The sequence below is a fragment of the Perlucidibaca sp. genome (assembly GCF_057084925.1).
Map to the genome: position 1 here is coordinate 1 of NZ_JBXMRC010000033.1, position 45,800 is coordinate 45,800.

Annotated in this window: 45 protein-coding genes, 1 tRNA gene and 1 pseudogene; 22 read left to right on the forward strand and 25 right to left on the reverse strand. The window is 56.6% G+C overall.

Features of this window, described 5'->3' with window-relative positions; all coding sequences use genetic code 11:
• A partial coding sequence (locus tag AC14IB_RS10865; protein ID WP_484231890.1) for a YgiQ family radical SAM protein occupies positions 1–1,268 on the forward strand: 1,268 nt, incomplete at its 5' end.
• On the opposite strand, the gene AC14IB_RS10870 is transcribed toward AC14IB_RS10865, so the two are convergent.
• Positions 1,265–1,996 (reverse strand): alpha/beta fold hydrolase, encoded by a 732-nt coding sequence (locus AC14IB_RS10870; protein ID WP_484231891.1) that lies wholly within the window; start codon positions 1,994–1,996, stop codon positions 1,265–1,267. The genes AC14IB_RS10865 and AC14IB_RS10870 overlap by 4 nt on opposite strands.
• A gap of 86 nt (positions 1,997–2,082) precedes the next feature.
• On the opposite strand from AC14IB_RS10870, the gene msrA reads away from it, so the two are divergent.
• Positions 2,083–2,619 carry a peptide-methionine (S)-S-oxide reductase MsrA gene (gene msrA / locus AC14IB_RS10875; RefSeq protein ID WP_484231892.1) on the forward strand — a complete coding sequence of 179 codons (537 nt, stop codon included), beginning with the start codon at positions 2,083–2,085 and terminating at the stop codon, positions 2,617–2,619.
• 103 nt (positions 2,620–2,722) lie between these two features.
• The gene (locus AC14IB_RS10880; protein ID WP_484231893.1) at positions 2,723–3,364 is read left to right on the forward strand and encodes a peroxiredoxin; all 642 of its coding nucleotides are present in this window, start codon (positions 2,723–2,725) and stop codon (positions 3,362–3,364) included.
• A gap of 36 nt (positions 3,365–3,400) precedes the next feature.
• On the opposite strand, the gene AC14IB_RS10885 is transcribed toward AC14IB_RS10880, so the two are convergent.
• The 5 genes from AC14IB_RS10885 to AC14IB_RS10905 all read right to left on the reverse strand — a co-directional run bounded on the left by AC14IB_RS10885 (position 3,401) and on the right by AC14IB_RS10905 (position 6,999).
• Complete coding sequence (locus AC14IB_RS10885; protein ID WP_484231894.1) at positions 3,401–4,240, reverse strand: phosphate ABC transporter ATP-binding protein; 840 nt, start codon at positions 4,238–4,240, stop codon at positions 3,401–3,403.
• Positions 4,237–5,103 (reverse strand): phosphate ABC transporter permease PstA, encoded by an 867-nt coding sequence (gene pstA / locus AC14IB_RS10890; RefSeq protein ID WP_484231895.1) that lies wholly within the window; start codon positions 5,101–5,103, stop codon positions 4,237–4,239. Before pstA ends, AC14IB_RS10885 begins: the two co-directional genes overlap by 4 nt.
• Positions 5,100–5,945 carry a phosphate ABC transporter permease subunit PstC gene (gene pstC / locus AC14IB_RS10895; protein WP_484231896.1) on the reverse strand — a complete coding sequence of 282 codons (846 nt, stop codon included), beginning with the start codon at positions 5,943–5,945 and terminating at the stop codon, positions 5,100–5,102. The genes pstA and pstC overlap by 4 nt, the downstream gene beginning before the upstream one ends.
• Positions 5,926–6,741: a phosphate ABC transporter substrate-binding protein gene (locus AC14IB_RS10900; RefSeq protein ID WP_484231897.1), complete on the reverse strand. Its 816-nt coding sequence runs from the start codon at positions 6,739–6,741 to the stop codon at positions 5,926–5,928. Before AC14IB_RS10900 ends, pstC begins: the two co-directional genes overlap by 20 nt.
• An 81-nt stretch (positions 6,742–6,822) precedes the next feature.
• A complete protein-coding gene (locus AC14IB_RS10905) occupies positions 6,823–6,999 on the reverse strand; it encodes a hypothetical protein (RefSeq protein WP_484231898.1) in 177 nt (58 codons plus the stop codon).
• A 251-nt stretch (positions 7,000–7,250) separates the two neighbouring features.
• On the opposite strand from AC14IB_RS10905, the gene AC14IB_RS10910 reads away from it, so the two are divergent.
• Positions 7,251–7,712, forward strand: a complete 462-nt coding sequence (locus tag AC14IB_RS10910; protein WP_484231899.1) for a c-type cytochrome — start codon at positions 7,251–7,253, stop codon at positions 7,710–7,712.
• 154 nt (positions 7,713–7,866) lie between these two features.
• On the opposite strand, the gene rep is transcribed toward AC14IB_RS10910, so the two are convergent.
• From rep to AC14IB_RS10925, 3 genes are all read right to left on the reverse strand, one after another.
• Positions 7,867–9,876 carry a DNA helicase Rep gene (gene rep / locus AC14IB_RS10915; protein ID WP_484231900.1) on the reverse strand — a complete coding sequence of 670 codons (2,010 nt, stop codon included), beginning with the start codon at positions 9,874–9,876 and terminating at the stop codon, positions 7,867–7,869.
• 93 nt (positions 9,877–9,969) lie between these two features.
• Entirely contained in the window at positions 9,970–10,800 is an 831-nt protein-coding gene (locus AC14IB_RS10920) for a metal-dependent hydrolase (RefSeq protein ID WP_484231901.1), read from the reverse strand.
• Between the two features lie 72 nt (positions 10,801–10,872).
• Positions 10,873–11,484: a TetR/AcrR family transcriptional regulator gene (locus AC14IB_RS10925; protein ID WP_484231902.1), complete on the reverse strand. Its 612-nt coding sequence runs from the start codon at positions 11,482–11,484 to the stop codon at positions 10,873–10,875.
• An 87-nt stretch (positions 11,485–11,571) separates the two neighbouring features.
• Here AC14IB_RS10925 and AC14IB_RS10930 point away from each other — a divergent pair, with 87 nt between their 5' ends.
• Genes AC14IB_RS10930 through AC14IB_RS10940 form a run of 3 tightly spaced genes read left to right on the forward strand, consistent with a single transcriptional unit; the run spans position 11,572 to position 15,022 of the window.
• Complete coding sequence (locus tag AC14IB_RS10930; RefSeq protein ID WP_484231903.1) at positions 11,572–12,807, forward strand: oxygenase MpaB family protein; 1,236 nt, start codon at positions 11,572–11,574, stop codon at positions 12,805–12,807.
• Positions 12,804–14,153 carry a cytochrome P450 gene (locus tag AC14IB_RS10935; RefSeq protein WP_484231904.1) on the forward strand — a complete coding sequence of 450 codons (1,350 nt, stop codon included), beginning with the start codon at positions 12,804–12,806 and terminating at the stop codon, positions 14,151–14,153. The genes AC14IB_RS10930 and AC14IB_RS10935 overlap by 4 nt, the downstream gene beginning before the upstream one ends.
• A 26-nt stretch (positions 14,154–14,179) precedes the next feature.
• Positions 14,180–15,022 carry an SDR family oxidoreductase gene (locus AC14IB_RS10940; RefSeq protein ID WP_484231905.1) on the forward strand — a complete coding sequence of 281 codons (843 nt, stop codon included), beginning with the start codon at positions 14,180–14,182 and terminating at the stop codon, positions 15,020–15,022.
• A gap of 3 nt (positions 15,023–15,025) precedes the next feature.
• On the opposite strand, the gene AC14IB_RS10945 is transcribed toward AC14IB_RS10940, so the two are convergent.
• From AC14IB_RS10945 to AC14IB_RS10960, 4 genes are all read right to left on the reverse strand, one after another.
• Positions 15,026–16,528, reverse strand: a complete 1,503-nt coding sequence (locus AC14IB_RS10945) for a YifB family Mg chelatase-like AAA ATPase (protein ID WP_484231906.1) — start codon at positions 16,526–16,528, stop codon at positions 15,026–15,028.
• 73 nt (positions 16,529–16,601) lie between these two features.
• Positions 16,602–17,099 carry a disulfide bond formation protein B gene (locus AC14IB_RS10950; protein ID WP_484231907.1) on the reverse strand — a complete coding sequence of 166 codons (498 nt, stop codon included), beginning with the start codon at positions 17,097–17,099 and terminating at the stop codon, positions 16,602–16,604.
• A 20-nt stretch (positions 17,100–17,119) separates the two neighbouring features.
• Positions 17,120–18,676, reverse strand: coding sequence for a glutamate--cysteine ligase (gene gshA, locus AC14IB_RS10955; protein ID WP_484231908.1), 1,557 nt, complete (start codon positions 18,674–18,676; stop codon positions 17,120–17,122).
• 25 nt (positions 18,677–18,701) lie between these two features.
• Entirely contained in the window at positions 18,702–21,041 is a 2,340-nt protein-coding gene (locus AC14IB_RS10960) for a Tex family protein (RefSeq protein WP_484231909.1), read from the reverse strand.
• 167 nt (positions 21,042–21,208) lie between these two features.
• On the opposite strand from AC14IB_RS10960, the gene ompR reads away from it, so the two are divergent.
• A complete protein-coding gene (gene ompR, locus AC14IB_RS10965; protein ID WP_484231910.1) occupies positions 21,209–21,949 on the forward strand; it encodes an osmolarity response regulator transcription factor OmpR in 741 nt (246 codons plus the stop codon).
• Positions 21,936–23,306: an ATP-binding protein gene (locus tag AC14IB_RS10970; RefSeq protein WP_484231911.1), complete on the forward strand. Its 1,371-nt coding sequence runs from the start codon at positions 21,936–21,938 to the stop codon at positions 23,304–23,306. The genes ompR and AC14IB_RS10970 overlap by 14 nt, the downstream gene beginning before the upstream one ends.
• A gap of 3 nt (positions 23,307–23,309) precedes the next feature.
• Here AC14IB_RS10970 and hslO read toward each other — a convergent pair whose 3' ends face one another.
• A complete protein-coding gene (hslO, locus tag AC14IB_RS10975) occupies positions 23,310–24,185 on the reverse strand; it encodes an Hsp33 family molecular chaperone HslO (protein WP_484231933.1) in 876 nt (291 codons plus the stop codon).
• A gap of 151 nt (positions 24,186–24,336) precedes the next feature.
• Here hslO and AC14IB_RS10980 point away from each other — a divergent pair, with 151 nt between their 5' ends.
• Both AC14IB_RS10980 and typA read left to right on the forward strand, forming a co-directional pair.
• On the forward strand, positions 24,337–25,407 hold the full coding sequence (locus tag AC14IB_RS10980; protein ID WP_484231912.1) for an OmpA family protein: 1,071 nt from the start codon (positions 24,337–24,339) through the stop codon (positions 25,405–25,407).
• A gap of 158 nt (positions 25,408–25,565) precedes the next feature.
• On the forward strand, positions 25,566–27,398 hold the full coding sequence (typA, locus tag AC14IB_RS10985) for a translational GTPase TypA (RefSeq protein ID WP_484231913.1): 1,833 nt from the start codon (positions 25,566–25,568) through the stop codon (positions 27,396–27,398).
• Positions 27,399–27,622: 224 nt separating this feature from the next.
• Here typA and AC14IB_RS10990 read toward each other — a convergent pair whose 3' ends face one another.
• The 4 genes from AC14IB_RS10990 to AC14IB_RS11005 are packed head-to-tail and all read right to left on the reverse strand — an operon-like array spanning position 27,623 to position 31,896.
• Positions 27,623–28,087, reverse strand: a complete 465-nt coding sequence (locus tag AC14IB_RS10990; RefSeq protein ID WP_484231914.1) for an acyl-CoA thioesterase — start codon at positions 28,085–28,087, stop codon at positions 27,623–27,625.
• Positions 28,084–28,353: an oxidative damage protection protein gene (locus tag AC14IB_RS10995; protein WP_068857654.1), complete on the reverse strand. Its 270-nt coding sequence runs from the start codon at positions 28,351–28,353 to the stop codon at positions 28,084–28,086. The genes AC14IB_RS10990 and AC14IB_RS10995 overlap by 4 nt, the downstream gene beginning before the upstream one ends.
• Positions 28,350–29,402: an A/G-specific adenine glycosylase gene (mutY, locus tag AC14IB_RS11000; RefSeq protein ID WP_484231915.1), complete on the reverse strand. Its 1,053-nt coding sequence runs from the start codon at positions 29,400–29,402 to the stop codon at positions 28,350–28,352. Before mutY ends, AC14IB_RS10995 begins: the two co-directional genes overlap by 4 nt.
• Complete coding sequence (locus AC14IB_RS11005) at positions 29,383–31,896, reverse strand: AsmA family protein (RefSeq protein ID WP_484231916.1); 2,514 nt, start codon at positions 31,894–31,896, stop codon at positions 29,383–29,385. Before AC14IB_RS11005 ends, mutY begins: the two co-directional genes overlap by 20 nt.
• Positions 31,897–32,007: 111 nt before the next feature.
• Between AC14IB_RS11005 and AC14IB_RS11010 the strand changes: the two genes are divergently transcribed.
• Both AC14IB_RS11010 and feoB read left to right on the forward strand, forming a co-directional pair.
• Complete coding sequence (locus AC14IB_RS11010) at positions 32,008–32,247, forward strand: FeoA family protein (RefSeq protein ID WP_484231917.1); 240 nt, start codon at positions 32,008–32,010, stop codon at positions 32,245–32,247.
• Positions 32,244–34,085 carry a ferrous iron transporter B gene (feoB, locus tag AC14IB_RS11015; RefSeq protein WP_484231918.1) on the forward strand — a complete coding sequence of 614 codons (1,842 nt, stop codon included), beginning with the start codon at positions 32,244–32,246 and terminating at the stop codon, positions 34,083–34,085. The genes AC14IB_RS11010 and feoB overlap by 4 nt, the downstream gene beginning before the upstream one ends.
• 210 nt (positions 34,086–34,295) lie before the next feature.
• Here the strand turns inward: feoB and AC14IB_RS11020 are convergent, their stop codons facing one another.
• Positions 34,296–34,988, reverse strand: coding sequence for a metallophosphoesterase family protein (locus tag AC14IB_RS11020; protein ID WP_484231919.1), 693 nt, complete (start codon positions 34,986–34,988; stop codon positions 34,296–34,298).
• Complete coding sequence (locus AC14IB_RS11025; RefSeq protein WP_484231920.1) at positions 34,975–36,018, reverse strand: helix-turn-helix domain-containing protein; 1,044 nt, start codon at positions 36,016–36,018, stop codon at positions 34,975–34,977. The genes AC14IB_RS11020 and AC14IB_RS11025 overlap by 14 nt, the downstream gene beginning before the upstream one ends.
• A 99-nt stretch (positions 36,019–36,117) precedes the next feature.
• On the opposite strand from AC14IB_RS11025, the gene AC14IB_RS11030 reads away from it, so the two are divergent.
• Positions 36,118–36,999 (forward strand): metal-dependent hydrolase, encoded by an 882-nt coding sequence (locus AC14IB_RS11030; RefSeq protein WP_484231921.1) that lies wholly within the window; start codon positions 36,118–36,120, stop codon positions 36,997–36,999.
• A 26-nt stretch (positions 37,000–37,025) separates the two neighbouring features.
• Here the strand turns inward: AC14IB_RS11030 and AC14IB_RS11035 are convergent.
• Both AC14IB_RS11035 and AC14IB_RS11040 read right to left on the reverse strand, forming a co-directional pair.
• Positions 37,026–37,099 (reverse strand) — tRNA-Gly (locus AC14IB_RS11035).
• Positions 37,100–37,161: 62 nt separating this feature from the next.
• Entirely contained in the window at positions 37,162–37,482 is a 321-nt protein-coding gene (locus tag AC14IB_RS11040) for a hypothetical protein (protein WP_484231922.1), read from the reverse strand.
• 100 nt (positions 37,483–37,582) lie between these two features.
• Between AC14IB_RS11040 and hisB the strand changes: the two genes are divergently transcribed.
• The 7 genes and pseudogenes from hisB to AC14IB_RS11075 all read left to right on the forward strand — a co-directional run bounded on the left by hisB (position 37,583) and on the right by AC14IB_RS11075 (position 41,826).
• The gene (gene hisB, locus AC14IB_RS11045) at positions 37,583–38,176 is read left to right on the forward strand and encodes an imidazoleglycerol-phosphate dehydratase HisB (protein WP_484231923.1); all 594 of its coding nucleotides are present in this window, start codon (positions 37,583–37,585) and stop codon (positions 38,174–38,176) included.
• A gap of 22 nt (positions 38,177–38,198) precedes the next feature.
• On the forward strand, positions 38,199–38,831 hold the full coding sequence (gene hisH / locus AC14IB_RS11050; protein ID WP_484231924.1) for an imidazole glycerol phosphate synthase subunit HisH: 633 nt from the start codon (positions 38,199–38,201) through the stop codon (positions 38,829–38,831).
• Positions 38,831–39,559: a 1-(5-phosphoribosyl)-5-[(5-phosphoribosylamino)methylideneamino]imidazole-4-carboxamide isomerase gene (gene hisA, locus AC14IB_RS11055; RefSeq protein WP_484231925.1), complete on the forward strand. Its 729-nt coding sequence runs from the start codon at positions 38,831–38,833 to the stop codon at positions 39,557–39,559. Before hisH ends, hisA begins: the two co-directional genes overlap by 1 nt.
• Before the next feature lie 33 nt (positions 39,560–39,592).
• Positions 39,593–39,988, forward strand: coding sequence for a YkgJ family cysteine cluster protein (locus tag AC14IB_RS11060; protein ID WP_484231926.1), 396 nt, complete (start codon positions 39,593–39,595; stop codon positions 39,986–39,988).
• Positions 39,989–40,091: 103 nt separating this feature from the next.
• A pseudogene (locus AC14IB_RS11065) lies at positions 40,092–40,787 on the forward strand (methylated-DNA--[protein]-cysteine S-methyltransferase); the annotation flags it as partial.
• The gene (alkB, locus tag AC14IB_RS11070) at positions 40,784–41,431 is read left to right on the forward strand and encodes a DNA oxidative demethylase AlkB (RefSeq protein ID WP_484231927.1); all 648 of its coding nucleotides are present in this window, start codon (positions 40,784–40,786) and stop codon (positions 41,429–41,431) included. The pseudogene AC14IB_RS11065 and the gene alkB, both read left to right, overlap by 4 nt.
• Before the next feature lie 62 nt (positions 41,432–41,493).
• A complete protein-coding gene (locus AC14IB_RS11075) occupies positions 41,494–41,826 on the forward strand; it encodes a YkgJ family cysteine cluster protein (RefSeq protein WP_484231928.1) in 333 nt (110 codons plus the stop codon).
• On the opposite strand, the gene AC14IB_RS11080 is transcribed toward AC14IB_RS11075, so the two are convergent.
• From AC14IB_RS11080 to AC14IB_RS11090, 3 genes are all read right to left on the reverse strand, one after another.
• Positions 41,823–43,433 (reverse strand): NAD(P)/FAD-dependent oxidoreductase, encoded by a 1,611-nt coding sequence (locus tag AC14IB_RS11080; protein WP_484231929.1) that lies wholly within the window; start codon positions 43,431–43,433, stop codon positions 41,823–41,825. The two genes, AC14IB_RS11075 and AC14IB_RS11080, sit on opposite strands and share 4 nt — an antisense overlap.
• A 70-nt stretch (positions 43,434–43,503) precedes the next feature.
• Complete coding sequence (locus tag AC14IB_RS11085; RefSeq protein WP_484231930.1) at positions 43,504–43,719, reverse strand: VF530 family protein; 216 nt, start codon at positions 43,717–43,719, stop codon at positions 43,504–43,506.
• 9 nt (positions 43,720–43,728) lie between these two features.
• Entirely contained in the window at positions 43,729–44,937 is a 1,209-nt protein-coding gene (locus AC14IB_RS11090; RefSeq protein ID WP_484231931.1) for a BaiN/RdsA family NAD(P)/FAD-dependent oxidoreductase, read from the reverse strand.
• A gap of 104 nt (positions 44,938–45,041) precedes the next feature.
• On the opposite strand from AC14IB_RS11090, the gene hisF reads away from it, so the two are divergent.
• A partial coding sequence (gene hisF, locus AC14IB_RS11095; protein WP_484231932.1) for an imidazole glycerol phosphate synthase subunit HisF occupies positions 45,042–45,800 on the forward strand: 759 nt, incomplete at its 3' end.

The following is a 45,800-nucleotide window of genomic DNA, read 5'->3' on the forward strand; positions in this document are numbered from 1 at the left end:
GCAACGCGCGCGCCCTGGTGCAGCGCCACGGCGAGCGCGAGGTGTGGATCAATCCGCCGCCGATCCCGCTGTCCACCGCCGAGATGGACCATGTGTTCGACCTGCCGTACGCGCGTGCGCCGCACCCGCAGTACGGCGACGCGACCATCCCCGCGTGGGAGATGATCCGCTTCTCCGTAAACATCATGCGCGGCTGCTTCGGCGGCTGCACCTTCTGCTCGATCACCGAGCACGAGGGCCGCATCATCCAGAACCGCTCGGAAGACTCGATCATCCGCGAAGTGGAAAAGATGCGCGAGGTGCCGGGCTTCACCGGCATCGTCTCCGATCTCGGCGGCCCGACCGCGAACATGTATCGCCTGGCCTGCAAGACGCCGGAAATCGAGGCCGCCTGCCGCAAGCCATCCTGCGTGTATCCGGGCATCTGCGACAACCTCAACACCGACCACTCGCATCTGATCAAGCTCTACCGCCGCGCCCGTGAACTCAAGGGCGTGAAGAAGATTTTGATCGGCTCCGGTCTGCGCTACGACCTCGCCGTGCGCTCGCCGGAATATGTGAAGGAGCTGGTCACGCATCATGTCGGCGGCTATCTCAAGATCGCGCCCGAGCACACCGAAGGCGGCCCGCTGTCGATGATGATGAAGCCGGGCATCGGCAGCTACGACCAGTTCAAGCAGCTATTCGAGAAGTTCTCGAAAGAGGCCGGCAAGGAACAGTATCTGATTCCCTACTTCATCGCCGCGCATCCTGGCACGACCGATGAAGACATGATGAATCTGGCGATCTGGCTGAAGAAGAACGGCTTCCGCGCCGATCAGGTGCAGACCTTCTATCCGTCACCGATGGCGACCGCGACCGCGATGTATCACAGCGGCAAGAACCCGCTGCGCAAGGTCACGCGCGATTCGGAAGAGGTGGACATCGTCAAGGGCGACCGCCGTCGCCGCCTGCACAAGGCTTTCCTGCGCTATCACGACGCCAACAACTGGCCGCTGCTGCGTGAAGCGCTGAAGGAGATGGGCCGTGCCGATCTCATCGGCAACAGTAAGCAGCACCTGATTCCGACCTGGCAGCCGAAGAACGAGGGCGAGTACGTCAGTCCGCGTAAAAAGAATTCGAGCGCGGTGGAAGGCGTGTCGGTGAAGGTCAAGCCTGCCGCTCCTCGTAAAGGAAGCATCCAGACCCAGCACACCGGTCTACCCCCACGAGATGATGGCAGCCGGCCAAGTCGTCAACGCCCGTCGGCTCCGCGCGCAGGCCGTTAAGGCTTAGCGCGCTGATCTGCCAGCACTTTGGCGATGGTGCGAAACACCTCGGCATCGTGCACCAGCCCAATGTGCGAGCTGTGCACCTCAACATGACGTGCCTGCGGAGTGAGGCGGTCGAGCGTGGCGGGCCAGCTCACAATGCCATCTACCTTACTGAATAGCACGGTTAAGGGGCAGAGAATCGGGATGCCATCGCGCTTCGCCATTTCCGTTTCAATCACATCCAAATTAAAGCCTTTCTTACGATAAGCCGCAGCGGTGATGGTGTATTTCGGGCCGCCAACCGCCGGCGAGCCCAGCGTAATAACACCCGCAATGTGCTCAGGTAGATCTCGCGCCAGCTCCCGCGCAATGTATCCCCCCAAACTCCAGCCGATGAGCGTCATGGGCTGACCACTGTGTAGAACATGGTCTTGAATCTTCTGCTTAAGCTTGGGCAATAACTTATGCACGGCACCGTTGTTTTTGCCCTGCCCCCAATGGCTCACTGCATAGCCAAGTTGGCGCAGTCGCGTCGCTAGACTGTTCATGGCTTTCTCATCTGCGCCATAGCCGGGCAATAACATCAGCGACTGGCCATCACCGCGCTCAAGACCTTGAAGCACGCGATCGCCCAAGCGCTTGGCGCGCAACCACTCCAGGGCAAATCGGCTTTCTGCCACCACCTCTCGCCAACCGGGTGGATGCTCGGGCAGGTCATCTGGCAGATGAGGCAAATAGGTCATAGCAAACTCGTTTGTGCGCTGGGCAACAGAATTCAGTCAGCGCAGAATGCAGACTCTACTGACGATGTGCAAGCAAGGGCAAGATCATGAAAGAAGCTCAACTCATTCTTGGCGGCGGCTGCTTCTGGTGTCTGGATGCGGTTTATCGCGAAGTACCGGGCGTGCTCGAATGCACCTCGGGCTATGCGGGCGGCGCCCGACCTAATCCCAGTTATGAGCAAATATGCAGCGGAGCCACCGGCCATGCCGAAGTGGTGAAATTACGCTTCGATGCCGATCAAACCAGCCTTGAACGCTTGCTCGAAATCTTTTTCACCATTCACGACCCAACCACGCTTAATCGTCAGGGTGCCGATACCGGTACGCAATACCGTTCCGTGGTCTTCTGCGGCGACGACGAACAGCGTGCAGCCTTGACCGCTTTCATAGAACAGCTCACGCAGGCAGGCATCTTCGACGCCCCTATCGTGACCGAAATCAGCGATGCCGTTCCATTCTATGACGCCGAGGAATATCACCAAGACTACTTCCGCCGCAATCCAGGGCAGGGCTATTGCCGCATGGTGGTGAGTCCAAAAGTAGCCAAGTATCGCAAGCTATTTGGGCCCGGTGCCGATCGCTAACGTGAGCTTATGACGCCCGTGCATAAGCTCAGCACAAAACGGTCTTTCCCGAGGCCGGGGCTAAGCGTTACTGTCAGGGCATCTTCTCAGCAAGGAGCTCATCATGACATTACGACTTGGCGATACCGCCCCCGATTTTGTACAAGAATCATCGGCAGGCACGATTCATTTCCACGATTGGCTGGGTGAAAGCTGGGGCGTGCTGTTTTCGCATCCTGCCGATTTCACCCCGGTATGCACCACCGAGCTCGGCCTGACCGCCAAGCTCAAGGATGAATTTGCCGCGCGCAACGTTAAAGCTATCGCGCTCTCGGTGGACCCGCTGGATTCGCATCATAAGTGGATCAAAGACATTAACGAGACCCAGCACACGGTGGTGAACTTCCCCATCTTGGCCGATGCCGATCGCAAGGTCAGCGAGCTCTACGACATGATCCACCCGAACGCGAATGCGACGCTCACTGTACGCTCGCTGTTCATCATTGATCCGGCCAAGAAGGTGCGGCTGATCATTACCTATCCGGCCAGTACCGGGCGTAACTTCAACGAAGTGCTGCGCGTCATCGACTCGCTGCAGCTCACCGAATATCACAAGGTAGCCACGCCGGGTAACTGGCAGGCCGGTGACGATGTGGTGATTGTGCCTTCACTGCAGGACCCGGAAGAGATTGCGCGCCGCTTTCCAAAAGGGCACACCGTGATAAAGCCTTACCTGCGCCTCACACCGCAGCCAGATAAACGCTAAATTGTGGGCCGGCACTGCTGCGCTAGCAGCGCCGGCTTAGCCCCGAATCCCATTAATGTAAGCAGCAGTTAGGGCGTCCACAGGCGCTTCAAAAAGCTGCTCACACGCACCAAACTCAATGAGTTGGCCGACGTGATTTTGCGTCCAGAAAAATGCGGTGTAATTGGCGATGCGGCGCGCCTGAGCCAAATTGTGCGTCACGATGACCACGGTGTAACGCCCGCCCAAACGCAAAATCAGATCCTCAACCACACCCGACGAGATCGGATCGAGCGCACTGCAGGGCTCATCCATCAGTAGAATCTCTGGCTCCAGCACCAATGCCCGCGCAATACAAAGCCGCTGCTGCTGCCCGCCGGACAGCCCCAAAGCTGGCGCATCCAAACGGTCAGACACCTCTTGCCAAAGTCCCACATCGCGCAAGGCTTGCTCGATGCGACGTTCGCGATCCGCCTTATCCTTAAAGCCGTGCTCTTGTAGCGGCATGTCGAGATTTCGGCGTATCGATAAGGGAAAGGGATTAGGTCGCTGGAAAATCATGCCGATGCGGCGACGCAGCATCAGCACATCGGTTTTCGGTGTCAGGACCTCTTCGCCATCGAGCAGAATACTGCCGCTCACGGCACAGCCCGGCACCATGTCCACCAACCGGTTCAAGCTCGACAAGAAGCTAGTCTTGCCACAGCCCGAAGGGCCAATCAGCGCCGTAATACAGCCTCGCTGAATCGCCAACGACACGCCGTTTAGAACAGTTTTCGAGCCATAACGAACGCTCAGATTGTGAATCGCCAGATGGGCTTGTGGCACGCAGCACGCCGCCTGCTGACGAAGTTCACTAACGGTATAACTGGTGGCGCTATCAAGAGGCGTGTTCATGCGTGCGTTATTCTCCGGGCAAGCCAACGATCAGACAGAGCGATGGCCAAGCCATTCACCACCAGCAGCAACGCCAGCAACACCAGCGCCGTTCCGTAGGCCGCTTGGTCGCCTCCGGTCACATTCATCGATAAGTCAAAAATATGCACGGCCAACACGCGGCCGGAATCCAGCCACGACGCGGGCATCCGATCGACATAGCCACTGGTAAAGAGCAACACGGCCGTTTCTGCCAGCGCGCGGCCTATGCCCAACATCAACCCGGCGGTCAGCGCCGGAGCCGCCGCCGGCAATAGCAAATACCGTAACGCAGCCCAGCGTGTTAATCCCAACGCGGCGGCACCCTGACGCCAGTCATCCGGTACCGCGGCCAAACCCGCTTCGCTGGTCCGGATCAGAATGGGCAGAACCATGCAGGCCAGCGTCAGGCCGCCCGCCAGCAAGGAGTAGCCCAGCCCTAACCAAACACAGAAGAAGGCGCTGCCAAACAGGCCATAAACGATGGAGGGCACTCCAGCCAGAACATCTAGGCTAAAGCGAATAGCCGCTGCGCTGGGGCTATTCGCTCGTGTAAATTCGCTCAGCCAAATTGCCGTTGCCAAACCCAACGGCACGGCCACCACAAACGTAATGGCCAGCACGACCAGCGTCGACACCAACATCGGTGCGATGCCGCCACGCCGGCCCGATCGCTCCGGCTCCGTGGTGAGAAAGTCCCAGCTCACACGTTCAAGGCCCTGGCTGGCCATATCGGCCAATAGCCACACAAAAAAGCCCGCAATAATGGCGGCGCTTAGCCACACCAAAGCGCCCAATACATGATCACTGTAGCGTCGAGAAGCCAAACTCCGCCACGCCGTCATTGCTTAGCCTCCAAGCGCCGACCGAGGAGCACAATGGCCACCACAACCAGTGTCAGCATCAAGCTGCTGACATACAAACTGGCACGGTGAGCGTCGGTGGCATAGGCCATTTCCAAGGCAATATTGGCCGTTAACACACGTACGGAATCGAAGATGCTACCCGGCACCTGCACCACATTACCCGCGACCATCAGCACCGCCATGGTTTCACCTAGGGCTCGCGTAGTCGCTAATAGCACGCCGGCCACTATGCCGGTTCGCGCCGCTGGCAGGGCAATTTTGAGCAAGATGGCTTGCGCCGACAGCCCCAACGCTTGCCCGCCTCGCCAATAATTCACCGGCACGGTTCGTAGCGCCGCCTCACTGGTCAACGCCACCGTGGGCAAAATCATCACGGCCAAAATCAACATGGCCGCAAGCAAACTGGCACCGGGCGGCGCTACACGCGTAATTAACGGGACTAATACGGTCAGGCCCCACAAGCCATAGACCACCGACGGGATACCCGCCAACAACATCAACAATCGACGAAAAGTGGTGGCTAAGGGTGCGGGCGCGAAGAAGCTCACAAAGAGTGCGGCAGCTAGGCCCATCGGCACGGCTAAAGCCAAAGCGCCCACGGTGGCTAGCACGGTCGCCAGCAACATGGGCCACAGATTGAACTGCCCGGCACTGGGGAACCAACCCGGGGAATTAAAGAAGCGTAGCCAATGGCCATCGACCACGGCTAATCGCGACTCATTGATCAAAAACAGGAATATCAACAGCAGCAATGCCACCGCACTGCTGGCCAGCAGCCAGAGCGACCGAGATAGCCAGACTTCAGTGTGCGACGGGGACAAAGAACTGATCCTGAATCAGGTCATACACGTGACGGCTCTGCGCGAAGCCAATGAAGCGCTTAGTCAAGCCAGTGGCCGGCGCACGGGTAACAAGAACGAGTGGTCGCGACAAGGGAAAGCTACGATTGCGAACATTGGCAACCGTTGCAGCCACGCCATTAATCGGCAACAGTTTAATGGGCGTGCCGTCCTCTTCTTCGAATTCCGCCGCACCGATTGAGACATAGCCTATCGCCCCCGGATTTCCGGAAACGGTTTTAATGCCCTGCTGATTGTCGCCAATCACCACCTGCGCTTTAACGTCCGGAGATTTCAGCTTGAAGTACTGCAGGAACAGCTCCAAGGTTGAACGCCCTTCGGCTTTATTGACGACGGTGATGGGCAGGTCTTTTCCGCCGACTGTTTTCCAATTAGAAATTTGGCCGGTATAAATCGCAACAATCTGCTCATTGCTCAGTGCTTTTACCGGATTGCTTTTATGCAGAATGATGGTGATGCCATCTAACGCTAAGACGTAACTGGAAAGATCTGATTCTTCGGGCTTGAGTGCACGCGACACCATGCCCATGTCAGCCAAGCCCGCGCGCGCATCTGCTAGGCCCCGTGATGAACCACCCGCTTGAACATCCACCCGAATACCGGGATTTAGCTTTTCAAAACGCTTACCCAAATCCAGAGCCAGTGGTGCGACCGTACTGGAGCCCGTGAGCGTGAGCTTATTCGCGTCAGCGGCGGTTGCGGATACAGAAATGAGTGGCAAAGACCAACAGAGTGCAATCAGCACAGATACGCGCATGCGACTAACCTTTATTATTTGCTAACAAAGCATAGACGCAGTGACGAAGGGTTTGTTACAGCTGAAAAATGATCAGACGATCTATTCGCCGACCAATAGTCGCCATTCCTCCGCGCTCAGACCCGCTGCACGTGCAAGCTTGGCAAAATCGCTTTGCAGGCTTTTTTGCACTTTGTCTTTATGCTGGTTCAACAAGGATTTGGCTTCAGCAACCAGCGCCTCGAGCTCTTCCAGTGTTAGGTCTTCTAAATTCATCACAGGCTAACGCGTACTCAGGATTAAACAGCAAAAGGAACGAGCGCCATTGTAATACACAGCCTCTGAACCCAATCAAGTATGGACGTCCTTGGCTGTTTCGCCAGTGAAAATTATACCCTTGCGCCCTTAACTGCTCGGAATGTTCTCGCTTTGTCCGCCTAGGCAGTCTTTTTAGCCTGCACGAATGCGTCTATACTTCGCGCAAACGTGGGATACACCTACGATCTCTCCGGTTTTTGAGTGAGGTTATCGTGAAAAAGATTGCAATGTTGTTGGCTGCTGTCGGTTTTGTACTGGCCACTCCGGTCGTGGCGAAGTCCACTCAAGAAATTTCTGATCGCCCGCTGGGTGAGCGCTCACTTTTTTCGCAACGCGCCATCATTGAACGCATCACTATGGTCGGTAGTGTTTGCCTAGAAGGCGAGCCCTGCGCCGCCGCTGTTGCTGCCGCGCCTGCTGCCGGTGGCGTACCTCGCTCCGGTGATGAAATTGTTTCGGCTGTGTGTGGCGGCTGTCACGGGGCTGGCGTCATGGGCGCTCCCGTCATTGGTAACAAAGGCCAATGGGGTGCACGTATTGCTCAAGGCAAGTCCACGCTCTATACCCATGCGATCGGCGGTATCCGTGGCATGCCAGCCAAGGGCGGCTGTGGCACTTGCTCGGATGATGAAATTAAAGCTGCTGTTGACGTGATGATTGCTAAATCTAAGTAACGTTTAACCCTAAGCGCCGAGGCCGGGCTTAGTCTACAAACCACGCCGTGTATCTCTCCCTAGAGGCTACACTCGCCATACTTGGCTCGTGACCGTTTGCAGACTAAGCCCGGCCTCGGCGCTTTCGTATGTGCCTTGCTGCCTTGAAATCTAGTCAGCCGAAGAGGTTTTTCAGGTTCGAGAGGTGGGCATTTCCCAACGCCTGCTTCTGCTCGACACTGCGGCCACTGCTGCGTCCTTCCCACTCCAACTCATCTGCCGGTAGTTCTTCTAAGAAGCGGCTGGGCGTGGTCGGCATGGATTCGCCGCCGAACTTGCGTTTAGACGAATAGGTCAGGGTTAGCGTCTGCTTGGCGCGGGTGATGCCGACATACATGAGACGGCGCTCTTCTTCGATCGTTCCTGACTCGATGCTGTTGCGATGCGGCAGCAGGTCCTCTTCTAGTCCCATCATGGTCACATGCGGGAACTCCAAACCCTTGGCGGCATGCAGCGTCATGAGCTGGACTTTGTCGCTGTTGTCTTCTTCAGCTTGCTGTTCGAGCAGGTCTAGCAAGACCAGTTTGCGAATCACCGCTTCGATATCGCGGTCTTCTTCATCTTCGACCTTGTCCCAGAGACGCTGCACCGAGGCGAGGAAACTGTTTACCGACTCCATACGACGCTCAGCTGCCTGCGGCGTGGGTGACGAGTCAAGCAGGTAGTCCTGATACTGAATGTCGGAGAGCATCTGCTTGATCGCGGCGAGTGGATCATCACCATCGATGATAGCGCGGGCGGTGTCCTGCAGCCATTGCGCGAAATCCTGCAAACGGCCGTGGGCGCGCTCGCCGACATGTAAACCTAGCCCCATTTCGTCGCAGGCCAAGAGCATGGCGCATTCGCGTTGCTGAGCGTAACCGCCCAACTTTTCCAAGGTTGCCGGGCCAATCTCACGCTTAGGAGTATTAATGATGCGAAGGAAGGCATTATCGTCTTCCGGATTGATGACAAGGCGCAAGTAGGCCATGACATCTTTAATTTCCGAACGGGCAAAGAACGACTGGCCGCCGGAAATTTTGTACGGAATCTGCAACTCACGGAGCTTGGTTTCGAGCACACGCGCCTGGAAATTTCCGCGATAGAGCACGGCGTAATCGCGGAATTCGGTGCGCTGCATGAGCTTGTGATTGAGTATCTCAGTGGCGACCTTTTCTGCCTCCGAATCTTCGCTACCACACTGAATGACGCGAATCGGCTCGCCTATGCCGTGCTGGCTCCAAAGCTGCTTTTCGAACACATGCGGGTTGTTAGCGATGACCGCGTTGGCGGCCTTGAGAATGCGGCTGGTGGAGCGATAGTTCTGCTCCAGCTTGATCAGCTTGAGCTGCGGATAGTCCACCGCCAGCTGCGCCATGTTCTCGGGTCGCGCACCGCGCCAGGCGTAGATTGACTGGTCATCGTCACCCACGGCGGTGAAGGTGGCTCGTGCGCCGACCAAGTTTTTCACCATCGAATACTGGGCGGCGTTGGTGTCTTGGTATTCGTCCACGAGCAGGTAATGCACGCGGTTCTGCCAATGCTCACGCAAGGCGGCATCGTTTTGAAGCGCGAGCGTCGGCCGCACAATCAGGTCATCGAAGTCGACGGCGTTATACGCGCGCAGATGGCGCTCGTATTGCTCATAGACCGTCGCCGCGAAAACATCAATATCGGTTTCGGCGCGGCTCATCGCTTCGGCGGGCAACAACAACTCATTCTTATAGCCAGAGATGAGATTCCGAACGAGGTCGACCTTGTCGCTAGCATTTTCTTTGTGCAGCAGCTCACCGAGCAGCGTGCGCGAATCCTCAGCATCAAAAATGGAAAAGTTCTTTTTCAAGCCAAACGTTTCCGGATGCCGCTTGAGCATGGTCAGGCCCAGCGTATGAAAGGTTGAGACCATGAGGCCGCGTGCTTCCGGGCCATGCACCAGCTTGGCGGCACGCTCTTTCATTTCGCGCGCAGCCTTGTTGGTGAAGGTCACGGCGAGAATCTTGTGCGCCGGCACGCCACAGTCCTGAATGAGGTAGGCGATCTTGCGGGTGATGACCGAGGTCTTACCCGAGCCCGCGCCGGCCAACACCAATACCGGGCCGGTAATGGCCAGTACAGCTTCGTGTTGACGGGGGTTTAGGTTGTTCACAGCGGCATCCGGCGAGCAGTTCAGCAGGCCGGTGATTGTAGTGAGCTGGCCTCAGTGAGGCCAGCATTCCCTCACGATGATTAGCAATCGTTGTTAAACGATGCCGTACACCTGCTTCCAATGATTCATGGCTTGATGGGTGTCGCGCTGCCAAGGGTGAAAGCTGGGCTTATAGTAAGACCAGTAAGCCTTGCCCATTTTGCGCAACCAACCCGGGTTATTGCCGAACATTTCATTGAGACCTTTTAGGTGCATGCGCCAGTCCCGCTGAATACCTCGCGCCTTAAATAAGGAGTAGGTGTGCAGGGTGGTGAAGAAAGCAAACTCCAGCGTGTTCAACGCCATTTGCGAGCTGCGAATCCAGTAGCTGCCAACCTGATCCTGAAAGACATCAAAGGCCACCGCCTTGTGCTCACTTTCTTCAATGGCATGCCAATACCAAAGCGCCTTCACGCGCTCATCCATTGGGCCAAAGAAATCCGGATTTTCCAACGCCATTTCCGCCAAGATCGCCGTGAAATGCTCTAGTGCACAAGTCATCGCCAGCTGACGCTCGGGTGACAGGCGCTTACGCATAAACTTCAATCCACCCTCTACAAACTGCTCAATGCGCTTCATGGGCAAGCCTTTGCGCTGCATCAACTGGTTGAAGGCATCGTGCTCGCGGCCGTGATGGGCTTCTTGGCCAATAAAGCCACTGACTTGTGCGGCCAACTCTGGCGAGACGTTCTTTTGATAGTGGCGCACGGAGTCGACAAAGAACCGCTCGCCTTCGGGAAACGTCGCCGATAGCGCGGTTAGTAACATAGTCTTGAAAGGATCACCGCCAAACCAATCCATGGGAATGCTGTCATCGAAAACAAAATCCATGCGGCGCGGCTGCGGGCGATTAAACTTACTGAGCGCGGAATTAACGACCGTCATGAGGGTGCTCCCAAAATGTACTGTCTACTAATTAAGCACATTAGTTGTTTAGTGACAATTTGTTCTGTCAAATTAATCTGCGGACTTTAGCGACGGCGAGAGCAAATAACCTGTAATCATGTCGATTAAACCCTCCGCCACGGCATCTTCCGTAATCCAAGCGCTCTGCTGACCAACTTGCCTGACTAACGTAAACAAGGTGCTGTTGGTAATGATGAAGAGCCTGACCTGCAAATCGGCAATGGGGTATTCACGGTAATGCTTGAGGAAATACAGGCGCGCAAGCTCTAAGAAGTGCTGTTGTAAAACATCCGCCACCTTCTGTGTGGGCAGGCGATGCCAATTCCGTACCAGCTCCAAATACAAGCCGTCCTGCGAGTGCAGGGTAGCAAAGCCAAATCGAATCGCCACACTGACCAAGTCTCGCAGGCTGGCTTCCGGTGCTATCGGAAGCCGCGACAAGCCGGTGCCGATATCATTCGCCAGCTGTGCGACCATCGCCTCGATCAGGGCATCTTTGCTGCTGAAATACTGATACAGCGAGCCCACACTGACACCGGCACGCTCTGCAATTATCGGCGTACTGGTGTTATCCAGCCCCCGCTCTGCGATACAGCGAGCCGTGGCTTCTATCAACGTCGACACCATCTGACGGGATCGCTCTTGTTGTGGCAGTTTGCGCATCCGCTTCTCCCTCGACACAAATGCGAATTGAATACGAATAGATATTCACATTATGGTCGAGCTATCGCAATGACCTGAGTACGCTTCATGATCGAGTCCTGTCCTGTTCCTACTCGCGTTCGGCCCTTCGCGAAAACCCAGCAAGCTACGCCTGCGCTGCTTAAGATCATTTTGGGTCGTCCGTTAGCGCCAACTCGTCGGGAATATGATGAAGCAGTTGCTGGCCTGAACGTTGGCGATACGCTGATGGATCCCGTTGCTGACTGGCTCATGCAATCGCCCAAAATCCATCGCGGCATGTTCCAACAAGCGCTCACACAGGGTGTGGAAAGTCTCAGCGACTGCCCGCCCGAACTTCAGGCCTTGTTTGCGGAGGTCGATCGTGTGCCCGCCTGGGTAGATCGCCAGCTAATTGACGAAGGCATACGTTTTATTCACGCCAGCGGCCTAACTGCACTTCAGGTCATGCGCGACCTGGCGCTAATGGGCGGCTATTTACTCTCTGGTTTTAATCAAGCACTGGTGATGACCGGCGCTCTCACCAACGGCACATCACAGCGCGTCGCCGAGACCGGTAAATGGTGGATGGATTGTACTGAAAGGGGCGGCCTTGAGCGCTTTGGCGCCGGCACGCAATCAACCCTGCATGTCCGACTCGTGCATGCCATCGTGCGCCGCCAGCTCAATCAACGAGAGGACTGGGACCATGCGCAGTGGGGCCTGCCACTCAACCAAATTGATATGGCCGCAACGTATCTGGGCTTCAGTGTGGTGATGCTCGGCGGCCTGCGTAAGCTCGGCATTCAAGCCACACCCCAAGAAGCGCGTGGCGTGATGCAACTGTGGAGTTATGCCTGTTGGTTGATGGGCGTGGACGAGAAGTGGTTACGCTTCAGCGAATCCGAGGGCGTGATTTTGCTCAATACCGCCCTCATGACACAAAGCCGGGCCGACTGGACCAGCAAGGCCTTGGGCAAAGCCTTGTCGGAGGAGCCGCTGGTGAGGCGCTTTCCCGCACTCGCCAAATATGGGTTAGAGCAGCCCATGCGAAAGTTTGTTTATCACCAGCACCTCAGCGTAAGTCGTTACTTTCTTACTCCGGAGCAATTTGACCAGCTGGGCTTGCCCACCCACATCAGTGCTTGGTATCCCTGGCTAACACTGGCTCCGCGTGCATTCACCTATACCGCTCAACGCCTACTGCCCCGCTGGCATCAACGCCAAGTTTCTCGCGGTCGTGAAGCACAACGTGCAGCAGTTGGTGCTGTGTTTGGCAAAAAGCCCCACCAACTTACGCCAGTGGCACCAGGAGTCTCGGTATGACCAGCAGCACCCGAGTTCGTGATTTTTCAGAAATTCCAGTCGCGGGCGGCATTCCCGTCCTGAGCCACACGTTCAACTTTCTGTTTCAACCCCTGAGCAGTGGTCTAAACCTGTATGAACGTTTTGGGCCCGTCATTAGAGGCGATGCCTTTGGCCTCAATTCGGTGGCCTTAGGAGGCCCGGATGCCGTCGAACTGGTATTACGTAACGCCGATCAAGCGTTTTCCAACCATCAAGGCTGGGCCTATTTTATTGAGCGATTTTTCCATCGCGGACTCATGTTGCTGGACTTTGATGAACATAAGTTTCATCGCGGGATATTGCAGGCCGCCTTTAAAAAGCCGGCGCTGACGGACTACTTGCATCGGATGCAGCCCGTGATCGGGCATGGCTTAACTCGCTGGCATAAACAGGCTAAGCGTCTGCGCAAAGCCGACTTTATGGTTTACCCCGAGCTGAAACGACTCACGCTAGATATCGCGACAGAAGTGTTCATGGGCGAACCGCTGGGCAAAGAGGCCGACGCCATCAATGAAGCCTTCGTGGATTGCGTCAGGGCCGGAACCGCATTAATTCGCTACCCCGTACCCGGCGGACGCTGGCACAAAGGGGTACGCGGACGTGCCACCTTGGAAGCTTTTTTCCGCTCGCGTATTGCCGCTAAACGCCAACAACCGGGCTCAGACCTCTTTAGTCGTCTGTGCATTGCGGAAGATGAGCACGGCAATCGCTTTAGTGACGACGACGTGGTTAACCACATGATCTTCCTGCTCATGGCCGCGCACGACACCAGCACCATTACCCTCACCAGCATGATGTACCAGCTGGGCAAGCACCCGGATTGGCAGCGGCGTATACGTGCAGAGGCGCTCGCGCTGGGTAAATCCTCGTTGGTCCACGACGATCTGAGCCAGCTTCCTTTAATGGAGTTAGTGCTGAAAGAGTCGCTGCGCTTGTTATCCCCGGTTCACGTTTTACCGCGAAAAACAGTCAAGCCGGTGGAGTTTGCAGGCTATCGGATTCCCGCTAACACTTATGTGATTATCAGCCCGATTGTGACGCACCATTTGCCGCAGTATTGGACAGCGCCCACTCAGTTCGACCCTGAGCGCTTCAGCCCCGAACGCCGGGAACACAAGCAGCACGCCTATCAATACCTGCCTTTTGGTGGCGGCGCGCATATGTGCATTGGGCTGCACTTTGCTGAGCTGGAAATTAAAGCCATTCTCTATCAGCTGCTACTAAAGTTCCGTTGGTCCGTGCCCGACGACTATGTCATGCCAATAAATTTCACCTCCCTACCTACTCCTCGGGATCTTCTGCCCGTTAAGCTCCATGCACTCTAAATAGATCCCACACTAAGGACGCCTTCATGACCGACACTTCTAAACGCTGGCAAAACAGTACGCTATTCATTACCGGCGGGAGCCGAGGCATAGGCCGCGAAATTGCCCTACGCTTTGCGCGTGAAGGAGCCAACATTGTTATCGCAGCAAAATCGGATCAGCCTAACCCGCGCCTACCCGGCACTATTCACTCCGTTGCCGAGGAAATACGCGCTGCCGGCGGCCTAGCGTTGCCGATTGCCTGCGATGCCAGAGACGAAGTGCAACTCACTCGCGCCATTGAAGAAACGGTAGCCCACTTTGGCGGCATTGATGTGCTGATCAACAACGCCGGTTTTCTCGGCGTAACACCAGTTGCAGTCACCAACACCAAGCACTACGACCTCATGCACGCCCTCAATACACGCTCGCCATTCATTACGATGCGTGAATGCCTGCCGCACCTCAGCGCACGCCAAGGGCAAGTGCTTAATCTCTGCCCACCGATCAATCTCGATCCTGGCTGGCTCGGAGCCTTCGCACCGTACACATCCACTAAGTACGCCATGACATTGCTCAGCCTGGGCTTCGCTCAGGAAGCCAAGCCACGCGGCATTCGGGTAAATACCCTGTGGCCAGCCACCCTGATTGCCACCGCAGCCGTCGGTATGACTGCCGGCGAATCGGGACTGGCGGCGGCTCGCAAGCCAGCCATCATGGCCGATGCCGCTTTTGCCCTGCTGAATCAAAGTGACCGCTTTAGTCATGAAGTCTGCTGGCTGGATGAAGATGTGTTGCGTCATCTCGGCGAAACCGACTTCTCGCATTACGCCAACGTGCCGGAAAACGCCGCCAATATTCAGCGTGATTTCTACATCGGCACTCTTTGAAACTTAGTCTGCAAGCACACTCCCGCGATAGCACAAGGCCTCGGCTAGGTGACTTGTGCTAACGCGATCTTCGTCTGCGAGATCCGCAATGGTTCGCGCCACCCGCAACACGCGGTGATAGGCGCGGGCTGATAGACCTAAACGCTCGCCCGCAGCCTGGGCAAACTCTGTCACCTCTGACGCTAAGGCCTGACCGAGCTCATGCCCCGGCAAATAGGCATTGGCATAGCCTTGGCGTTGCAATTGTCGCTGCCGACTCGCACAGACACGCGCCCGCACTACGGCACTGCTTTCTTGGGCTTGGGCTGCGGTGGCCAAGGCCGATAATGGCACTGCCTGTACGGGCACGCGGAGATCCACACGATCCAATAACGGTCCTGACAACTTGGCTTGATAGCGGGCTATTTGCTCCGGCGTACAACGGCAACTGCCGCCCAACTGCCCGCGCTGCCCACAAGGGCAGGGATTCATTGCCGCTACTAACTGAAATCGGGCCGGATAACGTAGCTGCTGGCGCGCTCTTGCTAACACAATTTCGCCTGACTCCAAGGGCTCACGCAGTGCCTCTAGCGCCTGTCGATTGAACTCGGGCAATTCATCCAGAAACAATACTCCGCCATGCGCCAGACTAATTTCTCCAGGACGTGGAATGGCCATGCCTCCGCCAATCAATGCAGCCATTGATGACGAACTATGAGGCGATCGAAAGGGCGGCGAACTATCGTTCTCGCGCGACAGCCCACGCAAGGAATACAAGGCTACCGACTGCAACCGCATGTCAGGAGAAAGCGGCGGCAGCAACCCGGGCAAGCACGATGCCATCAGCGTTTTTCCTGCACCCGGCGGCCCATAAAACAAAATCGAATGCGCGCCTGCTGCGGCAACTTCTAAAGCCCGTCTCGCCAAGTGTTGCCCGCAAACCTGCGCTAAATCAGGGTGCATGACCTGGCTTTCGCTGACACCCTTGGCCTCACTAGCGTCGTCAGGAATCGGCTCTATACCGCGCAGGTGCCGAATCAATCGCGACAAATTCGGCGCGGCGAGAACGGTGGTCTGAGTGCTGAGACGCGCTTCACGTGCATTGGCCTGCGGTACGACCAAGGTCCTCCCGGAGGAAGCACTGGCCAAGCTGGCCGATAGCACCGCATTCACCGCGGTGAGCTCGCCGGATAATGCCAACTCGCCCATCACGATCAGGTTTTCTAGGGCCTTTGCGGGCAATTGACCGCTGGCTGCAAGCAAGCCAAGCGCGATGGGCAAGTCATATCGACCGCCTTCTTTGGGCAAATCGGCCGGCGCTAAATTGATGGTGATGCGTTGTGGAGGAAAGTCAAAACCACTGTTTAGCAGCGCCGATCGAACACGGTCCTTACTCTCACGCACCACCGCTTCGGGCATGCCCACAATGGCGAGACCGGGCAAGCCAGCCGACAAGTGAACTTCAACACGTACGCGTGGGGCCGCCAAGCCAAGACTGGCGCACGTTTCCACCGTCGCTAATGACATCCTGTCCTGCTCCCGAGCTTCCCTGCATCAGGTATAGGACAGCCTAGATCACTGCGCTAGGTCAGCTGAAAAATTAGTTCGGGCGACGCACCAGTTGCACCAATGCCGCCAGCAGCAAGCCAACAAATAGCATCAGCGTCCACATGGGCAGGCTCAGGCCTAGCAGGGTCCAATCGACTTTGGCGCATTCACCCGAGCCCTGAAAGACCTGCTGCACCACTTGCTGCCAAGGTAAAGCGGCAATCCAAAAGTCGAGGCCGGGCCCGCAAGAAGGAACTTGATCCGCCGGCAAGTGTTGCAGCCAGAGATGGCGACCGGCGACCACGACACCTGCGACTGCACTCAAGGCCATCACGCCCGCATAGACGCGCTGCCCCCAAGCCTGCGGACCATGCACGGCAGCGATCAACGCCATCACGCCAACACCGATCACGGCCACGCGCTGAAAGACACAGAGCGGGCAGGGTTCAAGGCCTTGGTAATGCTGCAAGTACAGCGCAACCAGCATGGCAACCAGTGCCACCAGTGCCACCAAGGCATTGCAAATGCGCGCATTCGGCAGTTTCGGCATGTCACACCTCATGAGTAGGTTCAGGCGAAATACGCCGCTAAAAAGTCATCAAACGGCAGTTGTGGCAAAGCCTCCATGTCCGCTTGATCGGCCAGAGACTTTGCTGCCAGCACCTGCAGTTCTTTCATACGCTGATCCGGCAAAGGGCGCGCCAGAAAACGCTCACGCATGCGATCGGCACAGTCCTGAGCAAAGCTATAGAAGCAGCCCTCGTGATCTTGCAAGCTGCGTAGCACCATGGCCGATCCAGTCATAGCAGGCTCTTTAAGCTTATCGATTTGCAAGGCCAGCGCTGAAGAGTACCCACCCGTGGTGTGCGCCGCATCGAGCAACTGTGCTACAGGAAGTAACTCGCCAAAAAGCTCGGCGGCCAGGCTACGGAAATCGGCCTCGCCGGCTTTGCCTTGCAAGCGCAATGAGGCATCGCGTCCGCGCTCAACCATGGCCTGCTGATTCAATGGCAAACGATGGTATTCGTCATCCGTGAATAAGGGGCTGTCGCTGAGCAGGCAATGCAGCGCAAACACTTCGAGAAAATGTGCGCTATCACGGCTGATGCCCAGTGGCTCGAACGGGTCGAGATCGACGCAGCGCAGCTCGGCATATTCCACGCCACGACGCGCCAGCGCCTGCGTCGGACGCTCGCCGCTGCGAATGGTGCGCTTCGGGCGGATCAGCCCGTAATACTCGTTCTCGATCTGCAGAATATTGGCGTTGATCTGCTGATACACGCCATCCTTGACCACGCCCGCCGCCGCGTAGGGCGCATACGGCGTGCGAATGGCGCGATCGAGGTCATGGATGTATTCACCCAAGGCGTTATAAGACACCTGCAGATCAGACTGGGCATCGTTCTGATAACCCAACGAACTCATGCGCAGTGAGGTGGCATCCGGCAGATACAAGGTACCCGACGGCATGGCCTTCAGACCGTGATCGCGACCCTCTAGAAAAGTGCCACAGACCGCCGGACTCGCGCCCAGCAGATACAGCAGCAACCAGCTGTGACGCTGGAAGTTGCGCACCAGACTCAGGTACTTCTCCGACTTGAAGTCTTGCAGCGAGCGCGTATCACCCGCCTGCTGCTGCCAGCGCTGCCAGAAGCTGTCCGGGAACGACAGGTTGTAGTGAATGCCGGCGATGGTCTGCATGCGGCGGCCGTAGCGCAGGCCGAGGCCATGGCGGTACAGCGTCTTCATGCGGCCGATGTTGGAGCTGCCGTACTGCGCCAGCGGGATGTTGCTGTCCGGGCCGAGCTTGCAGGGCATGGAATTGACCCAGAGGCGCTCGCTGCCGATGTTGGCATAGACATAGCGATGCACATCGTCGAGCCAGCCCAGCGCCGTGGCAATGCTGTCGCAGGGCGGCGTGATCAGCTCGATCAGTGCTTCAGAGTAATCCGTGGTGATGTTCGGATGCGTCAGCGCCGAGCCCAGCGCGGCAGCATGTGGCGTCTGTGCCAGCCAGCCGTCCGGCTGCACACGCAGCGCCTCTTTCTCCAGGCCGCGCTGCATGCCTTGCAGACACTCGGGCTCGCGCTCGAGCCAGGCCAGTTGCTGCATCAATGTGGCATCCATCAGATTCTCCCTCGCACGGCCATGATCATCGTGACACGCCGGCTTTGCGGAACAGGTCGCCGAGTGTACCGCCAACCTGACCGGCGGATGTCGTTGCCGCAGCACGCTGACCACCTCGTGCCGGTTGCACACCACGAGCAGCGGGCTTGCTGTTATCACGCCCGGCGCGCGCCGCCGGCACCGGCGTGTCATTCAAACGGCAGGACAGGGCAATGCGCTTGCGTGCCACATCCACTTCCACCACTTTCACCTTCACGATGTCGCCCGCCTTCACCGCCTCATGCGGATCCTTGATGAACTTGTCGGACAGCACCGAGATATGCACCAGACCATCCTGATGCACGCCGATATCCACGAACGCGCCAAACGCCGTGACATTCGTCACCACGCCCTCCAGCACCATGCCCGGCTTAAGGTCGCTAATTTCAGTGACGGTTTCGCTAAACACCGCCGCCTTGAACTCGGGACGAGGGTCACGGCCCGGCTTCTCCAATTCACGCAAAATGTCACGCACGGTCGGCAAACCAAAACGCTCATCGACAAACTGCTCAGCGTTCACCGCACGTAAGTAGCGTGGATTGGAGAGCAGCTCTGGCAGACTTTTTCCCGTGCTTGCCAGCAACTTGTGCACCACCGGGTAGGACTCGGGATGCACGGCCGACGCATCTAGTGGATTACTCCCACCTGACACGCGCAAGAAGCCGGCGGCCTGCTCGAAGGTACGCTCGCCAAAACGCGGCACCTGCTTCAGGGCATCACGCGAGGCGAACACGCCATTGGCATCGCGGAAGTTGACGATGTTCTGCGCCAGTGTCGCATTGAGGCCGGCGATACGTGCCAGCAGCGGCGCCGATGCCGTGTTCACATCCACGCCGACCGCGTTCACACAATCTTCAACGACGGCATCGAGCATGCGCGCCAGCTTCACCTGATTCACATCGTGCTGATATTGACCAACGCCAATCGCCTTCGGCTCGATCTTCACCAGCTCCGCCAGCGGGTCCTGCAGGCGGCGTGCAATCGACACCGCGCCACGGAAGGTCACATCCAGATTAGGGAACTCACGCGCCGCCAGTTCGGATGCCGAGTACACCGACGCCCCCGCTTCACTGACGACAATCTTGGTCAGCTTCAACTCGGGATGCTTCTTCATCAATTCGGCCACGAGCTTGTCAGACTCGCGCGATGCCGTGCCGTTGCCGATCGCCACCAGCTCGACCTTGTGCTCGGCGCACAACCTGGCCAACACGTGCAGCGAACCATCCCAATCCTTGCGCGGCTCATGCGGGAAGATGGTGGTATTGGCGACCAGCTTGCCGGTGCCATCCACCACCGCCACCTTGCAGCCCGTACGCAGGCCGGGGTCCAGCCCCAGCGTCGGGCGCAGGCCGGCCGGCGCCGACATCAGCAAATCTTTCATATTGCGCGCAAAGACGCGGATGGCCTCTTCCTCGGCACGCACTTTCAGCTCGGTCAGGAACTCGGTTTCAAGATGCGTGAGGAGCTTCACACGCCAGGTCCAACGTACCACTTCACGTAACCACGCATCAGCCGGACGACCCTGATCGCTGATGCCGACGGCATTGGCAATGACTACTTCGCAGGGATGCACCGTGCTCTCGGCGGCATCCGGCAAGGTCAGACTCATGCTCAGGAAGCCCTCGTTGCGGCCGCGAAAAATCGCCAGCGCACGATGCGATGGTGCATCCGCCCACTTCTCATCATGCTCGAAATAGTCGCGGAACTTCGCGCCCTCGCTTTCCTTACCCACGATGACTCGCGCACTGATCTGCGCCCTGTCTTTCAAATACTGACGTAGCGTCGCCAGCAGATCGGCCTGCTCGGCAAAGCGCTCCATGAGAATGTGGCGCGCGCCTTCCAGCACCGCTTTCACATCCGGATACGCCACGCCACCCTCGTCCGCCACTGGCTTGATGAACGCCAGCGCCTCCTGCTCCGGCACGCGCGTGGGCTCTGCCAACAGCATGTCCGCCAATGGGCCGATGCCAGCGGCCAAGGCCTGCAAGCCTTTGCTGGTGCGCTTGGGCTTGAACGGCAAATATAAGTCTTCCAGACGCGACTTGGTATCGGCCGCGAGAATCTGTGCCTTTAAGACGTCATCGAGTTTGCCTTGCTCCTGAATGCTTTTCAGGATGGCCGCGCGGCGATCTTCCAGCTCACGCAAATACAGCAGACGCTCTTCGAGATTACGCAGCTGCGTATCATCGAGCTCACCGGTCACTTCTTTACGATAGCGCGCAATAAAGGGGACAGTGGCTCCGTCATCCAGCAACGTAATGGTGGCTTCGACCTGCTCGGTACGGACGGATAATTCGCGGGCAATCTGTTGGGCAATCGATGACATGTACACACTCGGCAAATCAATAAGCAGCGCCGCAAGGACGCTTGAAGAGAGCCGGATTATACGCAGAATGGCTCGCGCGACATCTGCCGCGCTGACATAGGCAAATGCACGAGTGCTGCGTACACTCTAAGCCAACCTACATCCGCTGAGCTTGCACGAGGACACGCATGGAATCCGCCAGCAGCGAATCGCCGAAAGAACAACTCCGAATCCTCGTCGTCGATGATGATGTGCGACTACGCAACCTGCTCCAGCGCTTTCTCGAGGATCAGGGTTTTGCCGTACGTACCGTCGCCGATGCCATCCAGATGGACCGCACGCTGGCTCGCGAACTCTTCGCGCTTATCGTTCTCGACTTCATGCTGCCTGGCGAAGATGGCCTGACCATCTGCAAACGCTTACGGGATGCCGGCAACAACACACCCATCATCATGCTCACCGCCCGTGGCGCCGATAGCGACCGCATCAGCGGCCTTGAAGCAGGGGCAGATGACTACTTGCCGAAACCGTTTAATCCGCAGGAGCTGTTGGCGCGGATGAAGGCCGTCATGCGCCGACAGTCTCGCGAACTGCCGGGAGCGCCATCACACACTGCCGAGACCGTCAATTTTGGCCCTTGGAGCCTCGACCTTTCGACCCGCCAACTCACTCGCGATGGCGAAACGGTTAACCTCACCACCGGCGAATTTGCCGTACTCAAAGCGCTGGTGCAGCATCCCCGCGAACCCCTCACTCGCGACAAACTTATGTCACTTGCGCGGGGTCGGGAGTGGGGCGCCATGGAGCGCTCGATTGATGTTCAGGTCTCGCGCCTGCGCCGCATGATTGAAGTAAACCCTGCACGGGCGCGGTATATCCAAACCGTGTGGGGCATAGGCTATGTCTTTGTGCCGGATGGCCAAGCCTAATATGAAGCAAGCGTCGGTGACATTACCCAAGAAGAGCTGGATTCAAAACCTGAAGCCGCGCTCCAGCTTCATGCGCACGACCTTGGTTATTGGCATTGTGGTGCTGGTCAGTCAGGTGCTATCGATTGCATTTTTCTGGCAGAACTTATATTTACCCGAGATAAAACAGCATGCTTACACTTCTGCAATTCGCCTGAACTTGCTGCGTAATGCCGAAGCTACGGGCTCTCCTTCGCCAGAAATTATCGACATTGAGCTCAAACAGTTTGGCAATTTAAATGTCATTCGGGATCCTGAAAAGTTCCCGCGGCCAAGTGAAAAGTGGTTTGCCGAGCTCTTCACCGATCGCTTCCAAAAACAATTAGAAACTGAACTGAATGCATCAGCACAGGTTTATTTCCAATTTAAGCCCGTTCCAACGCTATGGATTAAAGCGCCAACCCAAACGCCCATTTGGGTGTCAGAGGAACTTCGATTTATTCAGCAATACAGTCCTGGCATTATTTTGAGTTGGATATTGGGTGTTCCGTTATTATCTGTCATGGCCATTATTGTGCTGGCAAGGCAGCTCAATCGCCCGCTGAAACGCTTGCAGCTTGCTGCGATTCGCGTGGGGCGCGGATTGCATAGTACGCAACTGGATATTCATAGTGGGCCCAGCGAAATTCGAGCCGTCAATCGCGCTTTTAACTTGATGACCGATCAGATTCGACAAGCTGAGCGCGAGCGCACGGTCATGCTCGCGGGCATCTCGCATGATCTGCGAACCCCTTTAACGCGACTGCGCCTCACCGCGGAAATGCTGCGTGACCCTGATCTTGCCGAAGGCATGATTCTTGATATTGAAGACATGGATGCCATCCTCGACCAGTTCATTGCCTTTATGCGCGATGGCTCTGAGGAGCCGATAGAACAGGTCGATTTCAACGAGCTGCTGCAAGAAGTGGCCCATCAAGTTCATAGCCAGTTAACCGTGGTTTTGGATCTGCAACCGCTCCCGCTTATTGCTCTGCGTCGACTTTCATTTAAGCGGGTGATGGCTAATCTCATGCAGAACACCCTGCGCTACGGCGCGGGGCCATTTGAAGTAAAAACGTGGGCGTTAGCGGATCGCATCTGTCTGCGTTGCCGAGATCACGGACCGGGAATCGATATGGCTCGGGCAGAAGAGCTCATGCAGCCTTTTCAGCGTGGTGATCAGGCGCGAAGCACTCAAGGCTCGGGCTTGGGACTGGCGATTGTCGCGCGCATTGTGCGACAACACCGTGGTCACATTCAGTTAGGTAACGCCAGTGATGGCGGCCTAGAGTTGCTTATTGAACTGCCCTTGAAAGCACATCTACGCCTGTCGCGCTAAGCATTACTGAACGCTATTGGGTGCTTCCGTGGCCGGCAGATGCAATTGACGCAAGTCGATACTGTCGAAAACATACTTTTGACGACAGAATTGGCAGTCCACTTCAATTTGCCCTTGTTGCTCATCTGCAATTTCAAGCAATTCATCTAGGTCAATGGCGCGCAGTGCATTCCCGCTCCGCTCACGTGAACAACTGCAGTGAAAGCGCAACTCAGCCTCGGGGTAGAGCTCCACCTGCTCTTCATGAAAGAGTCGATAGAGCACCTCTTCGGCCGATAGGCCTAGTAACTCTTCTTTCTTTAGCGTTTGTGCCAGTCCCTGCGCTCGACCCCACAAGTCGTCGTCTTGACCCTCATCCATTTGCGGCAGCACCTGCAACATGAGGCCGCCTGCGTGTTGGCCATCGGCGGCTAAATTGAAATAGGTCGGTAATTGCTCAGATTGAGCAAAGTAGCCAGCCAGCGCGGCAGCTAATGACTCGCCCTCCAGTGCCACAATGCCTTGGTAACGTTCGCCGTCTTCTGGATCTATCGTGAGAATCAGTTGCCCCTGGCCCGCTAAAGCAGTCCAGCTGTGGTCGGTCTGCAAGGCCATTTCTGCTTCATCATAGCGAGCAATGCCACGGAGCTCGCCCAAGTGATTACACTCAACCATGAGCACGGACATCGGGCCATTGCCCTGTATTTGCAGAATCAAACAACCTTCGAATTTTAAATTCGCCGCCATCAGCGCCACCCCGCTCAGTGCTTCACCCAATAACCACTGAATTGGCTTAGGATATTCATGTCTCGAAAGCACTGCCTGATAGGCTTCGCTCAGCTGACATATCTCGCCACGAACGGCGCCTTCGAGGAATTGAAAACGCTGTAAATGATTCATCACGTAAAAATCTCGCTTATGTTACAGTTTGTTTGTAAACGACAAGGTTTTGATGGCGTTTTGTCAATCTCGTCGGAATTTGTTTGACGAATTTGGTGAAGGTTCTTAACCTTGCCCCGCATTATACAACCTGTAAAAGGACTAAATGACTATGAAATTGCATCAACTCGCTGTGGCCACTATCTTGGCTTCGTCTGCCATGGCAGCTCATGCCGAATTCACCGTTAGCCCGATGGTTGGCTACCACATGTTTGATAACGACCTGCTTGGCGGCGCAATGGAAGATGGCACAAACACAGGCTCCATCGCCTTAGGTTACCGTGTAAACCCAAGCGTTGGTTTGGAAGCCCGCTTTGGTCAAACTCAAGCTGACTTCCAAGGTGCTGCTGGCGACGCTCGTTTCCAGAACACAACACTTGATGCATACTACCGCTTCAACACCGCTAACAACTTCCAGCCCTATGTGTTAGTTGGTGGCGGTCAAACTCGTGTGAAAGTTGAAAATGCTGGCCCACAAAATGGCACATTCGACTCCACCATCGTCAACGCAGCTGTTGGTGCTTTCTACCAGCTCGCTAACAACCTGTCCCTGCGTGGCGAAGTTCGTGGCGTTCAATACGTTGAAGACTCCCAGCAAAACAACGTCGATGGCATCGCTTCGGTCGGTGTGCTCTACGCCTTTGGTGGTTCCAAAGCCGTTGCTGCTGCGCCAGCTGTACTGGCGCCAGTAGCACCAGTTCCAGTAGCCGATGGTGATGACGACAAAGATGGCGTTGCCAACAGCCTCGACAAGTGCCCAGGCACACCAACCACTGTTGTGGTAGATGCCAATGGTTGTCCAAAAATGTTGACTGAAACGGTTGCTAAAGAAATTCGCGTTCTCTTTGACACCAACAAGTCGATTGTTAAGCCTGCCTTCAATGCTGAAATTGAAGCCGTTGCTAAGCTGATGAAAGAATACCCAACAGCCAAAGTTGAAGTGCAGGGTCACACTGACTCACGCGGTAGCGCTCAGCTCAACGACCAGCTCAGCCAAGACCGTGCAAACGCCGTGGCTGACGTGCTGACCAAAACTTACGGCATCGCTGCAGATCGCGTTTCCGCTAAGGGCTACGGTGCTTCGCAGCCAGTAGCTGACAACAAAACAGTTGAAGGCCAGACCAAGAACCGTCGCGTTGTTGCGGTGGCTCAAGGTGAAGTAAAGGTCATCATCAAGAAGTAAGTCTTGCGCTGCTTCGGCAGCCACTGACTGAACCGAAAAAGGTCGCTCATTGAGCGGCCTTTTTTGCTTTCGGGCTCAAGGTAAAACCGTCACAACAACTGAAAGCAAATATCGGCTATACTTCGCGCCCAAATTTTGACCGCTGTCCGAGACCCACTGTGTCCATCAAACAAATTCGTAACATCGCTATTATCGCCCACGTTGACCATGGCAAAACCACGCTGGTAGACAAGCTCCTGCAGCAGTCCGGCACCTTTGGTGATCGGGGCAACGACGTAGAACGCGTGATGGATTCCAACGACTTGGAAAAAGAGCGTGGCATTACCATTTTGGCCAAGAACACCGCCATCCGCTGGACGGATGCCCGTGATGGCCAGGAATACCGCATCAACATCGTCGACACCCCAGGTCACGCTGACTTCGGTGGTGAAGTGGAACGTGTACTGTCCATGGTTGACTCCGTCTGCCTGCTCGTCGACTCGGTTGATGGCCCCATGCCACAAACTCGCTTCGTCACCATGAAAGCCTTCGCCCGTGGCCTCAAGCCCATCGTTGTGCTGAATAAAGTTGACCGCCCAAGCGCTCGTCCACACTGGGTTATGGACCAAGTTTTCGAACTCTTTGACAACCTCGGCGCCACCGACGAGCAGCTCGATTTCCCCGTGGTGTACGCCTCAGGTCTGAACGGCATCTCCGGTTTCGAAGCGGACAAACTCGGCACCGACATGACCGCCCTGTTCCAAACCATCATTGATCGCGTTAGCCCGCCGCCCGTCAACAGCGACGGCCCGTTCCAGATGCAGATCTCCTCGCTGGATTACAACAGCTACGTTGGCGTTATTGGCATCGGCCGTATCACCCGTGGCCGCGTCAAGACCAACACACCGGTGGTCGTGGTTGATCACGAAGGCAATAAGCGCAACGGTCGTATTTTGCAGATCATGGGCTATCACGGCCTGAACCGTATTGAAGTGCCAGAAGCTGAAGCCGGCGACATTGTCTGCATCACCGGCATTGAAAAACTGGGCATCTCCGACACGCTGTGCGACCCAACTTGCGTGGAAGCCATGCCGCAGCTGAGCGTGGATGAGCCCACCGTTAACATGACTTTCCAGGTCAACAACTCGCCATTCGCCGGTCGCGAAGGCAAGTTTGTGACCTCGCGTAACATCAAGGACCGCTTGGATAAAGAGCTGATCCACAACGTTGCACTCCGTGTTGAGCCTACCGATAGCCCAGACCGCTTCAAGGTTTCGGGTCGTGGCGAGCTGCATCTCTCGGTTTTGATCGAAAACATGCGCCGCGAAGGCTTCGAAATGGGCGTGTCGCGTCCTGAAGTGATCTTCAAAGTGGTGGATGGCGTTAAGTGCGAACCGTTCGAAAACGTTATTTTTGACGTCGAAGAACAGCACCAAGGCGGCGTCATGGAGCAAATGGGTTCGCGTAAAGGCGACATGACCAACATGATTCTCGACGGCAAGGGCCGTATCCGCATCGAGGCCACCGTGCCATCACGCGGTCTGATCGGCTTCCGTTCCGAATTCCTGACCATGACCTCCGGCACCGGCATCATGACTTCAAGCTTCTCGCACTACGGCCCGGTTAAGTCCGGCGACGTGGCTAAGCGCCAGAACGGGGTGTTGATCTCGATGGTTCAAGGCACGGCTCTCGGCTATGCATTGTGGAACCTGCAGGAACGCGGCCGCATGTTCATCGGCCCGCAGACCGAAGTTTACGAAGGCATGGTCATCGGCCTTTGCGCTCGTGGCGACGACATGGCCGTGAACCCGACTAAGGGCAAGCAGCTGACCAACGTTCGTGCCTCCGGTACGGATGAAAACATCGTACTGACCCCAGCTATCCGCTTCACGTTGGAGCAAGCGCTGGAGTTCATCGAAGACGACGAACTGGTCGAAGTTACACCGCAGTCGATTCGTATCCGTAAGCGTCATCTGACCGAGAACGAGCGCAAGCGCGCAGGCCGCAACTGATAGGCCATCGCTGGGAGATATTGTCCACTGCGGGCTAGGATGCCCGCCGCGGAGAATATCTCCCAGCACCCGCGTACCGGTTGAGAGCGGCGCACCACCAGCGAGTTTCACATACGCGAGTGGGTGCGTCGACTCACCGAACGATTGCATACAAAAAGGGGTGTATCTGTTTTGCGCGCTAAGATGCGCTCAAAACAGATACACCCCTTTTTGCTATCCACACCTCAAGTAAGGCGAGAAAGCGACTCCCGGAACCATCCCGGCATGGCAGTTTTACGACCCGTTTGCGGGCTCACACAGACTTGCACCGTATTGGCCTCAGCAGCAACGCGCTGCAGGCTTTCGCTGAACAGGGCATAGTGAAAACGAACGCGGTCGTCGCCCATTAACTCAGCTCGCACGCCAATATGCAGGGTGTCTGGATACACCACTGGCGCTTTATATCGACAATGCGCGTCGGCAATAACGAGGCCCGTACCTTCCTCAAACAGTCGCGGAAAAATGCCCAGCGACTCCATCATCGTCAGACGGGTGTTTTCCAGATACTTAAAATAGACCACGTTATTGACGTGGCCCAGCGCATCCATGTCGCCCCAGTGCACTTTGGTCGGGGCGACATAAGCATAAGTCGCAGCTAACTCTGTTAAGGAAGTAGGGCCGCTGGAGGGGCGTATTGGGTTTGAACTCATTTCTCTGGAACCCAACCTTTGGGGCGCTCGTAATCATCGCCACTGAGGAACTTCTCAAGCTGCTCTTCGAGGAACTGACGCGCGCTGGGTTCCATGACTTTCAAATGATTTTCGTTAATAAGCATGGTTTGGTGTTTGAGCCACTGCATCCAAGCTTCTTTAGAGACGGTATCGAAAATGGCTTGGCCCTTAGCGCCGGGAAAGGGAGGAAAGGCCAGGCCCTCAAGTTCTTGTTTCAATTTTCGGCAATGCACCAATCGCGTCATTTTTCGCTCTCCAGTTGCGCTTGCAAGCGTTGTAATAGCTGTTGGACGGGGGTCGGCAAACCCAGTGCAGGGAGCGCCGCCGGTGGGGGCGCCAGTGTAACCCACTGGCCAGAAGCCTCGTTAACGACGGGCGTTTTATCCTGACTCACGCGCACGATGGCAGGATGGATGTGCAGTCGAAAATGACTAAAGACATGCCAAAACGCCGGCCATTGCTCGGTATTTTCAGCTAATGGAGCGTCTATTGTTTGCTCAGGGAAGCCCCACAAACCGCCCCAAATACCTACCGCAGGGCGCTGCTCTAACCAGACTTGGTCTTGCTCATTGAGCCGAATCAAAAATCGGACTGACTTTTCTGGCACCACAGACTTACGTTTTTTCTGAGGAAATTGCGTCGGGTTGCCACTTTTTAGGCCTTTGCAGCTGTCTTGCAAAGGGCAAACAGCGCAAGCCGGTTTGCTGCGTGTACACAACGTCGCGCCCAAATCCATCATGGCTTGGTTGTAGTTGTCGGTGCGTTGTAACGGTGTGAAAGCCTCTGCCACCGCCCAAAACTGCTTCAGTACGTCAGCTTTGGCGGGGTCGCCTGCCAGCGCTTCGTGCCGAGCAAGAACTCGCTTTACATTACCGTCGAGGATGGCGGCAGGCAGGCCATGGCCGAGTGAACGTATCGCGCCTGCCGTGGAGCGGCCGATGCCCGGCAAGGTGCACAAGTCATCCACCGCTTCTGGCAATGCCCCACCATATTCTGAAACGGCCAGACGCGCCGCCTTATGCAGGTTTCGCCCACGGGCGTAATAGCCCAGGCCCGTCCATAAATGAAGCACATCATCTAAGGGGGCTTGGGCGAGATCCATCAGGGTGGGGAAACGCTGCATAAAGCGTTCGAAGTAGGGGATAACCGTCGCCACTTGCGTCTGCTGCAGCATGATCTCGGAGACCCAGACGCGATAGGGCGTAACGGCCTGCTGCCACGGCAAATCCTTGCGGCCGTGGCAGTCGAACCAATCCAGTACGCGCGTTGCGAAATCAGCGTTTGAAGAGGTCAAAGATCTGCTTCACAGCTTCTTGCTGTTGCGGGTTGAGTTTCTCACCCAGCTTCTCGTTGAGCTTGGTTTCAAGCTTGGCTTTGCCCTTATCCACTTCTTCGTTCAGACGGGCTTGAGCCATCTGCGCGACAAGTCCTTGCATGCCCTGCTGGTCTAGGCCGCACAGTGTGGCCAGACTGCCCTTGAGATTGCCATTACAGCGAACTGGGATCGGATAATCCGCCATTTTCGCGTACTTAGCTCCCCAGAACTTCTTGTCAAGCTTGAGCTGGAATCGGTAATCCACATCTTGAGTGACCAAGTTATAGGTACCGTTGCCGCCGACCTGAATGTCCTTGAGGTCGGCTTTCATGGACTTGTTGCTGACTACGCCCTGATTCAGGCTAGTCTCGCCCAGCATGCTGACGATTTCAGTGTCTCGCACTTTGTTTTTTAGGGTCGCAACATCTCGGCCGGTCAATGCCGGCAGCAGTGCTTGATACTGACCCAAGGCATTGAACAGCGCATCGGTGACATTCACGCCCTTGATAAGACCATTATCCAGTCGCAAGGTGTTCGGGCCTTGTGCACTCCGGATCCAGGCATCGGCATCATTGCCCACGACCTTGACCGAACCGTTGAAGTTCATGCGCCCGGTGAACACATCTTTTTTCAGCGCTGACTTGGCGATAGGGCCAAGATCAATGTTCTGAATGTTTGGACTGAGATTGACTACCGGCTGAGCGCCACGCACATCAATAGTGGCCGGCACGCTGAAGCTGCCGTCATAGATGCTGCCACGCAATTCGCTGACATTCACCACACCGCCTCGCGCCGTAGCTGCCACGCGGAACTGCCGGATGGGGTAGGTCATGATGTCGAGAGTTCCTGCACTCAGGGCTACATCAATATTTTGACTGCGCAACACGCCTACCGGCAGCAAGCCAGCCACCGCTTTCTTGGTCGTTTCGGCATCGGCCTTGGCAGCTGAAGGCGCAGCGGATGGAGGCAAGTAATTGTCAGCATTGATTTGATCGAGATTTAAACGAGCATAGAGTCTAGCTTTAGGCAGTTCACGCACACCGGCCTCGCCGGTGATATTGATGCCATCCAGCGCGATTCGTAGATTACTCGCCAGCACCTGGGTTTCATTACCAGAAATCGCCGAGCTGATGCTGACACGCTGAAGCACGTTCGCACTTTTTGTGACTGGCGCCGCCATGCCTAACGTTGCCATGAGCTGTCGCGGATTGAAGGTGTTGGTTTGCAGCGAACCATTGATGCTCATACCTTTGCTGACCGGGCTGGCGCCACTCGCCAGCGCCGGCAGCTTCACAGCGACCTGACTGTCGACCCGAACACCTGCCAGCTGAGCGACTAGCGATGCCAGTCGCACATCGCCTGTCTTCCAATTAACTTCCAGTGCCGTATTGACCGACACCGGCAGGGCTTTCGGCAATGACGTGTCTGCCAAAGTGGCATTGATGCTTAGCTTGGGCAGGCTGGCCTGACCACTGGCCAAATTAACCTGACCTTGCGAGGTCACTTTCGCGGTGATCGGCGCAGGACGGCCAGCATCCTGGTACTGCGCATCCAGCGAAATACCGCTGAGCTGGATGATTTGCTTGGCAAGATCGGCATTGATATTGCCAGCGAATTTGAGTGTGGCCGGCTGCTTAAGCTTGGCATCACGATAATCCACCGCCAGCGTCAGTGCTTTCACCTGATGCAGCTGTGCCGGCAAGTCCATCTTTATTTCGTCAGCCTTGGCGACGATATCAACGGGCGCTGGCAGAGCATTGCCGCTGAGTTGGCTGCTGACGTTGAGCGCAGTTAGCACATGCTGTTTGGCGTCAAGATTGAGCGCGACCGTTGTTTCAATTTGATTATCCGCCTGCAAAACTTTCCCGGCGGCATCTTTTTGTGCGACCTGGAATTGCGCCTTAATGGGGAACGCTTTATCTGGATCAATATCGTGAGCCTGCACAGCGACCTTTGATACCACGCGCGTCACGCCGGCCTTTTCATCGATGAGCGTCAGCTGTGTGTTTTTCACATCCAGCGTTTCAATTTCAAAAGCGACCTTTTTCGATTCCTCTTCTTCGGGGCTCTTCAGCTTTTCCAGCAAGTGGTCCCAGCTAGTCTTGCCATCAGCGTACTGCACGAAGCGCACTACGGCGCCATCCAGCAGCACAGCATTGACATTGACCTTGCCAGCCAACAACGGCATAAGCTGCACCGATACCGCCGCTTTTTGCACCGCAACCAAGGTTTCTTTTAGCTGTGGGTCAATTAGCGTGGTCTGACCTAATTTAATGCCGATATTTGGATAGAGTTGCCAAGCCAGTTTCCCGGTCAAGGCCATATCCATGTCGGTTTTCTTTTTCACGGCCGACGCCAATTCTTGCTTATAGTCATTGGGATCAAGTACCAACACGATGTACGCCGCCAGCGCTGATACCGACAGCAATAGCGCCCCCAAAACCCCCGCGACGACTTTCAAAATGCGTTTCATGACCTGATCCCTCATGCGTGTGCGTGAAATGTAGCGCGCCCATTGTTTATTTGACAGCTGGCGCTCGAAACATGAGAATAATTCTCATCTTTACTTAGAGTTCCTGTGCCCGTGCGCCTGTCTGATCTGCCTCGCTACACCCCTGCCACTGTGCAGCGCGTGGAAGCTGCCTATAGCAACGATGCCATCGCTCAGCGCCTGGCAGACCTTGGCTTTGTACCGGGTGAGTCTGTACGTCTCACGGCTACCGGTCCGGTAGGCCAAGACCCTATCTTGGTGCAAATTGGCTTTACCCGTTTCGCGTTACGTCGCACAGAGGCCGATCGCGTGCTGGTGGAGATCAACGCATGAGCAGCAATCTCGCGCACCGCGTAGCCCTGGTCGGCAACCCGAACTGTGGCAAAACCTCGCTGTTTAACCAGTTAACGGGGACGCGTCAGAAAGTCGCAAATTATGCCGGTGTAACCGTTGAGCGCAAGGAAGGTCGCGCCATTCTGCCCTCAGGTCGCTCGTTACATGTTCTCGATCTGCCCGGCGCATACAGCCTCAACAGCACCAGCCCCGACGAGGCTATTACCCGAGCCATTTGCTTAGGTGAACAGGCTGGCGAGGCACCGCCGGATCTGATTGTTTGCGTGGCGGATGCCACCAACCTGCGTTTACATTTGCGCTTCGTGCTGGAAGTTCAACGCTTGGGTCGCCCCATGCTGCTTGTGTTGAACATGATGGATGCCGCCAAGCGTCGAGGCATTCGCATTAATACAGAACAACTCGCCCGCGATCTTGGCGTGCAAGTCGTGGAATGCATTGCTGTTCGTCATGACGGCATCGCATCACTGGCGTCCGCGCTGGATCAATCCTTGCCAGATGTTGCCCCCCCCTTGCTCGCGCCCGATGCCGACTTGCATGCAGAGGTCCGTCGCCTGCTTTCCACCAGCGTGGTCATGCCCACCGATACCGACGCTCGCGATGACGCGCTTGATCGCGTACTACTCCATCCAGTCTTCGGCTTAGTCTGGCTGGCCCTGATTATGTTCTTCATCTTTCAAGCTGTATTCTCCTGGGCCGAACCGTTCATGAACGGCATAGAACTCGGCATCGCAGCTTTGGGTCAGGCCACCACCGCGTGGATACCGCAGGGCATTCTGCACAGCCTCATTAATGACGGCATTTTCGCCGGTGTGGGTGGCGTGCTGGTGTTCCTGCCGCAGATTTTGATCTTGTTCTTCTTCATTTTAATGCTGGAAGAATCAGGCTACTTACCGCGCGCCGCCTTTTTGCTTGACCATCTCATGCACAAAGCGGGTCTTACTGGACGCGCCTTTATTCCCCTGCTGTCGAGCTTCGCCTGCGCCGTGCCAGGCATCATGGCCACGCGCAGCATTTCAGACCCACGCGACCGCTTCACGACCATCATGGTGGCGCCGCTGATGACCTGCTCGGCGCGATTACCCGTGTATACGCTGCTCATTGCCGCGTTCATTCCTTCGCAAACCCTTGCCGGCCTGTTTAACCTGCAAGGCATCGTCTTGTTTCTGCTGTATTTCGGCGGCATCGTTAGTGCCTTGCTCGTAGCCACTGCCATGAAATGGCTACAGAAAGACCAAAGCGAGCATGCCTTGCTGATGGAGCTTCCAAGCTATCGTCTGCCTGACCCCAAGAGCTTACTGATAGGCCTCCAAGAGCGCGCCATGATCTTTATTAAGCGCGTCGGCGGCATCATTCTCGCGGTGACCATTCTGCTCTGGTTTTTAGCCACGTTTCCGTCCCCGCCCGAAGGTGCAACCCTGCCTGCCATTAATTACAGCTTCGCCGGCCAGCTCGGTGCTCTGCTAGCCCATGTGTTTGCTCCCATCGGCTTTGGCTGGGAAATTTCGATTGCGCTGGTGCCAGGTCTCGCCGCTCGTGAAGTCGCCGTAGCCGCACTGGGAACGGTCTATGCCATCTCGGGTAATGAAGAACTGGTAGCCAACCAACTCGGCTCGCTCATTGCAGCACAGTGGACTCTGCCCACAGCGCTATCGCTGCTGGTCTGGTTTATTTTTGCGCCTCAGTGTTTATCCACCCTCGCCACGGTGCGTCGCGAAACCGGCTCTTGGAAAGTGGTCGGCATCATGACTGGCTACCTCTTTGGACTGGCCTATTTCGCCTCGTTCATTACCTATCGCTTAGCGTTGTATTTCTCATGAGCGCTAACGTGGTCATTCAGTGGTTAATTGTGGCTTGCCTACTGGCTTGGAGCCTGTGGCGCGTACTGACTCTGTTCACTCCCCATCGTCCTAACGGCTCTTCCTCAAATGCGGGCTGCGGGAGTGGCTGTAACACCTGTGGGGCATGTACGCCTACCGAAAGCGCCGAACAGCCTGTGCAATGGCGTAAGCCGTCCTAATGTCATTAGGCTAATCGCCTACGCGCACATAATTTCCCTGCTCGTCGCAAATACCCCTAAATCCCACACCAAAGGCCTGAAAGCCTAAACGAGGCCAGTCGGCACGATAGTCGCGACTATCATGGTGATGACCATGGAAACTCGCTTTCACACCTAAGTGTTGCGCGAGCTCATCCAGCGCTGAAAACCCATGTGGATGTGCGCTGGGTGCCTCATGCGTCACCAGAATATCCGCACGATGTGTAGCCAACTGAGCCAGGGCTAATGGAAAAATGGTGCTGCGATGCTTGAGCGGCAGGCCGTTACGCCAGTGATCACGCTCGGGTAAAGCGGCCAACAAGGCTGCTTCACTTACGAAGCGCCAAGGCGTCGGCGGAAACCATACTTGGCCGCGAAAGACGCCGCCAAGTCCGGCAACACGGTGGCCAGCAATCTCAACCACGCGACCGTGCAAATTACGATCAGCCCAAGGCCCAGTGAATAAATTGTCGTAATGAGTCACGCTGCCGGTATCGTGATTACCGTGGATAAACCAAACCTGGGTCAGCGCCTCCAACTCGCCTAGTTGTTGATGCAAGGGCAAATCCGTCTGAATATCCCCGAGCAAAATAATGGCTGATGGCCGCTGAGCCCGCACGGCATCAATCAGATGACCGAAGCCTCCGTGCGTATCGCCACAGAACCAAATTTTAGCGCTCGTCATAACGCGCTCCTGCTTTCATTGGCTTTTGCTGCTGTCGGTACTGAGAAGGCGTCATGCCCTGCCAGCGCTTGAATGCCAAGGTGAAGCTGCGCCGCTCATTAAATCCCAATTTCAGCGCAATACTTTCAATGTCCAACGCGGGGTCTCGCAGCATGTCCGTCGCACGCTCATAGCGCGCCTGCGAAAGTAATGCCGCATAGCTTGTAGCCGCTGCCTGCAATTCACGCTGAAGTCGTCGGGGGTGACACTGCATGGCCGCCGCTAGTCCGGGCAAGCCTTCACTGAGTAAGGACAATCGCTGTTGTAATAATTGTGCCGCCTGCATGTGTACCGTTTGGCTAATCCCATTCCCCAAAATTTTCACGCGCACTGTTTCCTCAGCGCGCTCGAAGGCCTGTGGCAGGCTGCCAGGCAAGGGCTGTTCAAATTGACTCACATGACCTATCAGCACGTTTTCGTTTGCGTTGAAAATAACTGGGCACCCAAAGTAGGCCTCATACACCGCCGTCTCGCCAGCGGGTGCATGAGCAAAATGAATACGCTCTACTAAGGGTAAGTTCGGCGCAATGCGTTTGGCTAAACGCAAAGTTACCGCAGACATCAATTCAATTAATAAGGGATGATCCTTTAAACGAGGATCCACTGACTGAACGGTGGGGCGAATATACATATAGCCTTGCATTTCCGCTTCAGTAAAGGCGAAATCCGGATGCAGTACTTCAGGTACCCAATGTAGAAGTTGCAGCAGCTGCCGAAGATCATGAGCACTCGCAAGTAGTGCAGAAATTGCCGGCTGATCATCAAAATTAAACGCGTCTGCTAGCGCAAACACAAAGCGCTGCTTGCTTGACCTTGCCTCTAGCTGTTCAAACAACGTCACCAGAATATTGAGCGGAAAGCGTTCTGCGCGTCCCTCTCGGGTATGCACTCCCATGTTTAGCGCAACCAATACCGCACGCAAATCACTGCCACTGCGTGCAGCTGCTTGCGTCAGAATACTGACAAAGTGCAATCCAATCTCATTCGCCATGCTGTCGTCTGTTTATCCATTCTTGTCGCGTATTTATCCATAACATAACCTAGTGAGCCATACCATGCTTTCTAGCCCAATGGCTTAGGAGCACTCATCATGGCAAAGCCCGAATACCAAGAAGACATCGTTGTTCGTAAGAACCTAGACTTTCAGTTAGAAGCCGATGACATTCCGCGCTACTGGATGGCAGGTGATGCCTTCAAAACGCGCGTCTTCGATGCCGTGCAGTCGACCTTCCCCGATGGCGAGCGTTACTTCATCTCTGCTGTACGTGCATTCCGTGATCGCATCACTGACCCACTACTGCTGCAAGCCGTTAAGGACTTTTCCATGCAGGAAGGTCAGCACGGGCAAGTCCACACAAACTATAACGAGCGCCTACGTCGCCAGGGCATCGCCATTGATGCTTTCACGCGCCATACCAAAGAGATTACGGAAAACCGCTTACAAACGCTCTCCGCTGAATACAACATCGCCATGACGGCGGCCTTAGAACATTTCACCGCCATGATGGCGGATTTGTTTTTTGCTGAAAAAGACATGCTGGAAGGCGCCGACTCGCGGGTGCGCGCCATGTTTGCCTGGCATGCCATTGAAGAAATGGAGCATAAAGCCGTCGCTTTTGACGTGATGCAAAAAGTGGCAAATGTCGGCTACGGCCTTCGCGTCACGGCCATGACTCATGCCACTTTAGCCTTCAGTCTCTACACCGTGATTGCACCGTGGCATATGTTGAAGATGGATGGCTACTCCACGCGTGAACGCCTGACGATGTATGCCAAGGGCTTGCCTTGGTTAGTTGGCCCACGCAAAGGCGTTTTGGGACGGCTCTTGCCCATGATCGGCAGCTATTACAAGCCGGGCTTTCACCCGAATCACATTCCTACCGTACACAACTACCGTGCATGGCTGGATGCTTTTGTGGCGACGGGCGATCCGATGCTGGCAGCTGATGCGATGCATCGTGCGGCAGCCTAAGAAGGTCTAGGACTCAACGAAAAAGTTGGAGCGGGCGATGGGAATCGAACCCACGGCTCTAGCTTGGGAAGCTAGGGTATTACCATTATACGACGCCCGCGTAACGCAGGCCGGCATTGTAACCAGCGCCGGCCTGTCCACAACGACTTTTCAGTAAATTTGTCAGCTATCCAGCGCTGAATAATCTTGCGCTGAGATCACCCGCCGTCCCGATGCATTCTCGAGCTCGCGCATATCATGGGCCAGTCGCTGTAACACGCCGCGTCCGCGTGTGGCGGGGTGAATCCCAAAGTGCAGTAATTGCCGTCCTTGCGTATCGCCACAGGCCCAAGCACCTGCCACTGGCTTATCGTTGAACCAGCCGATATAGAGCGTGGCTCCGCTATCCAACAGGACTAAAGGCACTTCCGGTTCGAATTTTTGCATGCGTTGCTGCAAGTCAGCATCTAGGGGCAGGGCGTGAGCACGGGTTATGACTGGCATGATGACTCCTGAGTAATCACCGGAGTGTACCTAGGTCGGCCCCAGTGCGGCTATAATCGCCGCTTCCAATACAGCCGGCGACAAGCCGATGGGGTTCAGCATGACCGCACGCAGCGCGGAAGTGGTTCGTAATACGAAGGAAACAAAGATTCGCGCCGCCGTGAATCTTGACGGTACCGGCCAGGGCGACCTGCGTACCGGCATGGCCTTTCTCGACCACATGCTGGATCAGGTCGTGCGTCACGGCCTCATCGACATCACGCTGGTCTGCGAGGGTGATCACCACATTGATGATCATCACAGCGCCGAGGACTGCGGCATTACGCTAGGGCAGGCGTTCGCGCAAGCGGTCGGCGACAAGACCGGCATCCGTCGTTACGGCCACGCGTATGTGCCGCTGGACGAAGCGCTGTCGCGCGTGGTCATCGACCTGTCCGGCCGTCCCGGCCTGGAGATGCACTGCGAGTTCACGCGCAGCCACATCGGCCAGTTCGACGTGGATCTGTTCTACGAATTCTTCCAGGGCTTCGTGAATCACGCCAACGTCACGCTGCATCTCGACAACCTGCGCGGCCGCAACTCGCACCACCAGGCCGAGACGCTGTTCAAGGCCTTCGGCCGCGCGCTGCGCATGGCCGTTGAAGTCGACCCGCGCATGGTCGGCCAGATGCCGTCGACCAAAGGCTCACTGTAATGTTTTTTAAGAGCGCCGCGCTGTGACCTCAGTAGCAGTCCTCGATTACGGCATGGGCAACCTGCACTCCGTCGCGAAAGCGCTGGAGCAGGTGGGCGCATCCCGCGTCACGGTCACGGATGATCCGGCGGTGATTCGCGCAGCCGATCGCATCGTGCTGCCCGGTCAGGGCGCCATGCGCGACTGCATGGCGGAGATGCAGCGTCATGGCATCGACAGCGTGGTGCGCGAGCTGGTGCAGCAGAAGCCGCTGCTCGGCATCTGTGTCGGCATGCAGGCCCTGCTTGGTCGCTCGGATGAAAATAGCGGCGTCGACGGCCTCGGCATCTATCCGGGCAGCGTGCGCTTTTTCAACGATGTGCCGGCGGTGCGTGAACAGCGCCTGAAAGTCCCGCACATGGGCTGGAACAATGTCCGTCAGTCGCAGCAACACGCGCTCTGGGACGGCATTGCCGACGGCTCGCGTTTCTATTTCGTGCACAGCTATTACTGCGTGCCTGAGCGCCCAGAGTTGAGCGCTGGCGAGTGCGAGTACGGTCTGCCGTTCTCCTGCGCCATCGCCGAGAGCAACCTCTTTGCCGTGCAGTTTCACCCGGAAAAAAGCGCGAAAGACGGCCTGCGCCTGCTGCACAACTTTCTCAACTGGAGACCCTGATGCTGATCATCCCCGCCATCGACCTGAAAGACGGTGCCTGCGTTCGCCTCAAACAAGGCCGCATGGAAGACGACACCGTGTTTTCGGATGACCCCATCGGCGTGGCCGCACAGTGGGTGGCGCAGGGCGCGCGCCGGCTGCATCTGGTCGATCTCAACGGCGCCTTTGCCGGCGAGCCGGTGAATGGCGAGATCGTGCGCACCATCGCCACGCGCTGGCCGCAGCTGCCGGTGCAGATTGGCGGCGGCATCCGCTCGCTGGAGACCATCGAGGCCTATGTGCGCGCCGGCGTGTCGTACGTGATTCTCGGCACCAAGGCGGTGAAGGAGCCGAGCTTCGTGCGCGAGGCCTGCCAGGCGTTTCCGGGCCGCGTCATCGTGGGTATTGATGCGAAGGATGGCTGGGTCGCCACCGATGGCTGGGCCGAGGTGTCTTCTGTGCAGGCCGTGGATCTGGCGCGTCAGTTCAAGGCCGACGGCATCAGCGCCATCGTCTACACCGACATCGCCCGCGACGGCATGATGCAGGGCGTTAATGTCGAAGCCACCGCGAAACTGGCGCGCGACTCCGGCCTGCCCATCATTGCCTCCGGTGGCGTGACCAATCTCGATGACATTCGCGGCTTGCTGCGCGTGCGTGGCGATGGCGTCATTGGCACCATCACCGGTCGCGCCATTTATGAAGGCACGCTGGATCTGGCCGAGGCGCAGGCGCTGGCTGACGCCTAAGTCAGTCACGCCATGAGTTAAGCGCAGTGCGTCATGAATCGCATTCCCCTGCGACCTGCCGACATTGATCGACTTGAAACCTGGCATCGTTACCACAAGGGTCTCTGTAACGATTGCCAGGCTAGCTGCTGCACACTGCCGGTAGAAGTACGACTTGATGACCTGATCCGCCTCGGTGTGGTCGATGAATTTGAGCGGGGAGAGCCGATTCGGCTGATCGCGCGTCGGTTGGAAAAAGCAAAGGTCATCGGGCACTTCAGCCACAAACAGGAAGTCTTCACGCTGGCGCAACGCAGCAACGGCGACTGTCTTTATCTGCATGCGACGACGCGCCGCTGCACCGTCTATGAACGTCGCCCGAATACCTGCCACCAACACCCTACAATTGGGCCTAAGCCCGGCTTCTGTGCTTATCGTCCGGCAAAATAGCAAGCTTCGGAGTGCAGAAGCCAGCGGGTCTAGCTACAGTCTGCCTTGTCCACGCACCCAACGAGCGCGAGAGCATGACGCAAAGAAAGCCGCTGGCCGAGCTTCGCCAACAGAAAATCACCGATGCGTGACACCAAAAGCCTATGCTCACGCGCATCGCGCCGAACTGGCCCGCCAGCCGACCATGACGGAAGCCCTACTTGAAGCCGGCTACGGCTCCAGCGGCCGATTCTATGAGCAGACCAATGCCGTTCTGGGTATGACGCCCTCAGCATGGCGCGCAGGTGGCATTCAAACGGATATTTCCTTTGCGCTAGGGGAGTGCTCTCTAGGGTCTATTTTAGTGGCGGAGACCGCGCGCGGCATTTGCGCCATTTTGCTCGGCGACAATCCCGAGCCGCTCTTGCAGTCCCTACAAGATCGCTTTCCCCGCACCACACTGCACGGCGGCGATGCCGCGTTTGAGCAACGTATTGCCCAGATTATTGGCTTTGTCGAAGCGCCTGCCATCGGCCTCGATTTACCGCTGGATATCCGAGGCACGGCCTTTCAACATCGCGTGTGGCAGGCATTACGCGCCATTCCGCCAGGGCAAACCGTCAGCTATAGCACACTTGCTGCTGCTATTGGCTCGCCCCGCGCCGTGCGAGCCGTGGCCAGTGCCTGTGCCGCCAATACACTGGCGGTGGCCATTCCTTGCCATCGTGTCATACGGCGTGATGGCTCTCTTTCAGGGTATCGTTGGGGATTGGAGCGCAAGCGCGAACTGCTGGCGCGCGAACATTCAGAGTCACCATGATCGACGACTTGTTTGCGGAAGCCCCTCGCTCAGATACCGAATGGCTAGCGCCCGGCGCAGCGCTACTGCACGGTTTCGCCTTAGCCGATGAGTCGGACATTTTAACTGCCGTGCATCACATTATTAGCAATGCACCTTTTCGCCACATGAAGACCTCGCGCGGTTTTCACATGTCCGTGGCCATCACCAATGCAGGCCCGCTCGGCTGGATTTCAGATCGCAGCGGCTATCGTTATAGCGAGGTAGATCCTGATTCCGGCCTAGCCTGGCCACCCTTGCCGTCGTCACTGACGACGCTGGCGCAGTCTGCCGCCGCGCTGGTGGGCTATCCTGATTTTCAACCCGATGCCTGTTTGATTAATCGCTATGTGCCGGGGGCTCGTATGTCGCTGCATCAGGATCGTGACGAAAAGGATTTCGCACATCCCATTGTGTCTGTGTCCTTGGGCTTACCTGCCGTTTTCCAGCTGGGCGGATTTGAACGCCGTGAAACGTACCAACGTGTGCCGTTGATGCATGGTGATGTCGTGGTCTGGGGCGGCGAGTCCCGACTGCGCTTTCATGGCGTTTTGCCGCTAAAAGCAGGGCATCACTCCTTGCTGGGCGAGCAGCGTATTAACCTGACTTTTCGGCGAGCCGGCTAACTTGAAGTCTCTGATTTAGATCAGTAATCTAAGCGATAACGCGTTTTTACCTAGCCTCACTCATGAGTCAGCACTGTCAATCCTGTGGAGCCTGTTGCGCCGCCTATCGGGTGTCCTTTTACTGGGCTGAAACTGATGAGCACCCAGCAGGTCAGGTTCCCACACATCTCACCACGCCCATTAACCCCTATAGAGTGGCTATGCGGGGTACTGACAGTAAACCGGCTCGCTGTATTGCTCTTTCTGGCACAGTAGGTGCGTCAGTGAGTTGCGGCATTTATGAGCAGCGCTCATCGACGTGTCGAGAATTTATGGCGGGCGATGAGCGTTGTGCAGCGGCACGGCAACGGCACGACTTACCACCCTTATCCATTAAGGCCAGTAACGACGATTAGCGTGCGTTAGCGCTGGTTAAGCTGCGCGCCACGGCCTCTGCGACCTTGATGCCATCCACACCCGCTGAAAGAATGCCGCCGGCATAGCCCGCACCTTCGCCTGCGGGGTACAAGCCTTTGGTGTTGATGCTCTGGAAGTCGTCACCTCGCTTAATGCGGATCGGCGAGGACGTACGCGTTTCGACGCCAGTGAGCACCGCGTCCTGCATGGCGTAGCCGCGAATTTGCTTATTGAAGGCGGGCAAGGCCTCGCGAATGGCGTCGATGGCATAGGCGGGCAGGCTGGCATCCAGCTCGCCTAAGGTCACGCCAGGCTTGTAAGAGGGCAGCACGCTGCCGAACTCGCGCGATGGCCGCTTGGTAATGAAGTCGCCGATTAGTTGGCCCGGCGCGTTGTAGTTGCTGCCACCGAGCACGTAGGCCTGCGACTCCAGTGCGCGTTGGAAGTCGATACCAGCGAGCGGACTACCGGGATAATCCTCCGGCGAAATGCCCACTACGATGGCGCTGTTGGCGTTGCGCTCATTACGCGAGTACTGGCTCATGCCGTTGGTAACTACACGCCCTTCCTCTGAGGTCGCTGCCACCACGGTGCCACCGGGGCACATACAGAAGCTGTAGACCGAGCGGCCATTTTTGGCGTGATGCACCAGCTTGTAGTCGGCTGCGCCCAATATCGGATGACCCGCCTGCGGGCCGAAGCGACAGCTATCAATCAGCGACTGCGGATGCTCGGCACGGAAGCCGATGGAGAACGGCTTTGCCTCGACATAAACGCCTCGGTCATGAATCATCTGAAACGTGTCTCGTGCACTGTGGCCCACCGCGAGCACCACATGGTCGCTACGGATCTGTTCGCCATCCGCCAACGTCACGCCCCGCACCTGGCCGTTCTCAATATGCAGATCTTCTACCCGTGCGCTGAAGCGAATTTCACCGCCTAGTGCAATGATGTTCTCGCGCATCTTCTCAATCATCGTGACCAGCTTGAAGGTGCCGATGTGCGGCTTGCTCACATAGAGAATTTCATCTGGCGCGCCTGCCTTCACAAACTCAGTCAGCACCTTCCGGCCATGATGCAGTGGGTCTCGAATCTGGCTATAGAGCTTGCCGTCAGAGAACGTACCGGCGCCGCCCTCACCAAACTGCACATTAGATTCCGGGTGCAGCTCGCGCTTGCGCCATAAGCCCCAAGTATCTTTAGTGCGTTCACGCACGGCTTTACCGCGCTCCAGCACGATAGGGCGAAAGCCCATCTGCGCCAAAATCAGCGCCACGAATAAGCCGCAAGGACCAAAGCCAATGACCACGGGGCGCAGGAAGTCGCCCTGCGGTGCGGGCGTAACAAATTGATAGGTCGTGTCTGGTGCAGGCCCAACATGGGGGTCATCCGCCAAGCGATCGAGTACGGCGGATTCCTGGGTGAGTGACACATCGAGGCTGTATATCAACACGATATGGCCGCGCTTGCGGGCATCGTAACTGCGCTTATACACGCTGTAGCTGACCAACTCATGCTCGCGCACACCCAGGCGTAACAGAATCGCCGAGCGCAGCGCGTCCTCGCTATGCTCCAGTGGCAGCTTCAGGTCAGTTAGTCGCAGCATGATGATTCTCGATATCTCGGGTGAAGCAGTTCGGCCAATACAGATCGCCGGATCGTCCAGCGCCCCTATTTTAGAGACTGCGGCGGTATAGCTCTTCAACTTTCTCACGCGCCCACGGTGTTCGACGCAAAAAAGTCAGGCTGGATTTGATGCTGGGGTTGTCGTTGAAGCAACGAATATCCACAACGCGACCCATCTCCACCCAGCCATAACGAGCCACCAACTGGGTCAGCATATGTTCCAGCGTGACGCCCTGAAGCGGATCAATAAAGCGTTTTTCGTTCATGGCCCACCCTCAGACAAATTGACCCGCCGCATGGCCCGATGACCATGCCCACTGAAAATTGTAGCCGCCCAGCCAGCCGGTCACATCCACGACCTCACCAATGAAATACAGCCCGACCTGCCGCTTACTTTCCATGGTGCGCGATGACAGCTCATGGGTATCCACACCGCCTAAGGTCACTTCGGCCGTGCGATAACCTTCGGTACCCGCAGGCTTGAGTGTCCAGGCCTGAAGTTGTTGCGCCAACGCGGTTAAAGCCGCATCCGGAATGGCTGCCATAGGTGTTTCCGCCCAGCTCGGCCACAGCAGCGTCTGCAATTCCAGCACCAGCGCTTTTGCCAACCGCTCACTGAGCAAGGTGCGCAGCAAGCTCTTGGCGTGCAGTCGTTTCTGCTCTTTGAACCACGCCTCAATCGCTTCGCCCGGCATCAAATCAATGTGGATACTCTCACCCAGCTGCCAGTAATTCGAGACTTGCAGCACCGCCGGTCCGCTCAGGCCGCGATGAGTGAACAGCAGGTTTTCCGTAAACGTCGTGTCCGCCGCGCTGAGGCTGACCGGCACAGCGAGACCACTGAGCCGCTCCGTCACGACTTTCACGCCATCACTAAAGGTGAAAGGCACTAATCCGGCGCGTAAGGGCAACACGGTATGACCAAACTGCTTCGCGAGATCATAGCCAAAACCGCTACTACCCAAGGTCGGGATCGACAGTCCGCCACTGGCCACCACTAGCGACTCTGCGCTGTATTTGCCCTGCGTGGTGGTTAGTGAAAATCGTGCGGGCAGACTCTCTGATGCCTGCACCTGCTGAATCTCACAATGCGTTCTGATGTGGACGCCGACGTTTTCGCACTCACTCACCAGCATCGCCAAAATATCTTTGGCCGACTCGTCACAGAAGAGTTGGCCATGCAGGCGTTCGTGATACGGAATACGGTGCTTTTCAACCAGCGCAATAAAGTCCCACTGGGTATATCGATTCAATGCTGAAATGCAGAACTGCGGATTCGCCGAGAGGAAATTTTCTGGCCCTACAAAGTAGTTGGTGAAATTACAGCGGCCACCGCCCGACATCAGAATTTTTTTACCGATTTTGTTACTGCTGTCCATGACCAATACGCGGCGTCCACGCTGACCAGCCGCCATCGCGCACATCAGGCCAGAGGCACCGCCACCAATAATAATGACGTCGTAATGGGAGGAATTAGCCGACACGGGCAGTGCTCAATAGGAATCAATGTGGGGCGCATTATAGTCGGGCAGGCGACCTGCCAGTACCCATGCTAAAATCGCGGCCTGCTAAATCACGGTATTTCTGCATGAGCCTCGCCAAGCGCATTATTCCCTGTCTCGATGTTGATCAAGGTCGTGTCGTTAAAGGGGTGAAATTTCTCGACATCCGCGATGCCGGTGATCCGGTCGAAGTCGCTCGCCGTTACGACGAGCAAGGCGCAGATGAAATTACCTTCCTCGACATCACCGCCAGTGTTGAGGGGCGCGACACCATGGCGCGTACCGTCGAGCGTATGGCCTCGCAGGTGTTTGTTCCGCTCACCGTCGGTGGCGGTATTCGCGAAGTGGCAGATATTCGTCGCATGCTTAACGCCGGTGCCGATAAAGTCAGCATTAACTCGGCCGCCGTTAAGCGGCCCGAGTTTGTTGCCGAGGCATCGCAGCGTTTTGGCGCTCAGTGCATTGTTGCTGCCATTGACGCCAAACGCGTCTCCGCTGCAGGCGAACCAGGTCGCTGGGAAATTTTCACCCACGGCGGTCGCAACCGAACCGGCATAGATGCTGTGGCGTGGGCGGTACGCATGGCTGACTATGGCGCTGGCGAAATTTTGCTAACCAGCATGGATGCCGATGGCACCAAGGCGGGCTATGACTTACCCCTGGTACGCGCCATAACCGATGCCGTGAATGTGCCGGTGATTGCCTCGGGTGGTGTTGGCAACCTGCAACATCTGGCCGATGGCATTCTTGAAGGTGGTGCGGACGCCGTACTCGCTGCCAGCATTTTTCACTTCGGCGAATACAGCATCCCGCAGGCCAAGCAGTACCTGGCCGAGCGCGGGATT

Bases quoted from the DNA above. Each gene is read 5' to 3' on its own strand.
- AC14IB_RS10870 (WP_484231891.1), bottom strand. From the start codon at position 1,996: ATGACCTATTTGCCTCATCTGCCAGATGACCTGCCCGAGCATCCACCC.
- msrA (WP_484231892.1), top strand. From the start codon at position 2,083: ATGAAAGAAGCTCAACTCATTCTTGGCGGCGGCTGCTTCTGGTGTCTG.
- AC14IB_RS10880 (WP_484231893.1), top strand. From the start codon at position 2,723: ATGACATTACGACTTGGCGATACCGCCCCCGATTTTGTACAAGAATCA.
- AC14IB_RS10885 (WP_484231894.1), bottom strand. From the start codon at position 4,240: ATGAACACGCCTCTTGATAGCGCCACCAGTTATACCGTTAGTGAACTT.
- pstA (WP_484231895.1), bottom strand. From the start codon at position 5,103: ATGACGGCGTGGCGGAGTTTGGCTTCTCGACGCTACAGTGATCATGTA.
- AC14IB_RS10900 (WP_484231897.1), bottom strand. From the start codon at position 6,741: ATGCGCGTATCTGTGCTGATTGCACTCTGTTGGTCTTTGCCACTCATT.
- AC14IB_RS10920 (WP_484231901.1), bottom strand. From the start codon at position 10,800: ATGACGGTCGTTAATTCCGCGCTCAGTAAGTTTAATCGCCCGCAGCCG.
- AC14IB_RS10925 (WP_484231902.1), bottom strand. From the start codon at position 11,484: ATGCGCAAACTGCCACAACAAGAGCGATCCCGTCAGATGGTGTCGACG.
- AC14IB_RS10930 (WP_484231903.1), top strand. From the start codon at position 11,572: ATGATCGAGTCCTGTCCTGTTCCTACTCGCGTTCGGCCCTTCGCGAAA.
- AC14IB_RS10935 (WP_484231904.1), top strand. From the start codon at position 12,804: ATGACCAGCAGCACCCGAGTTCGTGATTTTTCAGAAATTCCAGTCGCG.
- AC14IB_RS10940 (WP_484231905.1), top strand. From the start codon at position 14,180: ATGACCGACACTTCTAAACGCTGGCAAAACAGTACGCTATTCATTACC.
- AC14IB_RS10945 (WP_484231906.1), bottom strand. From the start codon at position 16,528: ATGTCATTAGCGACGGTGGAAACGTGCGCCAGTCTTGGCTTGGCGGCC.
- AC14IB_RS10950 (WP_484231907.1), bottom strand. From the start codon at position 17,099: ATGCCGAAACTGCCGAATGCGCGCATTTGCAATGCCTTGGTGGCACTG.
- gshA (WP_484231908.1), bottom strand. From the start codon at position 18,676: ATGGATGCCACATTGATGCAGCAACTGGCCTGGCTCGAGCGCGAGCCC.
- AC14IB_RS10960 (WP_484231909.1), bottom strand. From the start codon at position 21,041: ATGTCATCGATTGCCCAACAGATTGCCCGCGAATTATCCGTCCGTACC.
- ompR (WP_484231910.1), top strand. From the start codon at position 21,209: ATGGAATCCGCCAGCAGCGAATCGCCGAAAGAACAACTCCGAATCCTC.
- AC14IB_RS10970 (WP_484231911.1), top strand. From the start codon at position 21,936: ATGGCCAAGCCTAATATGAAGCAAGCGTCGGTGACATTACCCAAGAAG.
- hslO (WP_484231933.1), bottom strand. From the start codon at position 24,185: ATGAATCATTTACAGCGTTTTCAATTCCTCGAAGGCGCCGTTCGTGGC.
- AC14IB_RS10980 (WP_484231912.1), top strand. From the start codon at position 24,337: ATGAAATTGCATCAACTCGCTGTGGCCACTATCTTGGCTTCGTCTGCC.
- AC14IB_RS10990 (WP_484231914.1), bottom strand. From the start codon at position 28,087: ATGAGTTCAAACCCAATACGCCCCTCCAGCGGCCCTACTTCCTTAACA.
- AC14IB_RS10995 (WP_068857654.1), bottom strand. From the start codon at position 28,353: ATGACGCGATTGGTGCATTGCCGAAAATTGAAACAAGAACTTGAGGGC.
- AC14IB_RS11005 (WP_484231916.1), bottom strand. From the start codon at position 31,896: ATGAAACGCATTTTGAAAGTCGTCGCGGGGGTTTTGGGGGCGCTATTG.
- feoB (WP_484231918.1), top strand. From the start codon at position 32,244: ATGAGCAGCAATCTCGCGCACCGCGTAGCCCTGGTCGGCAACCCGAAC.
- AC14IB_RS11020 (WP_484231919.1), bottom strand. From the start codon at position 34,988: ATGACGAGCGCTAAAATTTGGTTCTGTGGCGATACGCACGGAGGCTTC.
- AC14IB_RS11025 (WP_484231920.1), bottom strand. From the start codon at position 36,018: ATGGCGAATGAGATTGGATTGCACTTTGTCAGTATTCTGACGCAAGCA.
- AC14IB_RS11030 (WP_484231921.1), top strand. From the start codon at position 36,118: ATGGCAAAGCCCGAATACCAAGAAGACATCGTTGTTCGTAAGAACCTA.
- AC14IB_RS11040 (WP_484231922.1), bottom strand. From the start codon at position 37,482: ATGCCAGTCATAACCCGTGCTCACGCCCTGCCCCTAGATGCTGACTTG.
- hisB (WP_484231923.1), top strand. From the start codon at position 37,583: ATGACCGCACGCAGCGCGGAAGTGGTTCGTAATACGAAGGAAACAAAG.
- hisA (WP_484231925.1), top strand. From the start codon at position 38,831: ATGCTGATCATCCCCGCCATCGACCTGAAAGACGGTGCCTGCGTTCGC.
- AC14IB_RS11060 (WP_484231926.1), top strand. From the start codon at position 39,593: ATGAATCGCATTCCCCTGCGACCTGCCGACATTGATCGACTTGAAACC.
- alkB (WP_484231927.1), top strand. From the start codon at position 40,784: ATGATCGACGACTTGTTTGCGGAAGCCCCTCGCTCAGATACCGAATGG.
- AC14IB_RS11075 (WP_484231928.1), top strand. From the start codon at position 41,494: ATGAGTCAGCACTGTCAATCCTGTGGAGCCTGTTGCGCCGCCTATCGG.
- AC14IB_RS11080 (WP_484231929.1), bottom strand. From the start codon at position 43,433: ATGCTGCGACTAACTGACCTGAAGCTGCCACTGGAGCATAGCGAGGAC.
- AC14IB_RS11085 (WP_484231930.1), bottom strand. From the start codon at position 43,719: ATGAACGAAAAACGCTTTATTGATCCGCTTCAGGGCGTCACGCTGGAA.